Below are 57,671 nucleotides of genomic sequence, written 5' to 3' on the forward strand. Positions count from 1 at the left end.
ATAAGCTTTGCATGCTTCATCATTTGGCAATTCTTTTATAAAGTTTAGTATGCTTTGTCCTTCAAACACTTCCATAACGTATGATTTTAAAGGCATAAAGATACAGAAACTAAATGACTAACTCAATTCTTTTTTATTTCAATTAAAAGTTCTTCTTTTGTTTTAGTAGTGAATCCACTTTTTTCAGTTTTATCAATTTTTGATTGAATCTTTTTGATTGCTCTTTTGTTAATTTTGAATGATCCATAATAACTTATTAAATTTCAACAACTCTTCCTGATGGTAAAATCTTAAAATCAATTCCTTCAATTAAAGCATTAAAATTACTTGCTTTAAACTTAATATATGGAAAATCTTTAAAACTATCAATAACATCTCCTCCTTTTGGAGTAGTCAATCCACTTTCTTTGAATTTTACTTTTTTAATTAAGCCTTTTGAATCGTAAATATTATTTTCTAAATAATGTTTATTAAGTAAATCATTCAGATTTTTAAAAAAAATAGACTTTTTTATATTATCATTTTTAAAATCTGAAAAAATATTATCCCACAAACCTAAATTTTCAATTTCACTTCTTATTTGAAATAATTTTTGTTCATTTATGATATCATTCATATAAGCTATATTTTCTGTTGAGCCTTTAGCAGAAACACAATAAGTTAATTTTATTCCATCTTTATCTAATCCTGAAATCTTGTACAGCCTTTTAATTATGCTATTAGGATTATTAAAGTTGATTTCTTCCTTTTCGTTTTTGTATAAAATTACATTTAAACCCTTTTTTAAAATTATAGGTTTATTATTGGATTTTAACAAATCAAACCCTGTTTCTAAATGCTTTTCAGGAATTAAAGAAATAATATTTTTTCTTCTTTCATTTTTATTTTTTAATTTATAATAATAACCAGCATCCATATAATTAATTAATTCAAAAGCCCTTTCCGTATTTCCTTTTTTATCTAACCCTTCATAAATTGCCATTGCAAAATTTTCCTCATTTAATCCATAAACCATTTGTTTGTGTTCGTGACGTGATTTTGACAATAAACTATGCTCCTTAATTTCTAAAGGATTTTTAACTGAATTAGCGTAAATTCTAACTTTGTTAATGGAAATTTGTTTTTCTTCGTTCATCCAAACCTTTTCATTCTCGGCAATTTTATTTTTCTGTTGCGCATTGGAAGAAAGTAACAAAACTTTATTTGCAATGGCTTTTTTTACTTTCTCTTTTACAGTTTCATCAACAATGTTTTCAATATCGTTGGCTTTTAAACTTTCTAAATCTTTACGGATAACATAACGAATTTCATCAGTTTTTAATGGATTTTTAATTGCTCCATAAATACTATCCTGATGCAAAGAACCTCTTACTGTGTCACCTTGATGCAATCTTGGGATTTTTTCTCCTTTATCATTTACCTTATAGATTATTTTTCCATTAGCATCTTTTTTTGGTATTGCTTTTCCTTTTGCATCACGCTCTATTTCAGCTACATATTGCTTTTTCCCACGAACTCTAACAATCTTTTTAGACTGCTTTTTAACATTATCGGGTGTGAAATGGGAAACCAAAATTTCATCCTCAATTTTCAGCAAATCTTCTTTGAAGGTCTTCCAGGGTTTTGCTTGTTCTATTATAGCTTTTGCCTCTTTTTTGTTTTGCTCGTCTTCCAATTTCCATGCGTGAGCCAAAACATCGTATTTGTCTTTGGTCATACAGGCAATCGTTATGGCATCAATTGTATGGTGTGTATGTTTGCTTCGGTCTTTTTCTTTGTATTGCTTGAATCCGTTTTCATCAATATAACTTTCCTGAATTCCCCATTGTTTTCTAAATTCGGCGACCATTCCACCTTTTACACTTTCCACTCTTTTAAAATACGATTTTAAATAAGCTTGCGCATATTTGGTAATAATTCCTGTATCCGGGATTTGGCTGTTTTTGAATCCAACCTTTGGTTCTTTCCAAATAAATCTATCATATTTTCCTTGAAGATAATCTCGTTTCAAAGTCAGGTAATGCCTTCTTCGTATTTTTTTGTCTTTTATTTCTTTTGTTGATGCTGCTTTTATGGAACGGCTAATTATCTCGATTTCTCTTGATAAATTATCTGCTTCTTCTTTCCAATGCGCAATTCTTGGTAAAATTTCCAAATGATTACTTAACTCAATTGGCATTTTTTGCTTTTTTATTTCTCTGTTAAACCTCTGACTACAAAGCGTTTTATTCATTTGAGAATTATCCTGTGAAATACTTCTTGGAATGGTATGCTCTATATCATAAGCAGGATTACTCCCTATTATATCACATATCCGTATATTTTTGCCTTGTTCGTATATCTCACATTTATCTTGCTCAATCCAAAGCTGATATCTTAGAATATCGTCTTCCGTTGGTTCTACTTCTTTACCACATTCATCCAAATACAATTTCTTGATTTCTTTTATGGCATTGTCTCTGAAATCTTTATTCTCCTTTTGATAATCCTGAATTCCCTTTCTTCGATTGGCATCATTCAATTCACGAGCCATCTCAATGTGAATTTTTGTGTTTTCGTCAACTTCACCTTCAAGAATAAGCGTATTCAAAACTTTTCGCAATTGATGCAAAGCTCGCATTGCCATAGGATTTTTAATGGATGAAGTCAAAGGACTTCCTAAAACTACTTTTTCATTTCCAAACTCATCTTTGATAATTTTCTTTTTGAAAACCTCGATATCTGATGGATGATATAATTTTTTAATCTTTTTTTCATCAGAACAGTAAACCACTGCATCATTATTGTTTCCAAGTAAAAATTGAATTACTTTTTCATCTAATCTTGGAATAGGCAAAAACTTTCTTTCCTTATCATACTTTTTAATTTCCTCAATATAATCCAAATAAACTTCCTCAATAAATAATTCATTTATTTCTAAGTCTTCCCTTTTTTTAATTAAGTTTTCAATTGCTTTATCAAAATCTGATTTAAAAATACTTTTTGACTCTTCTGAATAAATTTCTCCTTCAGATTTACTGTTTTTAATTAAGCCATTAGCAACATTCAATATTTCTCTTTCAAAAACATCATTTTTGATAATATTAAAAATTCCATTTTTTACAATGTATTTTTCTTTTTCATCTTTCCAAATTTCATCATCAATAACGTTTTCGATATTTGCCATAAAAACAGCATGAGAATACAAAAGTCCTTCTTTAATGTAAGGAAGGATTTTAGTAATTGCTGACAAACTCAAACTGGCAAAATCCTTTTTTAATTTGATTTTACTGAATACTTTTGCATTTTTATCATCCAGTTTCAATTTCTCTTTTGCATATTCATACAAATAAATATCCGAAGTTGAGATAGAAAGCAAATGCCACAAATCCCTGTAATTAACCGTTTTAGTTACTTCTTCTTTTTTAGCATTTAGTGTTTGATACGTGAATGTTTTTGTTTTCCAATCGTCCCCGACAGTATTTTTCAACGAAGCTGAAACCTGGCAAGCAGAAACAGTATCAGTTGATTTGTAGTTAAACCAATAAAAATACTCGTTCTTCTTTGAGGATTTATAGAAGCCAAAACTTGCTCCTTTTTCAATAAGCTCTTTGGCTAAAACTTCAAAATTAAAATCGTTTTTTCTGTAGAATTTCGGAACCAATTTCAATTTTTCCTCTTGTGTCAAAAAACGCAATGTTTTTTCGCTTTGGGTTCCAATTTTTATGGTATTCAAATAAGTCCACATTCTATATTCCTCAAAATCCGGATGCGAAATAGCACAGCGGGATTTACTGGTTTCAAAAGAGCACTTTCCAATTAATCCTTTTTGAGATTTTAAAGGTCTTTGAAAAAAAATGGCTTTGTATAAATCTTTGGCTAAACCATCAAATTTCTTCTCAGGCAATTGCTCTTTATCACTAATGAAATCTATTCCCTGAACTTTACAAATCATTATGAATTCTTCAAGATAATGTTCTTCTCTTGAAGTGTATTGATTTCTAATTTTTTCTTTGTTATATAAACTGAAAAAGTATTGACCTAAAGTTTTAAAATTACCATCAAGCATTGCTTGAGAAATATCTTTTATTTTCCCTTTTACTTTTCCTAAATCTTCTTTTTTATTTAGCCTTGCAATAAGTTCTTCTTTACATTTCTCTACATTGTTTTCATTTTTCTTCGTTATGGCAACCAAGGAATTATAAAGTGTTTTTAGTTTTTTTTCACCTTCATCTAAATCTTTTTTAAAAACTCCTTTTTCAGCTTCTTCAATTATCCCTTTATCAACATAATAACTTTTTAACTCATTAAGAATTAGCTTCGAATCATCTAAATCTTCAATCAAACTTTGGATTTGAGGATTATGCTCTTCAAAAACACCTTCAGCAGATTGATCTAAACGATTGCTCAAAAAACCTCTTCGTTGCGCAATATGATAGAATCCGCGACCTAATTCAAACAAAGAAACTTTTTGTTTGCTAGCTTTATCTCTAAAAAAATAAGGATTGATGTTTTCTGCTTCATCAGTACGTAACCATTTTAAAAATTCAGGATTAAGAGGATATTTTTTAAAACCGGATTTTTTCCATTCTTCCACTTCTTCAATTGAAAGTGGACACATTCCATTTAAGGAAAGAACTTTTAGAGTTTCGTATTTTCTTAATTTTCTCCGGTATTTAATTTTTCTTGCGCTTCTGTATCCTGTTCGTTCAGCAGCACGGGAACTTTCTATTCCTTTTTCAGATTTTACTCCTTCTGAAAATATTCTGACTCCTTTGTCTATAAGAGAAAAATCTGTTCCATCTTTATCCACTATCGCCCATCCAATCGAGTTAGTCCCTAAATCTAATCCTAATATTTTTGCCATTTCAATCTATATTTTGTAAGAATTTTTAAATCTAAGAAAAAAAAATTTAACCTCTTTACGGTTTTCCTTATTCAAACCAAACTATTTTTTATTTACATTTGTCCTGATTAAAATTTCTAATCTTTAATCTTATCACAATAAGGCTATATGCCGTAGATGTAAAATCTTTAGTCCTGCTTCGGTGGGACTTTTTTTTTATCTTAACTTTGCAGGCCTGCAATAAGCAGCCAAATAGCAGAACTAAAAAAGTGGAAAACAAACCCGCAAGCTGGGCTATCTGTCAGGAATGTCAGGGACGTGGTAAAAAAAGCCGAAGAATAAGCAAAAAGGTACGGTTTCAATACCAGATCGCATTAGAAGAATTTGAAAAAATGCAGGGCGAAGGTACAGCTCCCCTTCGTCCTAGGGCAAACCTGTACGTATGCCCCAACTGTAACGGATCAGGGTTACTGCCTGCTCCCAACCCTCCCGAGGCAGACAATGAAAATTATCCGCACGTTGCTATTATTGGAGGCGGTATAGGCGGAATGGCTCTTGCGGTCGCCTGTCTGCACCGCGGGATTCCTTTTACACTCTACGAAAGGGATCAGGACTTCAATGCCCGGTCTCAGGGTTACGGACTCACTTTGCAGCAAGCCAGTAAAGCAATTCAGGGATTAGGGATTTTCTCTTTAATAGAAGGGGTAATTTCAACAAGACACCTCGTACATAGTCCGGAAGGGACAGTAATTGGGGAATGGGGAACCCGAAAGTGGATGAAGACGGATATAAAAACGTCGCCCAAACGCTCTAATGTGCATATTGCAAGACAATCTTTGCGTTTAGCGTTGCTGGAACAGCTCGGAGGAAATAATAATGTACGATGGGGACATCAGTTGATCGATTTTAAAGAAGATGAAGGTGAAGTTGCGCTGCACTTTCAGGTAAATGGGAAGATAAAGAAAACCAAGGCTGACCTTGTGGTTGGAGCTGACGGAATTCGCAGTGCGGTACGAAGACTGCTCATTGGTGAAGGGAATAGCCCTTTACAATATCTGGGCTGTATAGTAATATTAGGTATTTGTCCACTCAGTTCCCTGCATGATCTTAATAGTCCTTTACTGGACTCGGCTACTGTGTTTCAAACCGCCAATGGCAACGAGCGAATCTACGTTATGCCTTATGCCTCAGATGCAGTGATGTGGCAGCTTAGCTTTCCAATGCCTGAAAAAGAAGCCAAAGCATTAAGCTCGAAAGGAGCTCAGGCTCTCAAAGATGAGGCTTGCCGCAGAACCCAATGGCACCATCCCATTCCGCAGATTTTAATGGCAACACAGGAAGACCGGATTTCTGGTTATCCTGTTTATGATCGTGCATTACTCACACCTGAATTATTTGAAAGATCTGAAAAAATGACCCTGATAGGAGATGCAGCACACCCAATGAGCCCGTTTAAAGGACAAGGTGCAAATCAGGCACTGCTCGATGCACTTGCTCTTGCCCGGGCGATTTTTAAAGGATGTAAGCCTTTGTCTAACTGGAGAAAAGCAGGAATAAGAAAAAGTGTCCTGACAGGGTTTGAAGCCGAAATGTTAGAACGAAGCGCAACAAAAGTACAAGATTCCGCAGAGGCTGCACAGTTTCTCCATTCTGAAATTGTACTTCATGAAAGTGATGCGCCCAGAAGATGGTTTGTAAAGCAAAAAGATTCTTAATAATCTGTAACGATTTGGGTGTAATTCGTTTTGGACAATAATTTTCGTCAGTTTGGGGTATTCTATTGGAAACTCTCCAGATAACCAGACAGATAATAAATTGGATAAAAAGAGATCCCAATCATCTTAAACTTTTTGTATGATGTATTTGGATATATGTCTTGGAGAACGACTTTCAAAATCATACCATCGAGCCTCCACTAAAAATTAGTTAATCCTGAATAATAAAATTCAGTTGCTGCGGATTATTGGCAATTGCTATTAAAACATTGTAAATATATTGAGCTACCAAAGCACCTCCCTGTGTGTTTATTAAATCACTATCGTCTTCAGGAGTATGATATTCAGGGTGTCCTCCTGTATGAAATCCTACTGCAGCTATAGACGATTTATAAAATGAAACATGATCAGATCCTCCAACTTCTCCGGCATGCACAACAGGATTGAGATCACTGCCTTCTCCTAATTTTTTCATTAATGCTACTCCATTTGGAAAAGTTCCTGCGCCTCCCATATAAAGCTGCTTCTCCTGATTTAGTCTTCCCACCATATCCATGTTTAACATTACTTTTACAGCATCTTTTTCAACCGGTAAGTGTGACACAAAATATTTTGAGCCTAACAGTCCCTCCTCTTCCCCGCTGAAAGAAATAAAAATGATACTTCGTTTGGGTTTCAGAGACATTTTTGATAATTCTTCAAGTATGCAAAGCAGTGCGGATACGCCGGAGGCATTATCATCTGCTCCGTTATGAATTGCCTCTACTTCCTTTTTTTTACTACCTGAGCCTTTTCCTCCCCATCCCCAATGGTCATAATGAGCCCCTATTACAATAAACTCTTTTTTAAGTTTTTCATCTGATCCTTCTATATAACCTACCACATTTTGTGTTGCAACACTATCTGACTTCACTTTATTTATGCCTTCTTTTACCAATAAAGTAAAAGACTGATAGTAGCTTTTGCCGAATTTCTTAAGTCCATATTTTTTAAAATGTCTTTTAATATAAGCTGCTGCGTCATTATTTCCTTTTGTACCCGGAAAACGACCTTCCATCTTATCAGCAGAAAGGTATTTATCATGTTTGTAAAATGTATTGGCATTAATACCGCTCTGGGCATTAATAGCAATAGTATAAAACAATACACTAATGAAAAAGAGTTTACATTTTAAGTTTCTTAAAAACATCATCATTCCTTTTTTTAGGTAAATTTCAATATTACTTAAGTTCAAAAATCTTATCCATTAACCTCCACTTTTCGCCCGGTTTTGAACCCGGTAGTGCTTTTTGAAATTTCCACATCAAGGTTTCCCACTCCTGTACTCTTAAATTTGCGGCATCTAATCTTGCTTTTTTTTCAAAAGAAAAATCGGTATCAGCCTCTATAATCATAAATAAACGATCGCCAATAGTATAAATTTCAAGATTTTTTATGCCCGATTCCTTTATGCTTTCCTGAATTTCTGGCCAGACATTTTTATGAAACTGAATGTATTCAGCGATCAGATCAGGATCATTATTTAAATCTAAAGCGAGGCAGTATCTTTGCATAATTTTTTAGTTATTTGTTTAACTCAAATATAGTATGTTTGATAAATTTTCGGTCGTAGGTGTACAAAATGTGAATTTTTTTGTCTGTAGTCTGGATAATTGCCGGATAACTGAATTCGCCTTTTGGCTGGTTTTCCAGATCAAATATTTTTTTCCAGTTTACACCATCTGTTGAATATTCTACATCAAGTATATTTCTTCCATTAAACCAGTCTTTTCCCATTTTCAAAGGATTGTTTACCAATAAAAAAGAATCGTCAGACAAGGTCACTGCATCTACTCCTGAGTTGGAATTTACAACATTTATGCTATCTGTTTTCTGCCAGCTTTTTCCGCTGTCTTCAGACCAGGATGAAATCAATTTGTTATGTCGGCTTCTGCACAGAATCTGGATTTTTTGATCAGAATGCACTAAAAATGCAGGCTGGATTATATCAAAATTTTTCTTGTCGTTGATATTTGTAATCGTCCAGCTGTCATTAGCTTCTGTATAAGTTTCTATAAAAACCCTCCATTTATTATCATCAGTACTTTCGGTACTGCTACCGCACAAAATAGTCCCTGGAGTTATTTCAACAGGTTTGTTTCTAATGGGTCCCAAAATCCCTTTTGGAAGATATTTGGCTTCACTCCAGCTCTTTCCGTCATCTTTAGAAACCATCATGGCACCAAACCATTCTCTCGGATTTTTGCCAACTTTATAAAACAAGTATAAATTTTGAGCCTTACTTTTAAATAAAACCGGATTCCAGCAAGGCAGGGTATCGCCTTCTTTAATCAGCGGTTCAATGAGCTTTTTAGGACCAGACCATTTATTTTCTTTATAAGATGAAATATAAATACCGACATCTTTGGCTCCTTCATATTTTCCTCCAAACCAGGCAGCCATTAATTGATTTGGGCTAATTTCAACCAATGTTGAGGCGTGGCTTGCATTTGTTACGGGATTTGCAGCAACATATTCCTGAGTGCTATTTATCGCCTCAGGATGCTTTTTTAATGACGAGCAGGAAAAAAAAGCTGCAACTAATAAAAAAGATATTGGATATTTCAATTTTAAGATCATTGTGCATTGTAAATATTAATTATAAAATATTCTGTATTAAAAACTTAGAACCGTATTTTACTTTTATTATTTGAATTGGCTGTTAAAAACGTGGTATAAAACAAAAGGAGAGTTACCTCTCCTTTTGTCATTCAATAAGTAACGAATCTCTTTATCTTACTTGTTACATTTTTATTTAGTATCCCACCAAAGAGGAGTATTCCCTTTATCAGGGCCACCAAGCGCTGTTACTGCACTATTAACTGCATCTAAATTGGTACTATACTCATTAGGTAAATAGGTTATTCGTTTCATTACTCCGTAACCAATTGTTGCATCTAAAGTAGTAAGTAATGGGTATAATATATTTGCATCTGTTCTGCGTAAATCAGACCATGCCTCCCATGATTCCGGAAAAAGACCTAGATATTTTTGAATCGCAATTTGCTTTTTTTGTGCAGTTACAGTTCCTGCCCATGCTACCGGTACATTAACAGGAGGTGTAGGATCTGCATATAAACTTCCAAATACAGGTACGGCACCTGTTGTAGCACCAGCTATATAATCATTAATTGCTGTATTATCAGTAACACCCCATTGTTGCAAAGACAAACGAATACCGTCTTCATAAAGAGCTTGGGCTGTTCCAGACATATTCCAGCCTAATAACACTCCTTCAGAACGGTTAAAATTAGATTCTGAAGCTACCATCACTTCTATATTTTTTGTAACGTTATCTGAAAATGTAGTGGTTTGATTTGTACCACTAAAATCTTTGCCTTGCCATGTAATTGCTGATCCAATACCGTTTGGTAAACCAACATATTGATCTTTATAAGCCGAAGTTGCATCACTAACGGGAGCAAACCAAATTTTCATCCTCGGATCATTATACCCTTTAAGAATACTTTCCATATCAGCAGTCATATAAAACCCCCAATATTTCATAATATCTACAAAATTATTGTAAGTATCTTTAGTTACTTTGTAAACTGCACTATCATCATTTGACTGCATAACACCCGCAGCTACAGCAGCCTCTGCCTGTGTTTTTGCCTTTGAAGCGTCTCTATCTGAAATCCTTAAGGCTAAACGTAATCTCAATGAATTACCAAATTTTCTCCATTTATCAACATTACCACTATATATAGCGTCATAATCTTTAAATATACCAACAGTAGATTGAGATGTACTACTTAAAGTTGTATTGGCAGCTTCTAAAAGCTTGAAAAAATCAGTATACATTGCTTCCTGAGAATCATAAGCTACAGATGCTCCTCCAAGACCAGCCTGAGAGTAAGGAACAGGTCCCCATTCGTCTGTAAATCTATGAAACATATATACTTTCCAAATATCCAAAATAGCCTTTGCCTCTGCATTACCTTCAGAAGCTTTATAACTATTTAATAAAGAAGGAACTGCAAGAGTATAAAATCTCAACCAGCCTCTACTTCTCCATCCATCATTAATCCCGTTGGCATCAGTAGCTGCTGCCCATCCAGGCGACATATAGTGGGCAAATGTCATAGAATGTAATGCAGTTGCGAGTCCATATGTCCCATAATCATCATCTGGAAGACTCCATGAAGCATTACCTGTACCTTTATATAAGGCATTAGCAAAAGCAGGTCCTGCCAATGTTGCATCTAACTGATCAGATGTAAGTGTATTTGGATTTGTATTGGTTTCATCAAAATCCGAAGTACATCCTGTTACTTGAAACAGAAAAACGATTGCAAAAAATTTGATTATATTATTTTTCATGTTTTATTTTTTTAAAAGTTGAGTTTCGCATTAAATCCAAAATCTCTGGTAGTTGGAATATTGTAAGATTCGATCCCTTGAAGGTTTCCAACACTTACACCTTGTTCAGGATCAAAGTATTTCGCTTTATTCACAAAGAAAAACAGGTTTCGCCCAACAATAGACAAATCAACACTGGTAAAAGGAGAATTTGTTAATAATTTACTTGGTAGTGAGTATCCCAAAACTACTTCTCTTAATCTGATATTTGTGGCATCATAAACAAAGTCCTCAGCTGATTGTGGATCTCTGCTTGCTACTTGTGACCAATAATTTTCAGCAGTAATTGATGTTGTATTTGGCGAATAAGTACCATTACCGTTATCAACAACTCCATTAACTACAAAACCATCTCTTCCGTTTAGTGTAATATCACTTACACCAGCACCAGCCATTCTTGCCTGAGAATATGAAATTACATTACCACCAATGCGAAAATCTACAAGAAAACTTAGACTAAAATCTTTGTATTTAAATTTATTTTGTAAACCTGCAGTCCAGTCTGGATTAAAATTACCAGCAAGAACACTAAATCCTGAAGTAAACAACGGCAAACCTGTTGTAGCATTCACAATAACTTGCCCATTATCATTACGTTGGAAACCACGAATATACAAGTCACCATAATCCCCTCCTTTTTTAACAATGGTTTGTGCTAATCTTTCATAGCCTGTAGCAAGATTTAGCTCATTACGACCTTCAAAAATACTTAAAACCTTAGTTCTGTAAGTGGCAAAGTTAGCAGTTGCATCCCATGAAAAGTTACTATCATCAAAAATATTTGCATTCAAAACCATCTCAAAACCTCTGTTTTGAATTTCTCCACCATTAACTACTTGCTTAGAATAACCTGATGATTCAGGAACATTTATAGTAAATATCTGGTCTTTAGTATTTGTTTGAAACCAGGTAAAATCAAAACCAATTTTATTATTGAAAAGACGTGTATTCAAACCAAATTCCTGTGAAGAAGAAATTTCTGGTTTAAGATTAGGATTGTTAAGTAACGTAGAAGATTGTACTACCCCACCGTTAAAACCATAATAAGTAAGCTGATTAGCTAAAAGATATGGGTTTGTATCATTTCCTACCTGTGCATAAGATCCTCTTACTTTTAAGAAGGAAAGCACATCAGATTTAATATCAAAAATATCAGAAAGAATACCTGTTAAACCTACAGAAGGATAAAAGAAAGACCTGTTATTTGCAGGCAAAGCAGATGACCAGTCATTACGCGCAGTAACATCTAAATATAAATAATCTTTATAAGAAAGTTGAGATGAACCATATAATGAATTGATTTTCTTTTCACTATAATCAGGTGTAACAGTAGTAGTCTGAAGGTTTGTTAATGCAAAATAGTTTCTTCTGCTCAAAGTGCCTCCACTGCTTAATCCATCTCGTTTTTGAACTAAAGCATTACCTCCCGCATTAACATTTAGTCTAAAATCTCCAAATTGTTTTTTATAAGACAAAAGGAAGTCAGAGTTTAATTCTATATTTTCCGAAATTGATTCAGAATAGCTACCAAAATCCTGATTAAGTATTGAAACTGCTGCATAACGGGCAACTTTAGCTTTATTTGTAGCCTGATCAATACCAGTTCTTACCATTAAACTTAAATCACTAGTAAGATCATAAGTCAATGACGTAAAAGCAATAATCCTGTTTCTCTCGTCTGCTCTTAAATTTCTTTTAGCAAGCCAGAACGGATTGGATCCAAGTGTACTTAATACATCTCCATTTATATAATTATATTGTATTTGACCTGCATCATCAATATATTCGAAATCTTTATATTGATTGTAAGGTAAATTTCTTGGCATAGTATAAAGTGCTTCGCCAATTGATCCTTCACCTGCACCTACAGCATTTTCAATTTTTTGATTAATATAATTTACTTTGGCATCTAATTTAAACTTATCAGTCAAAGCACTCGTTAAACGTAAATTGAAATTATGTCTATTTAAATCATTTCCTACTATGATTCCTTTTGCATTAGTATTTGTATAAGAAAAATAACCCTGAGTTTTTTCATTCCCCATTGATGCTGTAAGGTTTTTTGATAAACTGTAACCTGTCTTAAAAAAATCTGTAGCATTATTTTGCTGTGGTGTAAATGCATAAGTAGCAGGTCCGGCATAATCAGGATTAGCCACAAGCTGCCATGCCGCAACTTGCTGACCTTCCATTTTAGGCCCCCAGCTGGTTACAGAAGCTGCATTATAAACACCTGCACTTCCTTGACCATATACATTTTGCTGGTTTAATAAATTATAGGCAGAAGAAGCCATAAAGTTTGAAGATACAGAAATACGAGCTTTTCCATTGGTAGATCCTTTTTTAGTAGTAATAACAATAACACCATTGCTTGCACGTGAACCGTATAATGCAGCAGCAGACGGTCCTTTCAATACGGTCATAGATTCAATATCCTCCGGATTAATATTTGAAATACCATCAAAACTGGTTGTCCCCCCAATATCAGTAGAAGGAGAAGAAACCGTATTATCCATAGGAATACCATCAATTACAAATAGCGGCTGGTTATTTCCTGTAAGCGATCTGTTACCTCTAAGTGTAATCCTAGAAGAACTTCCAACACCAGTACCAGTAGTAGAGAAATTAAGACCTGCTACTTTACCTGAAAGTGAATTGGCAACGTTAAGTGATCTGGCCTCTGAAAGTTCTTTTGTAGAAATTGTCTGTGCAGAATACGTTAAAGCCTTCCTTTCTTTCTTTATACCTAAAGCAGTTACAACCACCTCTGCTAATTGCTGGTTATTCGCACTTAAAGTTACATTAATTGTAGTTGATCCTGAAACTGAAATTTCTTTAGTAGCACTACCTACATACGTAAATACCAAAATTGCTGATTGATTAGGAACACTAATACTGTATTTCCCATCAAAATCTGATGATGTACTAGTTCTGGTTCCTTTAACATTCACATTTGCTCCTGGTATTGGCATTCCGCCTGCGTCTGTGATTGTTCCTTTTACTGTCACTGTTTGAGCCTGAAGATTCTGAAAACCAAACAGGAAAAACAAGAACAGTAATTTTAGTACGTTTTGATTCATAGTTTAATTGTTTTTGAGTTAATAACATGTTAAATTTAAGAATCGGTTTTGTTAACTAAATGATTATTTCGACAAATAACATCTTTCAAAAGGTGTTGGGTAAAATTTTACTCAGAACCCTTTATTTTACTATTAAAATCCCTACTTTTTAAGTGATATACATTATAAAGCCCTGCTATTTATTAAATTGATAACAGAATTCGAATCCATACATCTAAAAGACTAAATATTTTTCGATTTTACATTAATAATGACCTAATATAGCACTTTAAATTTTACTTTTTTGTGAATCTGCAGAATTCCTCCAGCTATGAGTTCAAAGTCATATTATAAAAATATTTTTATTCAACATTCAAATTAGTCAATTGCCCTACCAGAACTCCTGAAACATTCCAATGGTTTGTACTGGGACCTTCATTGGGACCTTGTTCTATGACTACCTCGATTACATGATTACCTTTTGGTAATTTATTTAGTGAAATAATATAAGGAATAGTTAAGGTTCCGGGACACCAATTTGACCGGCTTAAATCACTGGAAGATAAACCATCGGCAAAATTACCCGAAGCAGGATTAGATAATCGATATGTACCACAATCTGTTCGCCATGGAATACTTTTAAAAACTTCCTGACCATCAACAAATATTTTATTCATTCTTGGTACAAACTCATCCCCTTTTTCCCATCCGCCATGACCTGTAGTGGTATATAAAAGCTGCAGGTTTTGTACCTCCTCTTTTATTTCAAAATTCACTTTCAAAGTATCATTAGCAAAAAGACCTCCATAATTCTGACCAGACATTTCCATTGTGTTGACTGTCGAAAATAAAGGGTTTATGTACTTTTTTGTATTTGGTTTGTTCTCATTATTCATTAATGGATAGGCATCAAGTTCAAGACTTATTATATGCCCGCCAACATCATAATTACCAATAAAAACACCAATCCAGATTTCGTCTTCGTCAGTAGGAATAAGAGAACTTACATCTTCTTTATAAACAACTTCTTTTGCCCAGTTATAATTGTTTATTTTTCGTTTATCATTAAAATAATGAACTCCAAATGGTGTAAAAAACCTAAGTATTTCGATTGCCGGCGTATAGTCTTTTTCTTTTTTAATTCCCTGATATTTGTTTTTTTTATTATCTGAATAAATTGGTAGTTTATCTAATCCATGTAAATAAGCATCTAATAACGTAGTACTATTTTCCTCTTTTTTTGCAGGAATAATGAATACTGAACCAGTTCTGTCATACGCATCCCCATTTGAGCTGCAGGTAAGTTTTGCAAAAATGGCATTACTGTTTTTTAATTCCGGAGTAATTTTTATTTTTTTGAGTACTACGCTCCCTTTAGAAAAATGATAAACCTTGTCTGCAATAAGGTCTTTTTCATTTGGAATTGCAGTATCAGGATTAAAGTTTAAATTTTCATTCTCAAAAACAGGCAATTTAGTATATCTGGAATTAATGATTATCTCTTCAAATTCTGACTTATCCACTAATACTGCCTTGTCATCATAATTAAGAAGTGGCTCATAATTTTTGAGTTTAGTGATAGAATTAGCTGTCAAAGTCTGGTTTCCATTATAAACCATTTGCAGTACCAGTGCATTTTTACTGGGTAAATAATTACTATTTGGAGTTCCTTTTACTGCGGTCTTTTCGGTATACCAGACATCAATTCTATTTGAAAAATACGAAAAAGAAACGTGCTGACAATTATATCCTAGTATGACACGGGTATCATTTTCTTTTTTAGGAACAGGCAAACTGTCAAATGGAATTATTTTTTTGAAAATAGTATTTCCATTCTTAATGGTGCTAATGTTACACTTGTTTTTTAAATCGATGTATTGCTGTATTTTATCCGTTGGTTTTGATAAAAAAACTATTTGATTATAGACATAGATTGAAATACGCCCGTCTGATTTTTTTTCGTTTTGAAATTTATCATATTCGATTTTATATACTTCTGATTTGGTTTGGGCAAGCAGTTGTAATGAAAAAAACAACAATAGGAGACTATAAACATTTCTCATGTATTTACAAATAATTTATTTCTGTTCTAAAAAAAAATTAAACTGGAAGAATCTTTAAAAAACAGAGGTAAGAAATGCATCTTACCTCTGATTAAACCAATAAAAATATACACTTTAATGGTACTTTTTAATTGTTGATTGTTACTTTGTATCCCAGAATATTTTGGTGCTTAAGTTATCACTTGCTTTAACAGCATTATAATTATTGGCATTATAAACACTCTCTGAATTTGGATATGTCCAACGAGTTGGCGGTGTTTTCCTTACAGTACTTGTTTCATCTTCACGAAATGTTAAAACAGGAAGTTTTAATCTTCTTTGTTCAGCCCAGGATTCATCAGGCTGCATAATATTATAATGAATATACTTTTGAAAAGCAATCAACTCCAATTGCTCAGCAGGTGTCGCAACTCCCGCAAAGTTGATGGCAGCAATGTAATCATCAATTTCAGCCGTTGTAGGTTCTGTGGTTGGTTTCCAGGTAAGAACATCTGCTTTATCACCCAACCTTACATAATATTCAATGGATTGTCTGATAGCTTTCTCAAAATGAGTTTGAGCTGTAGTACCATTTCCATTTCTTGAATAGTACTCCGCAAGAATCAGGTTTACTTCAGCAGCATTAATCAATGTTCCTGGTAACCATTTATTTCTACTGATTACAGAACGATTATAGATTGCAATCTTACCATCATTTATTAATTCAGTTTGGTCTGATGAAGCTAACGCTGGATCAAGTCCTACATAAACACCTGACTCAAAACTAGCTGACTCAAACAACCAAGGCTTTCGGGGGTCAAGATTCGTATTCATGTGATCAATCATCGCTTTTGGGGCAAAGTTATTATTAAATCCTGCTGTCTCTAAAGCATCCATAAAACCTGAACTATTCAGTCCTGTATCAGAATTTTGATTATAGACTCTGAATGCAATATTTTCTGAATTTTCATCAACTATTTTTCCTTCAGCAATAATCGCAGCTATTTCGGTATTTGCCCTTGCTGCAAAAGCAGGAACGGCAGAAACTCTGTTCAATAATTTCAAACGCAAAGAATTACAATAATTTCTCCACATTACCAAATCTCCCTTATTGATTAAGTCTTGCTTTTTGAAATCAAGATCTACAGCAGACGACAATGTAATTGTATTCAATTCTGTAGAAAAAACCTTCAATTGATCCAACATCATGGTATAAAGCTCAGTCTGATTATCATACTTCGCCAATGCAAGAACATAATTACCGCCTGTTAAACTGATTTTACCTGCTTCAGAGAAAGGAATATCGCCAAAGTTATCAATCATTTTTGATGTATGATCGAATAAATAAATAGTTGAAGCAATAGTAAAAATCCTGTTATCAGCCTGCTCTGCTGGTGGTAATGAAGCCATCACCTTCTCCAACTCTCTATATTGAGCCATAAATTTATAATATCGATCCCATCTATTTTCAACAGCTGCCCCCGGTACATAACGACCAATGTCATTATAAATTCCATGTCCTTGAGTATAACTTAAAGAAGTTGTTCTTAAAACGGTAAAATAATTCCAATATGCCGGAATTACATCCTCATAATTGATCTTCATGAAACCGGCAAACTGCTTTGGAACAGTTGTTGTTTTCACAGTAGAAGGATCTCTATAAGCATCGCCAAACTCGTCTTGCGAACAAGAGCCAAAGAAAACAGCTATACTTGCCAGTGATATATATAATAATTTTTTCATTTTACTTTTTGTTTAAAATTATGCTTTATCAAATTAAAAAGATGCTCTCATCATTAATCCAAAACTTCTGGTAGATGGAGTCAATCCTGCATTGTTAACGTTTTGTTCCCATCTAGTTCCCGCAACAGTTCCTTCGGCATCCATATCCTTAATTGTTCTATAGATATAGAATAAATTACGTCCAAAAGCTGAAAAACTTAATTTAGTAGCACCAATTTTACTAGCCCAAGCAATTGGCATATTATAAGCCAATGATATTTCTCTCATTTTAATGTAATCGTTTTTCACGATATACAATTCATAACGTGAACTACTGTATTGAGGTCCTCCCCAGTTATAAGTCATGTTATAATAACCTGCCTGAGAGATAATATTAGTATTTTCTTGACCATCTGCTGTCACACCATTCATCAACATACCATCTCGATATAATGTTTGACCAGTGGGGCCACTTGTAGAACTGTTTGAAACCTGAACCCCTTTACCATTACTATCCATATAATAAGTTAAACCTCCACGCTCATTAGTACTATAATTCAAGCTTTTTTCTGTTAGCCCTCTTGCAGTCATCCAATTAATACCTGTTGGCATTAAATAACCTCCGTAAGAATAATCCATATTAACATCCAAAGTAAAATCTTTATAAGTAAAGGAATTCAATATCCCTCCTACTCCTTTAGGTGTGGCAGTTCCATATTTTTCCCATTTATCCCCATCAATCATATAAAATCCATCACCATCAACCATTTTATTTCCACTGGCATCTGTCTTAACTGGATGTGCGTAAATCCCCCCCATTGGCTGACCTACTACTGATTTCAATTGAGCAGCAGACCCATCATAATCAGCGTGTAAATATTCAGTTGCTCCATTAGCTAATTTTTCAATTTTATTATTATTTTTTGCCCAGTTTAAAGTAATATCCCAAGAAAAATAATCTGTCTGTATTGGAGAACCAGTCAATGAGATTTCAATACCCTGATTAGTTAAATCACCTACATTAGCTAAAATAGAAGTCGCTCCTGTAGTTGATGCCAATGTCATGTCTAAAATTTGATCTTTAACTTTTGCACTATAGTATGAAAAATCCAACCCCAGTCTTCTGCCAAAGAATTTAGTTTCGAAACCTATTTCAACCTCATCTTTCATCTCGGGTTTAATACCCTCATTTCCATAAAGCGCATTTGAAGTAGTAATCAGTACCGGAGCAGTTGTTCCCTGATTTCCTAATGTATTTTGATTAAAAGCTACATTAGACTTATAAATTTCAGGATAGTTACCCACAATTCCCCAGGAAGCACGTAATTTTGCATAACTGATTACTTCTGGCAATTTGACCGCTTCAGACAATACAAAAGAGGAGTTGACTGAAGGATATGTAAATGTGTTGTTATCAGGATGCATTGTAGAAGTACGATCCTTTCTTATAGTCCCTTCAAGGAATAGGTAATTTTTATAGCTTCCGTTGATAGTTCCAAATATAGCATCTTTTAAAAGTGTATATCTTTTATTACTACTTGTAGGGCTATTAACCGAGGCATTCAAGTCATACCAACCTTCAACACTTAAACCTCCATCAGTTGACCTAGATAAAGAAAAACCCGTTTCTTTAGTTGCATTATACCCAGCTTGAGCCCCCACCTCAAAATTATCATTGATTTTTTTGTTGTAAATCAACATCATATCTCCGTAAAGAACATTGTAATCATTTGATATCATTGAAAAAGCACCCGGGCCTGTTCCATAAATTAAAGGTCTTTCTACAGGATTTTTGTTTTCAGTATTAATTGAGGTTAAATCAGTAGAAACACGTCCGCGGACTTTCAAATCTTTATAAAGTGTGAGCGTCTCTGTAACACTTGCCATTAAACGATTTGTGATTTCATCACTTGAATTTTCATTCGTATTCCAAAAATAATCTCCAATATCAGATTTGAAACCATTACGGATGATATTTTCACTTGGAGTCAAACTTTGATTTGAATTAGGATTACCTTGAACATATTTATATCCTAAACTGGTCTTGTATTTAGCTTTGTACCAATCACCATTATCAAACGGGCTCATCATACCTGCAAAGTTATTTACCAAACGATCCATAAGAATTGCACGATTATGAATATTTTGATTCATATAACTCACAATTACATCTGTTTTCGAATACTTACCAGCATTAAATGATGCATTTAAATTAAGCGTATTTTTTTTATTCCTATTCCCCATAGTCAACGCTTGTGATTCATTGTGCGTATAAGAAAAACGAATGCTGCTATTATCCTTGTTATTAGAAACTGCAACATTTGTTACTCCGTCCCAAGAATTTTGGAACATATTTTTGTAGCCGTCTTTTTGAGCTGAATAAGGACGAACGACTCCATCCCAAGACATAATAGGCTGACCATCAAACCACATACCAAAATTAGATTGACTTGCACCCGAAACACCTCGTGTCTCATTAATACCATCACCATCAGTATCATAATGGGCAAAACCATCCGGTAGGACAAATCCTGAAGAAGCATAATTATTATTAGAATAGCCTGGTCCTCTTTCATATTGAAATCTGGGCAGGTATGCTATTTTATTCACTGCATAACTAGTACTAAAATCTATGCCTAAGCCTTTCTTCCCTTTACCTGATTTAGATGTAATTAATACCACCCCGTTTACAGCCTCAGAACCATATAATGCAGCAGCAGAAGCTCCCTTAAGGATAGAGATATTCTCAATATCTTCCGGATTAATATCTGCTAATCCATTACTTCTCATACGGGAATCTGTCCAATAGTCGTTATTTTTAGCCTCTCCGTCACGAATTGGCACACCATCAAGAACTATAAGTGGATTCGTTTTACCTTTAATAGAGTTAAGTCCACGAATGGTGATATTAATTACACCATTACCTCCTGGCGAGGAATTAATACGCACCCCTGGTGCTTTACCATACAAAGCATTAGCAATAGTAGGTGAACCTGTTTTAACGAGTTCATCAGATTTAATGACACTGGTAGCATATCCTAAAGCCTTTTTCTCTTTTGATTGTCCAAGTGCAGTAACAACAACTTCTCCTAATTGTTGACTGTCTGGACTTAAAGCTACATTAATAGTAGTTAGTCCTGCAACAGGAACCTCTTTTGTAGCAGAACCAACATACGAAAACATCAAAATTGCGGATTGATTGGGAACCTCAATACTGTATTTACCATCAAAATCGGATGATGTATTAGTTTTAGTTCCTTTAACATTCACATTCACTCCGGGAATTGGCATTCCCTCAGCATCTGTGATTGTTCCTTTTACAGTCGCTGTCTGAGCCTGAAGATTCTGAAAACCAAACAGGAAAAACAAGAACAGTAATTTTAGTACTTTTTGATTCATAGTTTAATTGTTTTTTGAGTTAATAACATGTTAAATTTAAATATCGTTTTGTTAATTAAATCATTATTTCGACAAATGACAATTTTGAAAAGGCGTAGGGGAATTTTTATTTTAAAATCTCTTCTTTAAAAATAAAAAAACTCACTTTTTCAATAATATCAAGTATTTTTTTAAAACAATTATTGATTTTATTAGAGAATAATCCCTTTTTCAATCAAAAACATATAAATCCTGCAATTCTCCATATCAATATGAAACCCTGAAGCTTGTTTTTAGTACATCAGCAGAATTCCCTCCAACCATAACTTCAAAGTCACCTGGCTCGACTACTCTCTTCATATCTCTGTTCCAGACAGATAGTTCGTCAGGAGTCAAGACAAATTCAACTTTTTTTGTTTCACCTTTTTCGATGAATAACCTTTTAAAAGCTTTGAGTGTTTTTCTTGGTGTAGTTACGCTACTGTAAACATCATTGATGTATAACTGTACCACCTCATCTCCTCCATAATTCCCAATATTTTTAACATCTACACTAATTTTCAATGCTCCATCAGGTTTAATTTCATTCGTATTGACAACAAAATTTGAATATTCAAACTTCGTATAACTCAAGCCATATCCGAACGTGTAAAGCGGATTTTCGCTTTCGCTGACATAACGGTGTATTGCAGATGGTTTTTGGTTGTAATATATAGGTAGCTGCCCAACTGATTTAGGAAAGGTAATAGGTAGTCTTCCGCCCGGGTTATAATTTCCAAACAAGACATCGGCCACAGCCTTTCCTCCTGCTTCACCGGGAAACCAGCCTTCGACAATGGCAGGAATATTATCGTTGATCCAGTTTACAGAAAGCGGACGGCCGTTTAACAATACACAAACTACCGGAGTTCCTGTTTTTTGGATGGCTTCGATCAATTCTTGTTGCATTCCGTGTAAATCTAAAGTCGCAACATCTCTGTTTTCTTCAACCAATTCGTTTGATTCTCCTAAAACCACAATCGCAACATCTGCTTTTTTAGCTGCGTCGATTGCCGGTTGCAAATTCACTCTTTCTAAATTCCAACGCAAGTGTGCTCTGGCACCCCAGCCGCCTTCCCACATTTCGATACGGACTTTGTATTTTTTGCCTGCTTCGATATTTTTTGGAGTTGTTACAATACTGGTTGCTCCTTTTGTCCAGTTGTCGATTACCAATTGATCGTCAATCCACATTCTGATTCCGTCATCAGAACTTAAACCTAACCAGCCGTCAAAAGCTTTATCTGATTTAATGTAACCCGTCCAGCGAATAGAAAAATCATCATCTGAAACTCCTGTTCCTGGAGACCAGGGCCAGTCAAACTCCAATTGATTATCGATGCGAGTTAATACTGGAGTTCCTTCTACATTTCTGTTATTGAAATATTCACCTTTCAATCCGTTTTGAGCTTCATCCGGAGTAAATAAATATTTTGACGGAATAACCTGTCCCATTACAATCAAAGGAACTCCTTCTTCATAAAGTACATTTGTATTTTTTCCAACAACTTGTTTTATACCTTCTAAAACTGTTGTTCCTACTTTATTATGAACCGAATATCCTCCTAATCTTGATGCATTTGCGTTTGGTCCAATAACGGCAACATTTTTTATATCTTTATTTAAAGGCAATGTATTGTTTTCATTCTTTAATAAAACCATAGACTTATGTCCTGCTTCCAGGGCAATCTCCTGATTTTCTTTGGTATGAAAACGATCTTTGATTAAGTTACTTGCTGTGTACGGATTTTCAAATAGTCCTAATAAAAATTTCAGGCGCAAAACTCCTCCCGCAGCACGGTCAATATCTTCCATTGTTAGTTTCTTTTCATTCACCAGTTCAATAACCGTTTTTTGCCAGAACTCATTTGTGAAATCATAAAATTGCATATCAACACCAGACTGGATGGCTGTCCTGATGCTTTCTTTTGGAGAATCGGTAACGTAATGAGTGGTCTGAAGGTATTTGATAGCTCCTAAATCTGAAACTACTATTCCTTTAAACCCCCATTCTTTTCTCAAAACATCTGTCAGGAGCCAGTGGTTGGCGGCACAAGGAATTCCGTCTAATTCTGAATACGCGCACATTGTTCCTAAAGCCCCGCCTTTTCTGAATGCTTTTTCAAATGATGGTAAATGGTCTTCTCGTGCCGAACGTTCTCCTACTAAAATTGGGGAAGAATTTCCACCCGCCTGCGGAATACCATGTACAGCAAAGTGCTTTGGCTCTGCAATTATCGATTTGTCTGAAGTTAAATCGTCTCCCTGCATTCCTTTAATGAAAGCCAAACCAATTTCGCTGTTTAAATATGCATCTTCACCAAAAGTTTCTGCAACTCTTCCCCAACGTGGTTCACGGCCAAGATCTAAATTCGGTCCCAGACCAAAATGAACTCCGTGTGCTCTGGCTTCTTTGGCAATAACCTGCCCTACTTTGCCAATCGTTTCTGTGTCCCAGGTTGCGCCAAGACCAATATTCATTGGGAAAGCCGTGCTTCCGTCATCCAGATAACCGTGAAGCATCTCGCACATAATAAGTGCAGGAATTCCCCATCTGTTTCCTTTAATAACATTAGTTTGCAAATCATTGATCATTTTTGCCGAACGCGGGTAAATATCATGAATCGCTCCAATTCCTAAATTTCCAATTTTCAATGCCGATTTTGTCTTCGAGAAATCTTCTTTTTCTTTGAAATATTCTCCTTTGTACATATCCATCTGGCGTACTTTTTCCTCAAGACTCATTCGGCTTAACAAGTCTTTTACTCTGTCTTCAACCGGTGTTTTCGAATCCTGATATGGGTATTTCTTTTGTGCCCCGGCCTGGTTAAAAAAACCTACAGCCATTACAAAAATAATGGCTGTTTTTTTTATTCTTAATTGTAACATAGTTGTGTGTTTTTTATTTTTGAATCACTTTAAGTATTTTTCCGTTCACCAGATCTTCGTGTGAAATGAAATAACTGTTCAGTGCTTTTCCGTCTATTTGTATCGCATTTATTTTACCTTCTTTGTTGCCTTCTTTTTCAATTACAATGCTTTCTTTTTGATAATATTCCGAATCTAATTTGATCGTCACTTTATCAAACATTGGCGTTGTGATTGTATAAACCGGATCTCCCGGAGATATCGGATAAATTCCCATCATAGAATAGACCAGCCAGGCAGACATGGTTCCGGTATCGTCATTTCCTGGTAAACCTTTTGGTTTGTTCTGAAAATATTCCTGAACCAGTTTTTTTACCAATTCCTGACTTTTGTATTCTTCTCCTTTTATATAATTAAATAAATAAGGATACGCAATATCGGGTTCGTTGGCCATATCAAATTGTTTGCTGTCAAATACCTTTTGCAATTGACTGCTGAAAGCTTTTTCACCTCCCATTAATTTAATCAGACCTTTAATATCGTGTGGCATCATAAAAGCATATTGCCAGGCATTTCCTTCGATAAAACCAACATTTTCTTCGAAATTTGCTCCAGAAACCGGATCAAAAGGCTCATACCATTTTCCGTCTGCTGTTCTTGGGCGAAGTAGTTTCAGATTTTTATCGTATAATTTTCTGTAGGATAAGGAGCGGTTTTTAAAACGTTCTGCATCATCCTTTTTTCCTAATGCTTTCGCTAAAAGAGAAATCGAATAATCGGAAGCGTTGTATTCCTGAGTTGTAGAAACCGGTCCTTTATTATCAGTCGTTAAATATCCTTTTTGGATATACTCTTTAAGTCCCGGACGAAGCGGATTATTTTCGATTTGGTCAGCTCCTTTCAACATGGCTTTGTAGGCTTTCTGAACATCAAAATCACGTATTCCCTTTAGATAAGTATCGGCAATTACAATACTTGCCGGATCTCCAACCATTGTAAAAGTCTCTGTCGAATTCAATTCCCATTTTGGCAACCAGCCATTTTCATCATACATTTCCAGCATGCTTTTTACCATATTGGATTGTTGTTTTGGATAAACCAAAGACATCAGCTGATGCAAATTTCTATAGGTATCCCAAAGTGAAAATACGGTGTAACGCGTTCCCTTGGTTTTACCAACTTTACTTCTTTTGATTTCCGGGTATTCTCCGTTAAAATCATTTAACGTATTGGGATGAATCAGCGTGTGGTACAAAGCGGTATAAAAAATAGTTTTATCGTCTTTGGATCCACCTTCAACTAAAATTTTAGAAAGTGCCGCGTTCCATTCGTCATAGGTTTCTTTGTAAACAGCGTCAAAAGATTTGTTTCCGGTTTCTTGTTCTAAGTTTTCGCGTGCGTTGGCAATGCTTACGTATGAAACTCCGATTTTAACTTCAACCGTTTCTTCTTTATCAAATTTATAAGAGAAATACGTTCCGATACTATCACCTACAACCGTTTTGATGGTATTTTCCATCATTCGGGTTTTTCCATTATACGTCATCCATTGCGCTTCGACACCTTCATATTTTGAGGGCTTTTTCCAAACTCCAAATTTATCTGCCGGTTTAGAAAATTTTGCCACAAAGTAAACCGGATACGCCTCTTCGGGACTGTTATAACAAAATGACCCAACACTTCTCATTCCTTCAATTTCAGTTGGCGACACCACTTTTACCATAGCGCCTTCCTCATTGGTTAAGCCTAAACCAAGATTTAATAATAGGTTTGATTCCCCTTTTGGGAAAGTGAATCTGCTTACTCCAACTCGTTTTGAAGCTGTAAATTCTGCTTTGATCTTGTATTTATCAATATTTACGCTGTAATACGCTGCTTTGGCTACTTCTTTAGAATACGTAGAACCGTATTTTAAATGATTGGTTTCTACAGCACCTGTTGTTGGCATTAGTAATATAACCCCTAATTCGGGGCAACCTACTCCACTTAAATTTACCTGACTAAATCCGGTCAGAAAGGTATTTTCATTTACATAAGGATTAGACAACCACTGACTGTCTTTTTCCATCGGTGTGTTTTTAACTCCAGCAACATTAAACGGACTGATACTTGCCATGCCTCTTGGTGCAATTGGCCCCGGAAATGCAGCTCCGTAATTTGAAGTTCCGATAAGAGGATTGACAAAATCTGCCGGTTGCTGTGCAAAAATGGTTATGCTAAAAAACAGCATGTAAAAAATACATGCTGTGTTAAACTTATTTTTAGTATTTAAAACCATAGGTTTGCTTTATCTGTTAATCGCTTCGATTTTTAAAGTCCAGGCTTCTTTTGCAGGCAGATTGTTTCTTAAACTTTCTGGAATAGTTACTGTAAATCCTTTATCAGATTTTACCCATTTCAATGACGTTTTAGAACCTAACATCGTGATTTTTGTTCCTTTTTTAGGACTGATGGATTTTACAGAAACCTCTGCAGGAATTTTATCTTCTCCTTCTTTAGCCAAATAAAATGCAAATACATTACCCGCTTTATTTTGTGTTAAACAAATATTATCTTCTTTAAAAGGCTCTATTGGTTTTGTATTGTAAATTGCTGTGCTGTTTACTTTCATCCAGTCTCCGTAAGCCTGCAATAAATCGTAAGCACCTTTCTGCCATTCTCCTTCCGGGCTTGGAGCAACGTTTAGCAATAAGTTTCCGCCTTTTGCTACAACATCAATCAACATGTGAATACCTTGTCTACCGGTTAAATAGGTAGCATCCGGAGTGTAAGACCACCCACCACCAGATGTAATACAAGATTCCCAGGGATATGGCAGCGTTTTTTCAGGGACTCTGTTTTCCGGCGTTAAATAGTTTTGATTGATCCCATGAACAGCTCTGTCAACTACGATTAAACCTGGTTGTTTCTGGCGCGCTTTTACTACCAATTCATCCATTTTTGGATCCTGATTTACCACTCTGTGTTTGATGAAACCATTTTTAGCTTCGTTTTCGGCAAACTTTTCATCGTAGTTTTCTTTGATATTTTGTTGGTCTCTTTTACGAACCCACCCTCCGTCTAACCATAAAATATCGACTTTACCATAATTGGTAAGGATTTCTAAGATTTGATTGTGTGTAAAATCAACATATTTTTGCCATTTTTCCGGATAAAGAGCCGGATCATAATTTACGTTTCTGTCGAATGGAGGAAAATACGGATCCCAGTAATTTTCGTTATGCCAGTCTGGTTTAGAGAAATAGGCTCCAGTTGAAATATTTTCAGTTCTAAAAGCATTAAAAACTTCTTTAAGAATATCTGCCTTTTCATTTGTACTAAAAGGACACTCTTTGTCAGTTACTTTATAATCAGAATATTTAGTGTCGTACATATTAAAACCGTCATGATGTTTTGTGGTAAAAACCATGTATTTCATTCCAGCGTACTTTGCTGCTTTTGCCCATTTTACAGGATCAAACTTTACAGGATTAAATGTTTTTTTTAAGCCTTCGTAATCTGATACATATTGATTATAATTAGCAGGATTACTTCCTTTTTTTCGTTCACACCATCCGTAATCTTCCGGACAGATTGACCATGATTCTACAATTCCCCATTGGCTGTAAGTTCCCCAGTGCATTAACAAGCCAAATTTTTTGCCCTGCCATTCCTCTAAATTTTTCAACACTGCCGGATCTGTTTCGGGTACATATCTTTCGTCTTCATAGATGGCCTGTGAGAACAATTGTGCCGAAAATAATAAGGCTATGATTGCTATTCTTTTTTTCATTTTCCCTTTATTAATTTTAAATTACTATTTTTTCGTTACTTTTTTAGAATAGATTTGTTGGTACAAAACTGCCGCTTTTTAATTTTCTGGTTTTCTTAATTCTTCTAATATAGGCTCATTCGTAAAAGTGATGTGCGTTTGTGGTTTTTCATTGAGCTGATCATAAATGACAATACTATTTTGACCTGATTTCAACCAACAACCCGGCACGTAAAGCGTTTGTTGTGGTCCCACTTTCCAATATCTTCCAAGATGATGCCCATTGACAAATACAATTCCCTTTCCCCAATCTGTCATATCAAGAAACGTATCAGCTGGTTTGTCTATGGTCACTACAGCTTCATACAAAACAGGTCGTCCAGGCTTAACCGATTCATTTTTAACAACTGGAGCTTCATTCATTGGCATTTTATACATTTCCCATCCACCACTAATTTCATAATCATTTATGAAAATTGGAGAAATAATTCCTTTGGTGTTATGTACTATTTCGGCTCCGTAATTGATACGCCCCATATTTTCGACTAGGATTTCCAAAATACCGTTAAAAGGAATAGAAACAGCCAATTCATATTTATTAAAAACTCTGTTTAATTCCCCAACATTAACTCCATTAACATAAACTACAGCAAAGTCTCTCAATCCTTCAACTTTTAAAGTACCAACGATGGGTTGAGTGAATCGTTTTCGATACAAAACATACCCATTTCCCTGACCCAATTTTTCAAATGTTAAAGGTTGATCACTAACGATCGCCTTTTGTTTTTTAATCCAATTCAAAACATCCATACTGGCTTTTACAGCTTGATCAGGATATTTAACAGATGGTATTTTTTCAGGAATAGGAGCTAATTTTGTTTTGGAGAACTGTTGCATCACTTCGCGGATGGCCATGAATTTTGGTGTTGCCCAACCTGCTTCACTAATGGGGGCATCATAATCATAACTCGTAAGATCTGGCTGAATATGACTTTCTTCATTATAATTAGCACCAGAAGTAAATCCAAAATTAGTACCTCCGTGCACCATGTAATAATTAAAAGATACCCCGGCATCTATATACTTTTTGGTTTGGCTTGCAATCTCATCGCTTCCTATTTTAACAAATGGTTCTGCCCAATGATCCAGCCAACCCGTATAAAACTCTGCAACCATATACGGTCCTTGAGCCTTGTTATACTTATTAACCTGTTTTTTTAAATTATCAAGATTGGTTTCTCCATTTGCTGTTGGCAAAACCCCTTCAACCGCACCACCTTCAAATAACCAAGTCCCATCCGAAGTAAAAAATGATCCCTGAAAACCAGTTTCTTTAAGCAAATTATAAATAGCCGTTTTATACTGTTTATGATCGCTGGCTTTAATATCTGTTCTTTGCGAAACATAAGAACCAAATTCGTTTTCAACCTGAACCATAATAATTGGCCCACCCTGACTAGCAAAAAGTCCTTTAACCTCTGCATACAAATGCTCAAGATAAGTTTTACAAGCCTCCAAAAAGGCTTTGTTGTTTGTACGAATCACTAAATCCGGATTGTTTTGCAACCACCAAGGGTATCCGCCGAATTCCCACTCACCACATGCATATGGACCTGGTCTAAGAATTACAAACAATCCTTCGCTTTTTGCAATACGAATAAACTCTGCCAAATCTTTATTGCCGGTCTCAAAATCCCATACACCTGGCTCTATTTCGTGATAATTCCAAAACACATAAGTAGCCACAGTATTCATACCCATAGCTTTGAGCATTTGTAACCTATGCCTCCAATACTCCCTGGGAATACGTTCGTAGTGCATTTCTCCAGAATGTATTTTTATAACTTTACCATCCTGACGAAATTCTCCATCAGAAATAGAAAATCCTTTGGTTTGTGCCCTATTAAAAAACGGCATCAAGCAAATCAATAATATCCCGAGCTTACATAGTATTTTATTCATTTTTTTTATTCCAGATTTTATGTTTTATAGTAAGAACTAGTTTAAAAGTTCAAATATCTTATACATTTAATAATTTATATTTTTTAATTTCTTAGAAGACATTTAAACACTAACAAATATTAAAGTCAATTTATTAGAATTTCATCAAAAAACATAAAAGAACTCTCTCCTTTCGGAGTTTTCTTCAGGTTACTGGCAATTACTTTTACGTAACGGGCATTCTGTTTTTGGAAATTGATTTTAAAATCTTTTAATTCCGGAATCGGGTTTACAGCATACGGACGGATTATTTTTCCAACCTGAACATATTTAAACCCGTCATTGGACACAAGCACTTTCACCTCAATAGGAAAATTAACTCCGGCTCCCTGACTTTCCAGTGCGCCAAGACTTACCTGTTCAATACTTTCCTCTTTTTCAAGGTCAATTACAAGCTCCATATCGTTTACCAGCCATGCCTGCCATTGTCCATCGTGAAAGTTTTTAGAACCTCTGATTGTATTTACCATTGTGTTGGCATCACCTTTATAACTCTGATTGTAAGGTGTTAAATATTTTACTTTGTGCGCAACGGCTTTGTGGAAAATAATCGTATCGGTAAAGGTTTTTCCGATTGGTTTATCATTTTGAAATAAAGAAGCTTTTAAAATTGTAGTCTCTTTAAACGTAATCGGGCTTACATATTTTACAGCATGATGATTTAGATCTTTATCACCTAATACATATCGAATATCCGGGTTTGGAAATTCATTCTTTAATTCAACTTTTACCTGTTTATTTCCTAAATCTGCCGTTGAAGAAGCAGTAACCAAATAAGCACTTTTTGCGTAATTGATTCCCAGATAATCATAGCGTCCTAATAATGAAGTTAATCTTACTGTAAAATCATTCCAGTTGCGCAATTCATTCGGGCTCCACAATGTTTCTGACAACGCAGCTAATCTTGGGAATAGCATGTATTCTGAATCTTTTGGTTCTGTAATGTATTCTGCCCATAAATTACCTTGCCCGCCCAGAACGTGAGCCGCTTGTGTAGGTGTCATTCCTGAAGCAGCATCAAACTCATAAACTTTATTTAACGGATTATAAGCATCAAAAGCCAAAGGTTCTTCGTTTTGAGGCCCTTGATAAAAGTTCAGGTAACAAGGCGTTTCAGGCGTCATGATGACATCGTGGCCTTTTTCTGCTGCTTCAATACCAATCTTCTCACCACGCCAGCTCATAATTGTTGCAGATGCATTGGCACCGCCTTCCAGAATTTCATCCCAGCCGATTATTTTTTTTCCTTTTGAGTTAACGTACTTTTCAATTCGCTTAATGAAATAACTTTGTAGTTCACCAACATTTTTTAAGTTTTCGTCTTTGATTCTTTTCTGGCAATGCGGACATTTTGCCCAATTGGTTTTTGTCGCTTCATCACCTCCAATATGAATGTATTTTGAAGGGAAAATAGTCATCACTTCATTTAAAACATTTTGAAGAAACTCAAATGTAGATTCCTTTCCTGCACAATAAATATCGGTAATTGGCCAAACACCGCCAGACGGAACCCCGATACGCTGATCAAAACAAGCCAGTTCTGGATACGATGCAATGGCACTGCTTACGTGAGCCGGCATTTCGATTTCAGGAATTACTTCAATATTTTTTGTGGCTGCGTATTTTACGATTTCTTTTAATTCTTCCTGTGTAAAAAATCCGCCGTACGTTCCTTTTTCATCCGGATTGTTTGTTAATCTGGCATTCCAGCTTGTATTTTCCTGATCTACTCTCCAGGCACCCACTTCGGTTAATTTTGGATATTTTTTAATTTCGATTCTCCAGCCCTGATCGTCAACCAGATGCAAGTGCAAAACATTCATTTTGTGCATTGCTAAACGATCAATTGTTGCCAGAATATAGTTTTTATCAAAGAAATGACGTGATACATCGAGCATTAAACCTCTCCATTTAAAGCGCGGTTCATCAGTTATGGTAACACTTGGGATTTCCCACTTTGCAGAAGTAACCGGATATTTGCTTTCTATTGCATCAGGAAGTAACTGTCTGATGCTTTCTAAACCATATAAAAAACCTGCGTTTCCTTTAGCAGAAATAATTATGCTGTTCGGATTTACATCTAAAATATATGCTTCATTTTTTAAGTTTGGATCAGTTTTAAACTGAATAAAATTCGTCGTTGGATTTTTTGTCACAATCTCCGGACGAAATGCAGCGGCAAGTTCAAATTTGTTTGCCAAAGTCATTACAGCTTCTTTTTGAAAATCGCTGTTGGCAACAAACTTAGTGTCTTTTGTAAATTCAAATATTCCCGACCGAATCAATAATTGATTTGGTTTAGGAATAATCTGAATGTCATTTTCTTTATATATTTTTTGACTGTAACCAGAACTTAAAACAGTTAGGAGAATTACAACAAGGAATGATTTTAATACCCTCATAATAAATTATTTTATATATGGTATAATTTTAAATTGATATTGATAGTTTTTTTGTCTCTTAGCAAATATTTTTCCATTGTCCATGCCTGCCAGCTGTCAGTTTTTCTAACACCCATTTGTTTAGAATCTATTTTTTTATTCTCTGTGGCTTATCTTTGAAACACATAAATCATAATTTCTAAAAACTAAAAAAGGTGGGCATACTCATCCAGACATCTATTGTTATGTAAGCCTAAGTATATGATTAATCCAAATTAGACAAAGTTCAAGTATAGCTATTTATCCCAGGACATTTTAAATTTGGCATCTTCCATCCTATGCCCTTTTTCATCATCAGAAACGGCGTAATTAAATCCGGATCGTAAACTGTAACCGGCATGTTCTCCGTTTTTATTCAGGGCAATAAAACCAACCTGCAGATATTCCATGTCTTTGTGGTTTTTATGTTTGTTGTAAATGCGTTCTGTGATTTCTTTACAGGCCTCATAAGGCGATTTTCCCTGGCGCATTAATTCGACCACCATAGCGCTTCCTGCTGTTCTGATCACGGCTTCTCCTAAACCGGTTGCTGCTGCTGCACCCACTTCGTTATCCAGAAAAAGACCCGCGCCGATGATTGGGGAGTCACCGACGCGACCATGCATCTTCCAGGCAGCACCACTGGTAGTACATCCTCCCGCAAGATTACCGTCTTTATCCAACATTAGCATGCTTATGGTATCGTGATTTTCTATATTTATGACGGGCTTGTATTTGGATTCTTCAAGCCATTTTTTCCAGTCTTTTTCAGACTCAGGAGTCAGTAAATTTTCTTCTTTAAATCCTTCTGATAAAGCAAATTGCAATGCGCCCTGCCCTGACAGCATTACGTGAGGTGTATTTTGCAACACTCTTTTTGCTACTGAAATTGGGTGCATAATACCCTGCAGGAAACTAACTGAACCACAATTACTATTATGATCCATAATACAGGCATCCAGAGTCACTTTGCCTTCACGATCCGGATATCCACCATAACCAACACTTCGGATATTTGGATCTGCCTCAGGGATTTTCAGGCCGGCTTCAATAGCATCTAAGGCCGGTTTTCCGGATTTTAATTCTTTCCATGTTTCCTGATTAGCAGGAAGCCCGTGATTCCATGTCGAAATTACCACTGGCTTTTTTACTTTTTTTGAAGGGAATTTTACTAAACCTTCTTTTTCTTCTTCCTTCTGTGCAAATCCACTAAGACCTACAACTGAAGTGAATGCTGCTGCACCTAAAGCCGTTTTTTTTATAAAATCTCTTCTATTTGACATGTTGCTTTTTTTTAGAAAATATTATTTTAAACTTGCCTTTGTTTCTTTGATGGTCTTTAAATTACTTTCAGACAATGCGTTTCCGTCAAAAAAAGAAACTCCGATTGCTCCATTTTGTTTGGCTAACAAAATTGCTTCCTTTAGTTCTGCATCGTTTTTCAGACCGGGAATATAGATTCCTGTATTGATTTTCGTTTTTTTACCTTCTAAATCAGCGGCACCTTGTTTTGTAGCATACCCGACCCAGTCAATTTCTTCATCATAAAAACTATGGTAAATCATGGGATAAACCTGATCTATATTCCATTTATCCCAACGCTGGCGCACCATGTGATCTGCCATCTCCGGATAAGGAAAAACGGCAGCAGTTAATTGTTTGTTCTGTTTGTGTACGATTTTATACGCATCGTCAACCACTGCTTTTATGGCATTCAGCCTGAAGTTTTTCCACTCCATGTCGATAGAAGTATTGTGGCTTTCTTTTGGGTTTTTATGATGGATTTTTTCAAATGCTTTTACGCATTCGTCACAATAACAGAAATCGAATTGCGGCAATTCTACATCCTGAACCAGATTGTATTTTGGCAATAAACTGATGGGTAAAAAAATGTCCGGAAAACGGATATAATCTAAATGGACGCTTTCGATTCCTTCGACTTTTGCCAGTTCTTCGACTAAATGTAAAACATGTTCTCTTGATTCTTTTCTGGTTGGACATAACCATTGGTAATAATCAACATAAGGGCGATTATCAAAACAGGATTTTCCATCTTTACTAACCTGATACCAGTCCGGATGTTGTAATGCAATTGAATCTCCAGGTCTGTTTATTGCCATAATCCAGGCGTGTACTTTTAGACCTTCTTTTTTAGCCAAAGGGACTAATCTCGACAAAAGTTTCGGATTTGTATTGGTATTGATCAAAACTTCGTCAATTCCCCCATCTTTGTACTTTTTAAACTCCTCAGTATACGATTCATTTGTTCTTTTAGCATCGGCTGAAATCCAAACACTAAAATCAAAAACGGTTTTACTTGTATTATTTTTAATCTCCGGATTACTGAAGGATACAAAAAAATATCCTATCATTAATAATGTGATATATTTCATATTCACTTTTAGTTTTATTTGTTTTTAGTACCGGCACTTTCATACAGTTTGTTTAACAGCACTTTTTTATTGTCTAAGCTGTATTCCCAAAACATCGCACCTCCTAATTTTTTTTGCTTAATAAATGCTGCTTTTAAAACAATTTCTTTTGGTGTATCGTAAGAAATAAAAATATTATCCTGAGCATTCCATAAAAACGAAGCTTTTGCAGCATCATCATAGAATTCCTGAAATTTTCCTGATTTTAATTCTTCTGCAATTTCCCAAGACGGTACAATGGCGCTCCCGGTTTGGGCAGATTGGTATAAACCATTACGTTCTGCGGTTACTTTTTCCCATTTCCTTCCGTAAAAAGGAATTCCAAGAATAAGTTTGTTAGAAGGCACCCCTTGTTTTAAAAATTTATCTATGGACTCACTGATACTGTTTCCTCCGAATTTTTCTTCTTTTGAAGGATATAAATTAGCTTGATGACCTGTTTGATAAAACCAACCGTTATAAAAATCGTAACACATCAGATTTATAAAGTCAAGATATTGATGTGCTTTTTTTAAATCAGTATGATTGAGATATTCCTGATCTGTTGCAGCAGCAATAGAGAGTAAATAATGCTTATTATCTGCTTTAGTTTCAATCTCTAATTGGGCACGTAATTCGCCTAATAACAAAGTAAAATTTTCTTTATCAGAAGGCCTGAAAACATTATCTTCTGCCCGTTGTCCGGGAAATTCCCAGTCGATATCGATGCCGTCAAAACCATACGTTTTCATTAGATGAACAGCGCTTTTGGCAAATTTTTCTCTTGATGAAGCATAAGCTGCTATGTTTGAAAACTGATCTGACCAAACCCAGCCACCAATAGAATACAATACTTTTAAATCAGGATTTTGCTTTTTAAGAGCCATTATGCTTTCTATTTTAGCCTTATCTGTCGCCAGTTCAAATTGAACATTTCCGTCGACAATATTGGCAAACGCATAATTAAGGTGTGTTAACTTTGCGGCATCAATTTCAGCTACGTCAAACTTCTCATATCCGGCAACATATCCAATTATTTTGAAGTCTTCTTTAGATTGGTTGTCTGTTTTTTTTAATGAAGTACAGGCAAAAAACATACTGACCATTAAAATGGAAAAAACTGATTTTATTGCCCTGTTTTGCGGTTTAAAATAAATCATTCGTATGTATTTTCTAATTAGTGTTTTGCTCTAAAAATTTACCATCTTCTTTCACCATCAAGGTTTTACCTGAAAAAGGGCTTTTTATAGCAATAGTATAACCTGATAAATGATTCTCTAATATCGGTATTAAAATCTTACCCTCAACTATTATATTTTTTTTAGTGATATTTTTAAGCGATTTTGACCAGGTTTTGTTTTTTTCAAAATATCTTTTTTGAGCACGGTACAAAGTATAGAGCTCCCATTTTACTTTTTCTTCCTGCGGAATAGTAAAGGTATCTTCGGCTTCTTTTGAAGAAAAATATACATAAGCCCATTTTTCGGGCTCATGCATATTGATGACTCCCATTGGCGACCAAACCCAATTATATTCAGGGAGAAACTTTCCTTCTTTATCTTTTTTGCGCTCATATTTACCATTGACGATATCATGCTGCCAGTTTACCCTGGAGAAATTAACCCTCCAGAATTGATCCTTCGGAACAACATCATCAAAATAAGATTTTTTATAAACTGACCACGGAATAGCAATCTCTAATGTCCAGCCTTTATCTGTATCTGCAGCATTGTTGATCGTTCCGTTTACTTTTACAGCAGATTTCAGACCGTCTATATTCCAGTCATTTAAAACCGTATTATTTTCTCTGTAAGGTTTGTTTATAAATAAATCCCAGGCGGTGTTGAAGGCGTTTATTTCTAATTCATAATAATTTTCAGTATCACCGTCGGGATCTATAAAAACTTCAAAATCATTGTTGTAAAAAATAATGGTATCACGCTGTTTTAGGTTTGCCCATACATGCGGTTCTTCTATTTTTGCGAGCAAATAGTAATATTTATCATCCCAAAGCATTTTTACCTGTGTATTGTACTTTGGTTTTATAACGCCTTCTATATCAATAAACGGCGATGTCCATGCTGCTTGTTCCCAAGCAGAATCGGTTTCATCCCCATCGATTAGTATTTCTTTTGACGTTTTAAAGGCAACGTAACTTTTGGGAGTTACTTCTTTTTCTGACTGCGCAAAAGCAGTGAGAGTAAAACACCCTGTAATTAATGATAAAATACAACTTTTTATTCGCATCATTTTTATAAACTATTATCTTTTGTAAATTGTATTACTTCACTTAGTTTACCAAATGCTATAGCTACAGCTGTATCTGCCGCACCATAATAAACGGTTAATTTATCTTGTTCGGTATCATGCAAAGCTGCACAAGGGAAAACCACATTTGGCACGTCTCCAACCATTTCATAAATCTCTGCCGGTCCTAATAAATAGGGTTGTGTCCTGTATTTTACCTGATCTGGTGCGTCAACATCCAAAAGTGCAGATCCCATTGCGTAACGAAAACCGTTACAGGTATTAATAACGCCGTGATAAATCATTAACCAGCCATCTTCAGTAAGAATCGGGATTGGCCCTGCCCCTACTTTTGTACACTGCCAGGCACTGTCTTCAAAAGGAGTTGGTTTCATTACTAATCTGTGTTCTCCCCAGTATTTCATATCCGGGCTGTAACTAATCCAGATATCTCCAAAAGGGGTATGTCCGTTATCACTTGGACGGCTTAACATGGCGTATTTTCCGTTTATTTTTTGCGGGAATAAAACACCGTTTCTGTTGAAAGGTAAAAAGGCATTTTCACATTGAAAAAATTCTTTAAAATCAAACGTATATCCAATACCTATTGTGGGTCCGTTGTACCCATTACACCAGGTTATCCAGTAACGGTCTTCGATAAAAACTACACGCGGATCGTACTTGTAAGCAGACTCAATCATTTCGGTATTACCGGACTGCATAACGATTGGTTCATGATTGATATCCCAATCGATACCGTTTTTACTAAATCCGGCAAAAATATTCATTTGCACCGCTTTGTTATCACATCTGAAAACACCTGCAAAACCATCTCCAAAAGGTACAACGGCACTATTAAAAATGCTGTTTGATGATGGAATTGCATATCTGTCGATAATTGGATTTTCAGCATATCTCCACATTACATCTTTACTGTTTTCGGGTCTGTCCTGCCATGGAATTGTATTCACTTTATTATTTTTTATTTGTTAAACTTCATTTTTTGCCCATTATGGGTGTAATTAATTTTAACTACACCCGGGCCCCTTTAGATTTGTGGTATTCTCGGCTATTTTTTATTTAATCCTTAATTTTTCGAACCTGATCTAACCATGTATATTTTAAAATGACCAATGTTATTAAAAAGATTAATAAAGTTATAATTGCTTTTGGATAATCTCTGATAATAAAATAAACCGGAAGCAAAATCATACTCGACTGCCAGATAATCCCGATCGCACAATTTAGCATATCTCTCCAGAAATCATTGTTTTTTTCGAAAGTCTGATCTTCTGTTTTTAACAATTTATAAACCGGACTCCAGAATCCCCATGGTCTTACGTTAGAATAGAAAGATTTCAAAACTTCCATATCTGTAGGTTTACTTAGAAGGGTTCCTAAAAGACATCCTAAAATAGAAAACCCAAAAATTAATGGAAATAAGTAAATGGCTTGTACTTGTGCTAAATCATATAAAAACGATCCTTCTGTTAAACTTCCTTTGGCCTGACCTAGGGCAAATTGTAAAGAAGCAATGATTAATCCGGCGAACATTCCCCAGAAATAACCCCAGCCGTTAAAACGCCACCAAATCCATTTTAAGAAATTGGCCGCTACGTAACCTCCGTATAATGCACTGGTAATCCACAAGGTTAGCGAATTAATTGAATCTGCAAAAAATCCCATAAAAACGCCTAAACCAACAACCAGAAAAGAAGAAATCTGACTTACTTTTATATAATGTGCATTTGTAGCTACGGGTTTGAAGTATTTTTTATAAATATCATTTACGATATAAGCTGGTCCTGCATTTACAAATGCTGAAAATCCGGACATAAACGCCGCCAATAAACCAGCCAGTAAAATACCTTTAATTCCAACCGGTATATATAAATTGACCACTTTTGGCATTAATAATTCTAAATCAGCTCCTGTTAATCCTGTATTCGCATTCAGTTCCGGTGCCAAATTTATCAAAGCAATTACCACGATTCCTGTAATTAATAAATATCTTGGAATGAATAAAATTAAGTTCGTGAAACCACTCATATAAGCCGCTTCTTTTACCGATTTGGTAGAAAGTACTCTTTGTAAATCATAACTTGGGGTTGGGCCTGCTATACTGGCAAAGAAGCCTTTAAACAAAGTCATTCCGATGAAAGCGCCAAACATTTTGTAACCTTCTGAATCAATCAAATTATTGAAAGTCTGAAATTTATCACTCCACTGAGTTTCAAACTGCCATCCGAAGAACACATTTTTCCATTCCTCAGTAATAATCGAATTAATCTGAATATCTGTATAGTTAATAAAAGCGTAACCCGCAATTAAAACACTGGCAATAATCATAATTAAATATTGTACAACCTCTGTTGCGACTACAGAGAACATGCCGCCTTTAACCGTATAAATTGTAGTTAAAAAAATGATTAACAAGGCATAAGAACGCTCGGATGTTAATAAAATTAAATCACCATAATGAAGCGTTAAATCCCAAGGAAGAATTATAGTTACAAATTTTCCGATTCCTTCGAAGAAATAAGCGATAAAACCAATAGTCGAAATAATAGCAAAAATAGCCACAATAATGTGCGATGCTTTTCCGGCTCTGTCGCTCCCGAAACGGGTTAAAATCCATTCAGAACCTGTCATTACTTTCGACCTTCTGATCCACACCGCAAGAAACATCATTACAAAAATCTGATTCCATATTGGCCAAAGCCACATAAACATGAAACTTTTTACTCCATATAGAAACAGAACCCCAATCATCCAGGAAGTTCCTGAAACATCAAACATTCCTGATCCGTTGCTTAGCCCCAATAGGTACCATTTTATTGTTTTTCCGCCAAGGAAATAATCATCTAATCCTTTTGATGCTTTTCTTGAAATCCAAATCCCTATACCTACTGTGAGGAAAATATAAGCTACGATGATTGATACGTCAATGATATCCATTAATTTTATTTATTAGTTAGTTATGCGGTTTATTATTATTTTAATCCCCAACTTTTATTTGGCTCTGCACCCATTACAAAATGAAGAACTCCGCCTTGCACTATTTGCTGATGTGTGATTACTGTTTTATTAAATGGAACACCATTAAGTGTTGCTGATTGTATGTAAAAGTTTTTGTCTGAAACATTTTCTGCTTCAATCGTAAACGATTTTCCGTCTTCAAGTTTTATAGTTGTTTTTTCGAAAATCGGACTTCCTATTTCGTATTCACCCGAAGCTGGATTCATTGGATATAGTCCCATTGAACTGAAAACATACCAGGCCGACATTTGCCCGCAGTCTTCATTACCGCTTAAGCCATTTGGCGTCGTATTGTATTGTGTATCTAAGATGTGACGAACCCAGTATTGTGTTCTCCAGGGCTGATTGGCATGATTGAACATATATGCAATATGATGACTTGGCTCATTTCCGTGTGCGTATTGCCCAATTAATCCTGAAATATCTGCCGAAACATTGCTTCCTGTAATTTCTGAACTCTCTGTAAACAGTTGTTCTAAACGTTTTACAAAAACTTCATTACTTCCGTGAAGCGAAATAAAATCTTCTACATCCTGTGGTACAAACCAGCTGTGTTGCCAGGCGTTTCCTTCGGTATAATCTGTATGTTCTCTGTGATTGGAATGTTTTGGATCAAAAGGTTCATTCCAGGTTTTTCCATCTTCCGATTTACCTCTCATAAATCCGGTTTTCGAATCAAAGAGATATTGATAAGCCTGAGAACGTTTTAGAAAAAACTGATAATCATCATTTTTGCCTAAAGCTTTGGCCATTTGGGCCACACACCAATCGTCATAAGCATATTCTAAAGTAATGGTTACTGATTCATCAAGTAAATTATAAGGAATGTAGCCGTATTTTTTGTAGAAGTTCAAGCCGCGTTCATCCTGCATCATTGTGGTTTTCATTGCTTCGTATGCCTTTTCAGCATCAAAACCTTTAATGCCTTTTTGGTATGCATCAACAATTACAGGAATTGAATGATAGCCTGTCATTGTATTGGTTTCGTTAGCATATAAAGTCCAAACTGGTAATATTTTTTTGGTATCATAATAAGCTAACATTGAGTTTATGATATCTGAAACTTTGTCCGGAGCCACTAAGGTAAGTAAAGGATTTTCAGCCCTAAAAGTATCCCATAGTGATAAGGTCGAGTAAGCGGTATAATCTTTTGCTGTAACAATCTGATCGTCCTCTTTTCTAAACTGACCGTTTTTATCACTATAGGTTACAGGTGCTAATTGTGAATGATACATTGCTGTATAAAACATTGTCTTTAATGAATCAATAGGTGTTTCTACTGTAATTTTACTCAAAGCAGTATTCCATATTGCGGATGACTGAGATTTTGCTTTTTCGAAAGTTGATTTTTCTCCGTCCAAATTATCTTTGGCATTAGCCACACTTACAGATGACAAGGCTACTTTTACAAATAATTCATCTGTAGTATTTGTATTGAAAAATAATTGTGCTGCTGTATTCTCTCCATCAGCTTTATTTCCTGTAACAATTTGTTTATTAGCTAATAAAACAGACTCTGAAATTGGTTTTGAAAATTTTACCACAAAAAATACTCTCTGATTTTTTGCCCATCCGGTACTGAAACGATACCCGCTTATGGTATATTCATCTTCAATTGTAATACCTGTTTTCAGGGTTTTGTCCCAGTTAATGGCGAATCCAAGATCCATCACAACGGATTGCATGTCATTTTTGGCAAACGTATATTTATGGAAGGCGGTTCTTTGTGATGCCGTTAATTCTACATTGATTTTAGGATCCTCAAGAAAAAGCTGGTAAGAGCCAGGTGCTGCTTTTTCGTTAACATGACTATAGGATGATTTATAAGGTAACTGATCGCGTGAAGTAGTTTTTGCTGTTAAATCGACTTTTTTATTGACCGGCATGAATAAGATGTCAGCCAGATCACCAATACCTGTTCCGCTTAGATGGAGATGGCTAAAACCTGCGACTATTGAATCTGAATGATGATACCCTGAACACCAGTCCCAGCCTGAAACACCATTGTCAGGACTCACTTGTACCATTCCAAACGGAACTGTTGCCCCAGGATAAGTATGCCCGTGCCCTCCTGTACCGATAAAAGGATTAACATGATCTGAAAAAAGTGTTTCTTGATAGCGATTTTTGTTTATATTTATTTTGCAACTTGCAGCCATAATTACAAACAAAAGTAACAGAGTAAATTTCTTCATATAAAACAATCTTAATTTAACATTAAATTTAAACAAATTCAACTTTCATCAAAGAGTAATTTAGACGGACGACATATAAACGGGGATAAACATCAAAAAAACTCAAAAACATATCATTACTATGCATCTTAATTCTGGCAAATCTTATAAACTACCATTGCATTATCATATCTTATTCTGGCTCACTTATTTTTTGTTTAATACATTTCGCTGGGGAAGTTATTTTAATGATTACGGTTATTCGTTAAAGACAAACTTATTAGGTTTTCCAATTCACATGACCTTGTGTTATCTGAATATTTTAGTCTTTATGCCCTATATGGTGTATCGAAAAAAGTACCTTTTGTATCTGTTTTCGATTTTATCCACCATCTTTATAATGGTTGTTATTAAATTCAATCTCACTTATCAGTTAATAACACATAATGTCTGGCCGGAAGGACCAGAAACTATAGACAAATTAACTCTTAATTACACTATCGATATGATGATGGGAGAACTCTATGTCATCACTTTCGTTACTGCTATTAAGATTACATTCGATTTCCTGAAGGAACAAAAAAGAGTAACCGACCTTGAAAAGTCTCAATTAGAAACCGAATTATTGTTTTTAAAATCTCAGATTTCTCCGCATTTCTTCTTCAATACCCTTAATAATATTTATTCTTTATCTGTAGAAAAATCAAATAAAACTCCAAAAATTGTCCTCAAACTTTCTGAATTAATGCGTTACATGCTTTACGATACAAAAGGCAAAAAACAAACTTTGGAGAACGAGATACTATGTATTCAAAATTACCTGGATCTGGAAAGAATTAGAAATGATGACCGATTAGAAATTAATATGTATATTTCAGGAGATATTCATGATAAAGAAATTAGTCCTATCATACTGCTTACCTTTATTGAAAATGCTTTTAAACATGGTGTCAATAAAAATACAGGGCCTGTTGTAATCAATATTAATTTTAAGGTCAAAGATGATTTTTTACATTTCACGATTACCAACCCAATGCCCGAAATCACTAAGCATAAGGATAATTTTAACAAATCCAGCGGTATCGGTTTAGAAAATGTAAAAAAAAGACTTGAATTAGGTTATAATAAAAATGATTATAAACTTTCATTTAAAAATAAAAAGGATATTTTTGTCGTAAAGCTTGTGATTAAGGTATAAGAAGCATTTTCTCTCTTTTTTACAACTACATTATTTCTCGAAAAAAAACATAAATAGGAATGAAAATAAATTGTTTAATCATAGATGATGAGCCATTGGCAATTAATGTTATTAAAAATTATCTGGAACCTGTTGAAAATTTCGAGGTAACAAACACTTTTAGCAATCCAATTGAAGGCTTAAATTTTTTAAAAAACAATAAAGTTGATGTTATTTTTCTGGACATTAACATGCCGGTTCTTGATGGTATAAATTTTATAAAGAGTCTGGAAAACCCTCCAATACTTATCATTACAAGCGCTTACAGTCAGTTTGCCATAGAGACTTACGAATTAGATGTTCTTGATTATCTCGTAAAGCCTATCGAATTTCCAAGGTTAATGAAAACCCTGAACAAGATTAGCAAACGACTTAACAATAACAACAATGTTCCGCAGGAAAATGCACCTGAAAGTCCTTTTATTTTTGTCAAAATCGACAAGAAGAGAATGAAAAAAATATTCTTCAATGAAATTTTAGTAATCGAAAGTTTAAAAGATTACCTGAAAATAAATACCCTGACCGGGAAATACATCATTCACAGCACCCTGTCCGACTTTACCGATTTATTACCCGAAAGAAATTTTTTGAGGATACACAGATCCTATACTATCGCTATTGATAAGATCGATGCTGTTGAAGGAAACAGTATTGAAATTGAAGGACTTAGATACGTAATTGGAAGATCTTATATCGATCACGTAAAACAAAGGATATTAAATTCTTCTATTTAATTTTAAAATTTATTTATTAAAAAAACTTTGTCAAGATTTGAAATTTACCAAAGTTTTTTTAGTTAAAGTATAATACTATTTATGCATATAAATAGCGTAAACATGCATAAATGGCATAATAATACCCCGTTGGTAAATTAGTTTTCAATGCTTTTTTTGTTGCACTTCTCTACGCAAAAAACACTCGAACTAACGTCTCCAAACAACACTAACTAACTACTTAACAGTAACTTATATTCAAAAGTAAAATCCCGGCTATTCCGTATAACCTCTTTTGTTGACAGCTATTGTAATTTCTCTTTTCATTTGAAATAAACAAAATTGAACAAAAAAACCTTTTACTCTTGGGAGTTAAACAAAAAAATGCAGCCATAAATGACTGCATTTTCAACATAATTGGCAACTAACTAACCAAAATAAACCACATGAATAGTTTATTATTTTAAAAACTTTTTTTCTAAAAGAAATACCGCTTAAATGCTTCAATAGCCGAATAATCTGCTAGCCCTAAAGCGTGATATTTTTCTGCTGTCAGCCTGTTTCTGTCTTCCACTCTTACCCAGAATTCCCTACTGTCATCTCCCTGAAACATTACGCCGTCTTTTTGAGATTGGTGATAGAAAATCGCATGACGTTTTTTAAGAACCTGATCCGGGCTCATTGGAACCGCCATTTCGATTTGGTAAGATTCCCATTCGTGCCATGCTCCTCTGTATAACCATACCCAGCAATCATCCATAAAACTTTTATGCTTTAGTCTTTTTAAAGCCTCAAATAAACTATCCAGACAAACCTTATGGGTTCCGTGCGGGTCTGCCAAATCACCAGCGGCATAAATCTGATGTGGTTTTATTCTCTCGATGATATCACACATTATTTGTATATCAGCTTCTCCCAGATTATTTTTCTTTACTGTACCTGTTTCATAAAAAGGCAAATCAAGGAAGTTAACATTTGAATCCTGCAGACCTAAATATCGGGTAGCTGCCAGGGATTCACTTCTCCTGATGAGTCCTTTTAATTTTCTAACTTCTAGTGAGTCTATATCATTCGCTTTTTTATTTTTTAAAAAACTGATGATATTTTCAGATTCGGAAGAATTTTTATTCAAAGCCATCGAAATTTCAGCAAACTTTAATGCTTCTTCATTAGAAACAGCAATGTTTCCGGATGTCTGGTACGCAACATGCACATCATGTCCTTGTTCTACCAGTCTGTCAAAAGTACCTCCCATCGAAATAACATCATCATCAGGATGCGGGCTAAAAATGATGATTCTCTTTCGTTCCGGAGTGGCTCGTTCCGGTCTGTAAGTATCGTCTGAATTTGGCTTTCCTCCAGGCCATCCGGTAATGGTCTGCTGCATTTTGTTGAACATCTTAATATTTAAATCATAAGCAGTTCCCTCATCGCTCAACAAACTTGACATTCCGTGATCATTATAATCTTTATCTGTAAGTTTAAGGAATGGTTTTTTAGTCAATTCACTTAACCAGGCAACAGCTTTAAGTTTTAATTCTTCTGTCCAGGTTACTGATTTTACTAACCAAGGTGTTTTTACTCGCGTTAATTCTGATGAAGCTTCTGTATCTAAAACAAATGTGGTATTGCTATGCTGTTGTAAGTAGGTAGCCGGAACGCGGGACGAAATTTCGCCTTCTATTGTTTTCTTTATAATTTCAGCTTTACTGATTCCCCATCCAAGAAGTACAATTCTTTTGGCGGTTTTTACAGTCCCAATTCCCATTGTGATCGCTTTTCTAGGTACATTATCAATTCCTAAAAATGAAGATGCCGCATCAATACGTGTCAGGTGATCAAGCGTAATGCTTCTTGTTCCCGAATTAACATGAGAGCCGGGCTCATTAAACCCAATATGCCCTGTTCTTCCAATTCCTAAAAGCTGAAAATCTAAACCACCATATGATTTGATTTTCATTTCATAATCGATACAGTATTGCTGTAAATCCTCATTACTAATGTTTCCGTCAGGAATATTAATATTTTCAGGAAGAATATCTACGTGATTAAAAAGATGCTCATGCATGAAATACCAGTAACTCTGAATGTTGTTTTTATCCATTGGATAATATTCATCCAGATTGAAGGTAACTACATTAGCAAAACTTAATCCTTCTTCTTTATGTAATCTTACCAGTTCTTCGTAAACTTTTACCGGCGAAGACCCTGTTGCTAATCCTAAAACGCAAGGTTCATTTAATTCCTCTTTCCTTTGGATTATGTTTGCTATTTCCTGTGCAACTAATACAGAAGCTTCCTGAGATGATTCGAAAATTACGTTATGAATCTTCTCAAAACGCGTTTCTTCAAATTTTCCGGCTTCTTTAAAATTTATGCCTTCTTTAATCATTTGCCTGTTTCCTTTAATTATATAGTATAAAATTAAGAATTAGTCCCTCTGTAAAATTAAAAATTCGACTAATAACCTCTTAACTTCGGCAAAAGACAGAATCAGAAACTTTTAAAAAAAATCAATGTTTGTTTCGGTTTTGTTTATTTACTTATCGATCACATTGATTTCACCAATCGAAAATGTCTGTGCTTTCTCTTCTGTTGATTTCGCAACAAAACGCAGGTATCTTGCTTTAGTTTCAGAAAATGTTTTTACTTGTTCTATGGGATTATTTTTAATGTTTGAAAATTCTCCCTGAGATTGCAGGATCCACTTTATATTATCCAAACTTGTGTAAAATTCGTATTTAGAGATTAAATTAAGATTGTTACCTACTTGTTGCGGAATATAAGTAAACCCTGTTATTTTTAGAATAGCTCCCATATCAATTACTACTTCCTGTGAAAGTTTATTACTGTCACTTCTAAAACTCCAGTCTGTATCAGGATTTCCGTCTATAATTCTATTTACGGAATTCATATCCCCACCTGAAGCGGTAACCACTTTCCATTTTTCTTTAGAAACCCCATACTTTGCAGTTGTAATGGCACTGCTGATCTTTTCATCTTTATTGATCGCTATCGCTTTTATCTGAACTGCTTTATTATATTTAAAGACACCTTTATATAAGGTGCTTTTTAAAGTGGGCTTAGAACCATCAAGAGTATAATAGATACTATTTCCTTCCTGCGATTTGATAGTAACATTTCCATTTTTATCCCTCAGAATTTCTGGGATCCGAACAAAAGTTGGTGCATTATAAGCCTGAATATTCGAAATCACAAAATTTGCTTTGGAGTCCGTGATATTAATTTTAAGTGCCGAAGCTGTAATTCTGTCTAGCCTTAAAATTCTTTTATAGCCAATAGTAGTTTCGTTGGCAATACTTTTCCATTGTCCGTCAATTTTAGCTTCAGCGGAAAAAGCCCTTACACGTTGTCCTAATTTTATATATTCCTGAAGCAAAATCCGATTGATAGCTGTAGGCTTTTCAAAATCAAATACAATCGAAGCTGTTTTTACATTATCATCTGTAGCCCAATAAGTATCTTTATTACCGTCTGTTACATTTTGAGCTGCGAATTCATTGCTGTTACCTCTGGTATTAGTTGCTGTTACTTTACTTGATGCTAATAATTCGGTTTTAAAGTCTTCTTTTATAACAGTAACAAGTTCTTTTAATCTGGTTTCATCATTTTCATGTACCAGTCCCCTTTTATCTACCGGAAGATTAAGTAATAAATTTGCATTACGACCAATTGATTCATAGTAGATATCGACCATTTCATCGAGCGAGCGTACTTTATCATCTTCAACAGCATGATAAAACCATCCTGGTCTAATAGAAACATCTGCTTCGCCTGGCACCCATTTTTCTCCATCCTCATGTCCAGACATGAATTCACTATAATGTACTTTTCCGGCCAACTCCTCTTTCTGACGCAAAAGGCTCCAGTTTGTTTTGCCTGCACGTCCTTCTTCATTTCCAATCCATCTGGCTTCTGAAGGACCTACACCCCACACCAAAGTTTTTGGTGCTGTTTTGTAAATTAATTTATAGGTTTCATCCCAATTGTAATATTCAAGCGTATTAATTTTTCGGGTTTCATTTGCCCCGCCATAATAACCATCACCGCCATTTGCACCATCAAACCACATTTCGAAAACATCGCCGTAATTAGTAAGCAGTTCTTTTAGTTGATTTCTGAAATAGGTAATGTATTCCGGTTTGCCGTATTCAGCATGATTTCTATCCCATGGAGAAAGATACAATCCTAATTTTAAATTGTACTCTTTGCAAGCAGCAGCCAATTCTTTTACTACGTCGCCTTTTCCATTTTTCCACGGAGAATTTTTCACAGAGCGTTCTGTGTAAGCTGACGGCCATAGGCAAAACCCATCATGGTGTTTTGCTACTAATATAATTCCTTTCATTCCAGCTTCTTTAGCAATTCGGGCCCATTGACGTGCATCAAGATTTGTTGGATTGAACAACTGCGGAGACTCATCACCATAGCCCCACTCTTTATTAGTAAATGTATTTAATGAGAAATGCACAAAAGCATACAATTCCATTTCATGCCAATCCACTTGCTTTTGTGTTGGCAATGGACCAAATGGTTCAGGAGCTTTGACCAATTCCTGAGAACAAACGGGTGTTAGTATTAAAAAAAAAGCAAGCAATAAAATAATGTTTTTCATTAGATCTGAAATTAATGTTTTGCTAGTAAGGTTGATTAAAAATATAAATTTAAGTAAATCAATATTCTATTTCATACTATTTCGACCAACAACGTTTTCAAAAGAGTATTGGAATGATTGTTAAGTACAAAAAAGGATTTTAGGATATAGAACAATCCTGTTTCTTTAGTTTTACTACTCCACAGATTTTGGGATTAATGCTGAATAATTAAATATTTTCGCTTTTTTTGTTAAAAAAAGAGCCACTTGATTAGAGTGGCTACTTGTGACTTTCTGTATTGAAATTAGCGAAATTAATATATTCAACTTCACCGGAAACAATCTTGAATAAAAGCTTAATTAAACCTCAGCTTTTAGATTTACCGTAAACAGTCAAACTTTTCATGTGTACCAGACCAAGAATAAGCCCGATTTACTGTTGCTTTTATTTCATTTTCAGCACTACTTTTCCTTTGGCTCTGCCACTCTCTGCATATTCCAATGCTTGTTGAGCCTGTTCAAATGGAAATACCTTATCTATTACTGGTTACAGACTATACTGATTAAGTTCTTCCTTCAAATCATTCACCAATTCATACATAGGCTGTGCAGAATCAATTGTACGACACATTACCGTGCCTCCTTCAATTGCAGCAACCATCTTAAATGCAAATCTTGCAGGGTTAAGCTTTGATGAAAACTCTCCATTATCTATTCCTTGTTGGAGAATATTGGAAAGTTCTTTCTGCCCTGCCAACAGTGACAAGGCTACTTTTTTTTTGATCTCAGGAAAATTATCATCTGCCTCAACTGCCGTGTTAAATATTGGACAGCCTCCGGCGATAAAAGTATTAATAGGATTTTTATAGAAATCGATAAAGGTAGTAATTTTGTCCTTGGCACTTTTTTCCCTCATCACAAGCGTGGTAAGTTTTTCTGTTAAATTGCGTAAAGAATATTCAATAACCTGTTGTGAAAGATCGTCTTTACCTGCAAAATGTCCGTAAATACAGCCTTTAGTCAATTTAGTTGCTTCCAGGACATCATCAATACTAACACCAGAAATCCCCTTTTCATTATAAAGTGGTGCTGCTGTTTCTAGTATAAATTGCTTTGTTCTTTCTGCTTTTGTTAACATTGATTCGGTATTTTTTTTGACAAATATATTAAAGGTTAAATTATAAATCAGGATAAACATACTAAATCTGCCATCTTGTTTTTTGATTACTTCCTATCGGATTCATTCCATGCGATGATACTTTAGTGCTATTTTTTTCGTGCATTTGAACTGATTATTTATATTATTAAATGATTTTGAAACATTGGATGTCAATTTACCGGTTTTTCTGGCTCTACATTTTCTTGCATGCCATTTTCTGCCCTGCTATTTTTGCGTCCATAATTCTAAAAATATCTATCGAGATATCATTTTCATGCAGCAGGTTTTAAGGAACGGGCCATAAATTATTATAATATGCCCGATTATGGTTACTGCCTCGTATTGGAAATCTTCTGGCAAAATTGGAATGAGTTGCTTAAAACTTCTTTATTTGGCATCTATTCAATTTAATTAAGATTTAATAATGATGAGTTTTTACTATTTCATCAGGTACAAAAAGTTGCGCTAGTTCTGCTTTACACACTTATTAAGTCTTTTTTTCCGGAACAAATATACTAAAAGGTATATTACTCAACCAAACAAAATATACTAAAAGTTTTATTTCAACATAACATTCTCAAATTTAGCGGATTTAGAAGCATCCTGTATGAGATATAAAGCTTACCTAATTTTCATAAAATTTATGTTGCTTTATAAATATAATCAAAAAATATTCTAATTTATAAAAGCCATAGCATCAGGAACCCTTCCTGTTCCAATGGTGCTTACAACCTTAAAAGTTTTCATGTCAATCACTTCAATTTTATTTGCGTTGGAATTGGCGACAAAAGCATATAAGCCATTAGGGTGCATCAGAATATTGACAGGGCGTGGTGTATGATAAAGTATTTTCTCTAATAGCGTTGTTTTGCCGTGAAGTATAATAATTTTTACTCTCTTTTTAGATTCTTGGTTGTATACATAAATATTACCATCAATAGCGTTGACAGCTAAACAATACTTACCGTCTATAGAAAATTTAAGTTTTAACGGATCTTTGCCTGTAATCAAAGTATTCGTAACTTTATAAGTCGAGGTATTTATTACAGTAATATTGTTTTCTTTATTGTTGGTCACCCATAATTCTGATCCATCAGGCGTTATATCGATACCTTTTCTTCCCAATCCACAAGGAATAATTGCAATAACTTTGTTTAATTTCAGATCAATAACACTTACTGAACCTGAATCGATATTGGTTACATAAGCAATTGCCTTAGTTGGGTGAAGTACCAGAAGATGGCTCTTTTTCTGTTTAGTTGGTAGTTGCTTTTCAATATGTTCGGTATCAATATTTATGATTAATATGTTATTACTAACAAAATCAATAACACCTACTTTATTTGGTTCTGGAAAAGCAACAATGCCATTTACTCTTATATTTCCCTTTAAATCTATTTCTTTTACTGTACTGGTTTTAGCATCTATGACTTTAATGACATTGCCATCACTAGCCCCATAATTAGTAAGCACCACTCTTTTTTCATCTGAAGTTGTTACAGCTTCGTGAGATAATATGTCAATAGGAATTTCTTCTATTTCTTTACCAGCAGATAAATCAAATACCTGAACATCCTTACTCACCTTACTCACAATATATAATTTTCCACTGGTTTTTATCGTGTAAGAAGGTAATCTGAAAATCAAAAGTGCCAGCTTTATGACTATGAAGAAAACAACAAACGACAGTAAGATATATTTTAAATACTTCATATTCATAGTATCAAATTAATTTACAAAAGCCAGACCGTCTGGAATTTTCCCAGTGCCAATGGTGCTTACGATCTCGAAAGTTTTCATGTCAATTACTTCAACTTCATTTGCATTTGAGTTCGAAACAAAAGCAAATAAACCATTAGGATGCATTAAAATTCCAACCGGACGCGGTGTATGATAAAGCAATCGTTCTATACTATTATTTTTGCCCCGAATAATTATGGTCTTAATTAGTTTTTTAGATTGCTGACCAAACACAGAAATAGTTCCTCCGCTAGAATTTGCAACCAGACAATACTTTCCGTCTATGGAGAATTTAAGCCGTAAAGGCTCCTTTCCCGTATTTAAAGTGTTTGTAATTTTATAAGTAGAGGTGTTAATTATACTGATAGAATTGTCTTTATTATTAGTTACCCAAAGTTCCGAACCATCGGGTGTAATGTCAATACCTTCTGTTCCTAAACCACAAGGTATAATTTGAATTACCTTATTCAGATCGAGATCAATAACACTAACTGAACCCGATTTTATATTCGTGACAAAAGCTACTGATTTAAAAGGATGAAGTACAATAAGATGACTAACTTCCTGCTGTGTTTGTATTTTTTTTTCTACAAGACCTGTTTTAATATTAACGATTGACAAATCATTCCCTACATCAGTTAGCACTCCAACCTTATTAGAATTTGGAAAAGAAGCAATACCGTGAGGCCTTAAACTCCCTTTTAGATTTATTGTTTTTTCGACTTTATCTGTTTTTGTATTAATAACTGTTATGCAATCTCGAGGCCCTTCAGGATTACCATAATTAGTGACAACAACTCTATTTTGATTTGGTATTGCAACTGCTTCATGCGGTTCAATCTGAATAGGGTATTCTGCTAATTCTTCTCCGTTTTTTAAATCAATAACTTTATAATCACTGCTTAATTTACTAAATATGTACAGTTTCCCACTAGTATGAATCGTATAGGAAGGCTGTTTAACCAGAAATGATATAACAATTATAGAGCCCGCAAATAGCAAAGCAAAAAAGAACACTATGTATTTTGTTTTTTTCATATCTGATTAGATTTAAGTTGATCGATTGCGTATCGGCAAGCTCTTACAGTAAGTGCCATATACGTTAAAGAAGGATTTTGACAAGCAGATGACGTCATACAACTACCATCTGTAATGAATACATTTTTCACATCGTGCATTTGGTTGTATTTGTTCAAAACGGATGTTTTTGGATCATTCCCCATTCTTGCCGTTCCCATTTCGTGTACAGCAGATCCTGGGGGCGGACTCGTTCTATAACTTCCTACATTTTTAAACCCTGCTTTGGTTAAAATTTCCTCACTTGATTTGGTCATATGTTCCATCATTGCCAGTTCGTTATCACCATATTTAAAATGAACCTTAACCAATGGTAATCCCCATTGGTCCAGATTTTGGGTGTCAAGAGAAATTTTATTTTCATAATTTGGCAATACTTCACCTCGACCACCAAGAGAGATCGTCCATTTACCGGGAGTTTGCAATTGTGCTTTTAGAGATGCACCAAAACCTTGCGTAGCTTTTGATTCCCAATTCTCCCGTTCTCCTTTTCCCTGAATTCCATATCCTCTGACAAAATCAGGGTTTTGCGTTTGCTTATTGATATTTTGAAATCTTGGAATATAAATGGTTCCTGGCGACCTTCCTTCGTAATATTTATCCAATAATCCATCAAAAGTTCCATACGTGCCTTCATTGACGATATGATCCATTAAATTGTGTCCGACTTGTTGACTTGAATTCCCTAAACCATTAGGAAAAGACGGTGAAACAGAATTCAATAAGATAGCAGCTGTGGCAATTGCCGAGGCATTTAAGAAAATTAGCTTGGCATAGAACGTCTGCTCTTCTTTTGAAATAGCATCAATAATTTTTATTCCGATAGCTCTTTTAGTTTTGGCATCATACAGCACTTCTTTCACAATAGAGTTGGCTCTCAACGTTAAATTCCCTGTTTCCTGTGCATCTATCAATGTTGCCGAATTACTACTAAAATAGCCAGCAAAAGGACAGCCTCGACTGCATAAATTGCGATACATACAAGGACCTCTTCCTTTCTTAGGCTGGGTTAAATTTGCCACTCTACCGTTTATAATAACCCGATCGGAATAATGCTCTTTTACTTTTTGTTTTAAATGCTGTTCTATGGCATTCAGTGGTATCGGTGGCAAAAAAATACCATCTGGCAAATGAGCTATGGACTCTGAACTTCCACTAATACCTACATAATCTTCAACATAGTCGTACCATTGAGCCAAATCTGCGTAGCGTATAGGCCAGTCGACTCCATAACCATCCTTTTTATTGGCTTCAAAATCTAAATCTGAAAGACGATAGCTTTGTCGACCCCAAGTGAGTGAACGTCCCCCAACTTGATAGCCTCTAATCCACTTAAATGGATCCACCTGAATATAGGGATGCTCTTTGTCATTTACATAAAAATGCTTGTCGGCGGCATTACAATGACTGCTTTGTACGGGTCGTTCCTCGAGTTCTTTATTGGTCAAATGCTTTCTATTCTTAAAATCCCAAGGATTCAGAAAAGCGGTTGTGTAGCCCGTTACGTGTTCAACTTTTCCGCCTCTTTCTAACACCAAGGTTTTTAAGCCGCCTTCTGTGAGTTCTTTCGCAGCCCATCCTCCACTGATTCCGGATCCTACAACAATAGCATCAAAGGTGTTTGTTTCTGTTTGGTTTTTCATACTATAGCTATTTTGTTGCCCAAGCTTTTTGATTGGGTTGTATGGTGGTGATTGCTTTGTATCTAGCAGGGATAGGTTCGTACACTAAATGTTGTGTCGCTCCCAATTCTGACGTGCAATATCCTTCTACAGTTAATGCTTTTAAAATGGTATAAAAAGGACGACCCGATATTTTATTTCTAATTTTAGAAAACAAACCCGAACCTTCATAAGTACTATCCAAATCCTTTACGATGGCTACTTGTTGTTGTAGCGTACATTTTTCAAAATTAGAGCCATAGGTACTGATGCATGTTTCCTGAAGATCAATTAAGCCATCAAAGAAATTATTATATTCTTTTACAGAAGAACAGGATTCCATATAATTAATAACAAAATCCTGAACGTTAGCTTGTTTGGCACCTGGAGTTTCGGTAGCAGGGATAATTACATCGACTAAGGCTGAAACTAAATTTTTATAATCATGGAGCTGACCTTTTCTGGATTTCACATAAAAAAGATTAAATCCAGTATAAGTAGCAATCCCAATTCCTGTGAGGGCTAAAATTCCGCCGATAGCTTTTCTTCTATTCATAATTATACTTTTTTGAAGTGAAATCTAATAGTTTACAAACTTTATTTTAGGCTAACTCGCTCGTTGTGCTCTTTCCCAGTTAACCGATTGTGATTTTTTCATATACCTAAAAAAGCCTAAAACCACGCATACATTCATTATAAAAAAGTAGTAAGGCACAAACAAAATCTTGACTCTGGTTTCTCTGTTTTCTAAAAACCAACCTAATAAAGCTGCAACATAAAAAAGAACCTGTAACCAAAAGAGTGTGGAATACAGTCCAAAAGAGAAAATCCCTTCGTTGATCGCTAAAATTGACAAAACAGGAATAAGAAGTATGAGGCATAATGGGGTTAAACTCCAGCGCAAAACGCGATGCGAAATGTATTGAAAGGAAAGCGTTCCGTATTTAAAAACATTCAGCAAAGAACGAAGTCGCACAATAGATTGAATGCCTCCTGCAGAGATTCTGACTTTGCGTTTAAATTCTTCTTTCACATTAGCCGAAGCTGATTCTATAGCATAGGCATCAGGATCATATTGAATGGTATACCCTTCTTGAGCCACTCGCAGTGATATTATAAAATCATCCAGTAAGGTGTCTTTTTCAACGTGGCGGTACAAGGCTGTTCGAATGGCAAAAAGTTCCCCAGCAGCTCCTACCACTGAGTACAATTCGGCATCCCATTTTTTCAATGCCGATTCATATTTCCAGTAAATGCCTTCTCCTGCACCAGAGGCGACATCGCTTTCTTTGTCAACAATTCGTTTTTCTCCAGAAACGCAACCAACCTTTGGATTGCTAAACAAGTTTACGATGCGTCTTATGGATTCTTTCCCGAGATTGGTATTGGCATCACTAAATATTACGATGGGTGTTTTCACAAAATCCATCCCTCGATTCATTGCTCCAATTTTACCATTGCGCTCATCTAAATGATAAACCGTGGTGTTGGGATATCCTTTTAATACATCGGGTGTGCCATCATCAGATCCATCGGTAACCCAAACGATATTGATTTTTTCTTTAGGATATTCGAGTTCTAAGGTGTTTTTCATTTTAGCAGCTACATAATCCTTTTCATTGTAAGCGGCAATAAACAAGGTCACTTCGGGTTCATAAGAGGGATCTATTGCTAGCTTTTTGCCCATCTTAAAAAACCTTCTGATTTTTATAATTGCATACAACAAAATACCGTAACCTACATAGGTATAAACAATTACAAAAAGTAAGATCCAAAATAGTATTGTTAATGTTATCATTTTTATTTGCTTAAAATTTTATCTTTGGATTTAGGACTTTCCTAAAAGCAAAACTCCGTTCAATTTATATTGGTAGACTACCTTCCTACTTTAAAGACAAAACAACTTCAATGATTTAAAAAATAAGTTTTAAAAATTCTAATCTGGCACTACGTAGTCAGGTTTTATTGACATCAAATTTATACCCGTGTTAGACCTTTTCCCATGCTTGGGTTTCATGATTGTATTTTTTCAACACTCTGGCGGGATTCCCAACCGCAACAGCATAACTTTCAATATCTTTTGTGACTACACTTCCCGCCGCAATAACACAATTTTTACCAATGGTAACTCCAGCCAAAACCACCACGTTAGCACCAATCCAAGTACCATTGCCAATAGTTATAGGTGCTGTAGATACTCCCTGAACATGAATAGGAAGGTTTACATCTTCATAATTATGATTTAAGCCCGAAAGGGTAATGTTTTGAGCAAGTCTAATGTCATTTCCGATAGTGACCGGACCAATGATGGTGTTACTAAGCCCTATTTTGGTTCTATCTCCAATAATGACAGGACCAACACCATTGTTAATTGCTGAAAAATCTTCAATAGTTGAATCCTCTCCAAGTTCAAATTTATTCCATGGTACAACGTCCAATCTTGTTCGGGGTCTAATTCGGGCTCCTTTTCCTTTTTTATGATAAAAAGGATTTACGAACCACTTAATCCATAGTCTTGGTCTTGTTTGTTTAGGAATAAGTATCGACCAGTGAACCATTTTTTTTAATTGTTCATTTGATTTGATTTTTTCTTTTAATCCCATTGCATTCTGTTTTTGGTTGCTTTAATTATTGCATTATAGATAGCACTAACATTGTTTTCCCAAGTATGACTTTTAGCAAAATTGGCTCTTTGTTCTTCTAGTGCTTTTGAGTTTTCTTCCAGAGCTTTTTCGGTTAAGGTAATGTACTCTTCATTTGAAGATGCCAGATACACGTACTCACTAAACATTTCCATTGCTTTGGTTTGCGTTGCAATTACTGGTTTTCCCATTGCAAGGTATTCGTCGATTTTTCTTGGATAATTCCCAATCGTTAAGTTGTTGGTCAACTGCGGATTGATGGCTACATCAAAACCTTTTACATAAGCCGGAAGTTCTGAACTATCTTTACTCCCAAAAAAATGCACATTCGGCAATTGATGTAATTTTGATTTTTTAAAATCGTCGTCCTCCGGCCCTACGAGAACAATACTCCAGTTTTTTCTTTGCTCTGCTATATATTCAAGTAAATTGATGTCTAACCTTAAACTGATAAGCGACCCCACATAGCCAATAATTGGTGATGGTACATTATTGAATGCTGCGGGAACTTGTATAGCACCCTCATTGTCACTAAAGTGTGAGACATCGCAACCTTGTCCAACCATATAACTATGAGTAGTGTATTGTAATCCAAAATCGGCAAAAAAATCAGAATTCGTCAATAAAACATCCGCTTGTTGTATGACTTCAGGTTCCATTTGTTCTCCGTGTTTTTGCCAATATGGTACTTTTACCAAATAATCTCGCATATAATAAGCGTATACTTTGGGCTGT

The 57,671-nt window shown here is 35.0% G+C and carries 35 protein-coding genes (1 of these 35 running past the window's edge); 3 read left to right on the forward strand and 32 right to left on the reverse strand.

The features are described from left to right. Nucleotides 1-256 precede the first annotated feature (256 nt). Complete coding sequence (cas9, locus tag DMB65_RS18980) at nucleotides 257-4,846, reverse strand: type II CRISPR RNA-guided endonuclease Cas9 (RefSeq protein ID WP_110308211.1); 4,590 nt, start codon at nucleotides 4,844-4,846, stop codon at nucleotides 257-259. A gap of 248 nt (nucleotides 4,847-5,094) precedes the next feature. Between cas9 and DMB65_RS18985 the strand changes: the two genes are divergently transcribed. Continuing rightward, nucleotides 5,095-6,540 carry an FAD-dependent oxidoreductase gene (locus DMB65_RS18985; protein WP_110308253.1) on the forward strand — a complete coding sequence of 482 codons (1,446 nt, stop codon included), beginning with the start codon at nucleotides 5,095-5,097 and terminating at the stop codon, nucleotides 6,538-6,540. Nucleotides 6,541-6,751: 211 nt separating this feature from the next. On the opposite strand, the gene DMB65_RS18990 is transcribed toward DMB65_RS18985, so the two are convergent. The 20 genes from DMB65_RS18990 to DMB65_RS19090 all read right to left on the reverse strand — a co-directional run bounded on the left by DMB65_RS18990 (nucleotide 6,752) and on the right by DMB65_RS19090 (nucleotide 42,113). After that, complete coding sequence (locus tag DMB65_RS18990) at nucleotides 6,752-7,774, reverse strand: M20/M25/M40 family metallo-hydrolase (protein WP_230470721.1); 1,023 nt, start codon at nucleotides 7,772-7,774, stop codon at nucleotides 6,752-6,754. Then, a complete protein-coding gene (locus DMB65_RS18995) occupies nucleotides 7,761-8,093 on the reverse strand; it encodes an L-rhamnose mutarotase (protein WP_110308212.1) in 333 nt (110 codons plus the stop codon). The genes DMB65_RS18990 and DMB65_RS18995 overlap by 14 nt, the downstream gene beginning before the upstream one ends. A gap of 10 nt (nucleotides 8,094-8,103) precedes the next feature. Next, on the reverse strand, nucleotides 8,104-9,147 hold the full coding sequence (locus DMB65_RS19000) for a sialidase family protein (RefSeq protein WP_230470722.1): 1,044 nt from the start codon (nucleotides 9,145-9,147) through the stop codon (nucleotides 8,104-8,106). A 183-nt stretch (nucleotides 9,148-9,330) separates the two neighbouring features. Next, entirely contained in the window at nucleotides 9,331-10,902 is a 1,572-nt protein-coding gene (locus DMB65_RS19005; RefSeq protein WP_110308214.1) for a SusD/RagB family nutrient-binding outer membrane lipoprotein, read from the reverse strand. A gap of 11 nt (nucleotides 10,903-10,913) precedes the next feature. Then, complete coding sequence (locus DMB65_RS19010; RefSeq protein WP_110308215.1) at nucleotides 10,914-14,021, reverse strand: SusC/RagA family TonB-linked outer membrane protein; 3,108 nt, start codon at nucleotides 14,019-14,021, stop codon at nucleotides 10,914-10,916. A gap of 341 nt (nucleotides 14,022-14,362) precedes the next feature. Continuing rightward, on the reverse strand, nucleotides 14,363-16,063 hold the full coding sequence (locus DMB65_RS19015) for a PNGase F N-terminal domain-containing protein (protein ID WP_110308216.1): 1,701 nt from the start codon (nucleotides 16,061-16,063) through the stop codon (nucleotides 14,363-14,365). Between the two features lie 141 nt (nucleotides 16,064-16,204). Continuing rightward, the gene (locus DMB65_RS19020) at nucleotides 16,205-17,785 is read right to left on the reverse strand and encodes a SusD/RagB family nutrient-binding outer membrane lipoprotein (RefSeq protein WP_110308217.1); all 1,581 of its coding nucleotides are present in this window, start codon (nucleotides 17,783-17,785) and stop codon (nucleotides 16,205-16,207) included. Between the two features lie 33 nt (nucleotides 17,786-17,818). Continuing rightward, complete coding sequence (locus tag DMB65_RS19025) at nucleotides 17,819-21,163, reverse strand: SusC/RagA family TonB-linked outer membrane protein (RefSeq protein ID WP_110308218.1); 3,345 nt, start codon at nucleotides 21,161-21,163, stop codon at nucleotides 17,819-17,821. A 246-nt stretch (nucleotides 21,164-21,409) separates the two neighbouring features. Continuing rightward, a complete protein-coding gene (locus tag DMB65_RS19030; RefSeq protein ID WP_110308219.1) occupies nucleotides 21,410-24,070 on the reverse strand; it encodes a glycoside hydrolase family 3 N-terminal domain-containing protein in 2,661 nt (886 codons plus the stop codon). A gap of 13 nt (nucleotides 24,071-24,083) precedes the next feature. Further along, on the reverse strand, nucleotides 24,084-26,327 hold the full coding sequence (locus DMB65_RS19035) for a GH92 family glycosyl hydrolase (RefSeq protein ID WP_110308220.1): 2,244 nt from the start codon (nucleotides 26,325-26,327) through the stop codon (nucleotides 24,084-24,086). Between the two features lie 9 nt (nucleotides 26,328-26,336). Beyond that, on the reverse strand, nucleotides 26,337-27,821 hold the full coding sequence (locus DMB65_RS19040; RefSeq protein WP_110308221.1) for an alpha-L-fucosidase: 1,485 nt from the start codon (nucleotides 27,819-27,821) through the stop codon (nucleotides 26,337-26,339). A 78-nt stretch (nucleotides 27,822-27,899) separates the two neighbouring features. Next, nucleotides 27,900-29,762: a glycoside hydrolase family 35 protein gene (locus DMB65_RS19045; RefSeq protein WP_110308222.1), complete on the reverse strand. Its 1,863-nt coding sequence runs from the start codon at nucleotides 29,760-29,762 to the stop codon at nucleotides 27,900-27,902. Nucleotides 29,763-29,887: 125 nt separating this feature from the next. After that, nucleotides 29,888-32,203 carry a beta-N-acetylhexosaminidase gene (locus DMB65_RS19050; RefSeq protein ID WP_110308223.1) on the reverse strand — a complete coding sequence of 772 codons (2,316 nt, stop codon included), beginning with the start codon at nucleotides 32,201-32,203 and terminating at the stop codon, nucleotides 29,888-29,890. A 275-nt stretch (nucleotides 32,204-32,478) separates the two neighbouring features. Continuing rightward, nucleotides 32,479-33,504 carry an isoaspartyl peptidase/L-asparaginase family protein gene (locus tag DMB65_RS19060; RefSeq protein ID WP_110308225.1) on the reverse strand — a complete coding sequence of 342 codons (1,026 nt, stop codon included), beginning with the start codon at nucleotides 33,502-33,504 and terminating at the stop codon, nucleotides 32,479-32,481. 21 nt (nucleotides 33,505-33,525) lie between these two features. Further along, a complete protein-coding gene (locus DMB65_RS19065) occupies nucleotides 33,526-34,614 on the reverse strand; it encodes a putative glycoside hydrolase (RefSeq protein ID WP_230470723.1) in 1,089 nt (362 codons plus the stop codon). A 14-nt stretch (nucleotides 34,615-34,628) separates the two neighbouring features. Then, nucleotides 34,629-35,792 carry a glycoside hydrolase family 18 protein gene (locus DMB65_RS19070; RefSeq protein WP_110308226.1) on the reverse strand — a complete coding sequence of 388 codons (1,164 nt, stop codon included), beginning with the start codon at nucleotides 35,790-35,792 and terminating at the stop codon, nucleotides 34,629-34,631. Between the two features lie 13 nt (nucleotides 35,793-35,805). Further along, the gene (locus DMB65_RS19075; RefSeq protein ID WP_110308255.1) at nucleotides 35,806-36,879 is read right to left on the reverse strand and encodes a carbohydrate-binding family 9-like protein; all 1,074 of its coding nucleotides are present in this window, start codon (nucleotides 36,877-36,879) and stop codon (nucleotides 35,806-35,808) included. A 5-nt stretch (nucleotides 36,880-36,884) separates the two neighbouring features. Beyond that, entirely contained in the window at nucleotides 36,885-37,850 is a 966-nt protein-coding gene (locus DMB65_RS19080) for a glycoside hydrolase family 130 protein (protein ID WP_110308227.1), read from the reverse strand. A 109-nt stretch (nucleotides 37,851-37,959) separates the two neighbouring features. Further along, a complete protein-coding gene (locus DMB65_RS19085; RefSeq protein ID WP_110308228.1) occupies nucleotides 37,960-39,837 on the reverse strand; it encodes a sodium:solute symporter family protein in 1,878 nt (625 codons plus the stop codon). 35 nt (nucleotides 39,838-39,872) lie between these two features. Then, the gene (locus DMB65_RS19090) at nucleotides 39,873-42,113 is read right to left on the reverse strand and encodes a GH92 family glycosyl hydrolase (RefSeq protein WP_110308229.1); all 2,241 of its coding nucleotides are present in this window, start codon (nucleotides 42,111-42,113) and stop codon (nucleotides 39,873-39,875) included. A gap of 121 nt (nucleotides 42,114-42,234) precedes the next feature. On the opposite strand from DMB65_RS19090, the gene DMB65_RS19095 reads away from it, so the two are divergent. After that, nucleotides 42,235-43,290: a sensor histidine kinase gene (locus DMB65_RS19095; protein WP_110308230.1), complete on the forward strand. Its 1,056-nt coding sequence runs from the start codon at nucleotides 42,235-42,237 to the stop codon at nucleotides 43,288-43,290. A 59-nt stretch (nucleotides 43,291-43,349) separates the two neighbouring features. Beyond that, nucleotides 43,350-44,063 carry a LytR/AlgR family response regulator transcription factor gene (locus DMB65_RS19100; RefSeq protein WP_110308231.1) on the forward strand — a complete coding sequence of 238 codons (714 nt, stop codon included), beginning with the start codon at nucleotides 43,350-43,352 and terminating at the stop codon, nucleotides 44,061-44,063. Between the two features lie 457 nt (nucleotides 44,064-44,520). Here DMB65_RS19100 and nagB read toward each other — a convergent pair whose 3' ends face one another. From nagB to DMB65_RS19150, 11 genes are all read right to left on the reverse strand, one after another. Further along, nucleotides 44,521-46,434 carry a glucosamine-6-phosphate deaminase gene (gene nagB / locus DMB65_RS19105; protein ID WP_110308232.1) on the reverse strand — a complete coding sequence of 638 codons (1,914 nt, stop codon included), beginning with the start codon at nucleotides 46,432-46,434 and terminating at the stop codon, nucleotides 44,521-44,523. A gap of 147 nt (nucleotides 46,435-46,581) precedes the next feature. After that, entirely contained in the window at nucleotides 46,582-48,678 is a 2,097-nt protein-coding gene (locus DMB65_RS19110; protein ID WP_110308233.1) for an alpha-L-fucosidase, read from the reverse strand. Nucleotides 48,679-49,102: 424 nt separating this feature from the next. Next, a complete protein-coding gene (locus DMB65_RS22605) occupies nucleotides 49,103-49,198 on the reverse strand; it encodes a zinc-binding dehydrogenase (RefSeq protein ID WP_262511966.1) in 96 nt (31 codons plus the stop codon). 6 nt (nucleotides 49,199-49,204) lie between these two features. Then, the gene (locus DMB65_RS19115) at nucleotides 49,205-49,795 is read right to left on the reverse strand and encodes a TetR/AcrR family transcriptional regulator (RefSeq protein ID WP_230470724.1); all 591 of its coding nucleotides are present in this window, start codon (nucleotides 49,793-49,795) and stop codon (nucleotides 49,205-49,207) included. A 696-nt stretch (nucleotides 49,796-50,491) separates the two neighbouring features. Next, the gene (locus tag DMB65_RS19120) at nucleotides 50,492-51,409 is read right to left on the reverse strand and encodes a beta-propeller fold lactonase family protein (protein WP_230470725.1); all 918 of its coding nucleotides are present in this window, start codon (nucleotides 51,407-51,409) and stop codon (nucleotides 50,492-50,494) included. Between the two features lie 135 nt (nucleotides 51,410-51,544). Continuing rightward, nucleotides 51,545-52,594, reverse strand: coding sequence for a beta-propeller fold lactonase family protein (locus tag DMB65_RS19125; RefSeq protein WP_110308235.1), 1,050 nt, complete (start codon nucleotides 52,592-52,594; stop codon nucleotides 51,545-51,547). Continuing rightward, complete coding sequence (locus DMB65_RS19130) at nucleotides 52,591-54,276, reverse strand: GMC oxidoreductase (RefSeq protein ID WP_110308236.1); 1,686 nt, start codon at nucleotides 54,274-54,276, stop codon at nucleotides 52,591-52,593. Before DMB65_RS19130 ends, DMB65_RS19125 begins: the two co-directional genes overlap by 4 nt. A 7-nt stretch (nucleotides 54,277-54,283) precedes the next feature. Next, nucleotides 54,284-54,850 (reverse strand): gluconate 2-dehydrogenase subunit 3 family protein, encoded by a 567-nt coding sequence (locus DMB65_RS19135; RefSeq protein ID WP_110308237.1) that lies wholly within the window; start codon nucleotides 54,848-54,850, stop codon nucleotides 54,284-54,286. Nucleotides 54,851-54,901: 51 nt separating this feature from the next. Continuing rightward, nucleotides 54,902-56,092 carry a glycosyltransferase family 2 protein gene (locus tag DMB65_RS19140; RefSeq protein WP_110308238.1) on the reverse strand — a complete coding sequence of 397 codons (1,191 nt, stop codon included), beginning with the start codon at nucleotides 56,090-56,092 and terminating at the stop codon, nucleotides 54,902-54,904. Between the two features lie 190 nt (nucleotides 56,093-56,282). Then, nucleotides 56,283-56,897: an acyltransferase gene (locus tag DMB65_RS19145; protein WP_110308239.1), complete on the reverse strand. Its 615-nt coding sequence runs from the start codon at nucleotides 56,895-56,897 to the stop codon at nucleotides 56,283-56,285. After that, nucleotides 56,888-57,671 carry the 3' portion of a glycosyltransferase gene (locus tag DMB65_RS19150; RefSeq protein ID WP_110308240.1) on the reverse strand. 431 nt of this gene lie beyond the right edge of the window, so only the last 784 of its 1,215 coding nucleotides appear in the window; the start codon falls outside the window, past its right edge; it ends in the stop codon at nucleotides 56,888-56,890. The genes DMB65_RS19145 and DMB65_RS19150 overlap by 10 nt, the downstream gene beginning before the upstream one ends.

This window comes from Flavobacterium cheongpyeongense, from assembly GCF_003202435.1.
GTDB lineage: Bacteria > Bacteroidota > Bacteroidia > Flavobacteriales > Flavobacteriaceae > Flavobacterium > Flavobacterium cheongpyeongense.

Coding starts and splice junctions, on each gene's coding strand:
- cas9 (WP_110308211.1), bottom strand. CDS start 4,846: ATGGCAAAAATATTAGGATTAGATTTAGGGACTAACTCGATTGGATGG.
- DMB65_RS18995 (WP_110308212.1), bottom strand. CDS start 8,093: ATGCAAAGATACTGCCTCGCTTTAGATTTAAATAATGATCCTGATCTG.
- DMB65_RS19005 (WP_110308214.1), bottom strand. CDS start 10,902: ATGAAAAATAATATAATCAAATTTTTTGCAATCGTTTTTCTGTTTCAA.
- DMB65_RS19010 (WP_110308215.1), bottom strand. CDS start 14,021: ATGAATCAAAACGTACTAAAATTACTGTTCTTGTTTTTCCTGTTTGGT.
- DMB65_RS19015 (WP_110308216.1), bottom strand. CDS start 16,063: ATGAGAAATGTTTATAGTCTCCTATTGTTGTTTTTTTCATTACAACTG.
- DMB65_RS19020 (WP_110308217.1), bottom strand. CDS start 17,785: ATGAAAAAATTATTATATATATCACTGGCAAGTATAGCTGTTTTCTTT.
- DMB65_RS19025 (WP_110308218.1), bottom strand. CDS start 21,163: ATGAATCAAAAAGTACTAAAATTACTGTTCTTGTTTTTCCTGTTTGGT.
- DMB65_RS19030 (WP_110308219.1), bottom strand. CDS start 24,070: ATGTTACAATTAAGAATAAAAAAAACAGCCATTATTTTTGTAATGGCT.
- DMB65_RS19035 (WP_110308220.1), bottom strand. CDS start 26,327: ATGGTTTTAAATACTAAAAATAAGTTTAACACAGCATGTATTTTTTAC.
- DMB65_RS19040 (WP_110308221.1), bottom strand. CDS start 27,821: ATGAAAAAAAGAATAGCAATCATAGCCTTATTATTTTCGGCACAATTG.
- DMB65_RS19045 (WP_110308222.1), bottom strand. CDS start 29,762: ATGAATAAAATACTATGTAAGCTCGGGATATTATTGATTTGCTTGATG.
- DMB65_RS19050 (WP_110308223.1), bottom strand. CDS start 32,203: ATGAGGGTATTAAAATCATTCCTTGTTGTAATTCTCCTAACTGTTTTA.
- DMB65_RS19060 (WP_110308225.1), bottom strand. CDS start 33,504: ATGTCAAATAGAAGAGATTTTATAAAAAAAACGGCTTTAGGTGCAGCA.
- DMB65_RS19065 (WP_230470723.1), bottom strand. CDS start 34,614: ATGAAATATATCACATTATTAATGATAGGATATTTTTTTGTATCCTTC.
- DMB65_RS19070 (WP_110308226.1), bottom strand. CDS start 35,792: ATGATTTATTTTAAACCGCAAAACAGGGCAATAAAATCAGTTTTTTCC.
- DMB65_RS19075 (WP_110308255.1), bottom strand. CDS start 36,879: ATGCGAATAAAAAGTTGTATTTTATCATTAATTACAGGGTGTTTTACT.
- DMB65_RS19085 (WP_110308228.1), bottom strand. CDS start 39,837: ATGGATATCATTGACGTATCAATCATCGTAGCTTATATTTTCCTCACA.
- DMB65_RS19090 (WP_110308229.1), bottom strand. CDS start 42,113: ATGAAGAAATTTACTCTGTTACTTTTGTTTGTAATTATGGCTGCAAGT.
- DMB65_RS19095 (WP_110308230.1), top strand. CDS start 42,235: ATGCATCTTAATTCTGGCAAATCTTATAAACTACCATTGCATTATCAT.
- DMB65_RS19100 (WP_110308231.1), top strand. CDS start 43,350: ATGAAAATAAATTGTTTAATCATAGATGATGAGCCATTGGCAATTAAT.
- nagB (WP_110308232.1), bottom strand. CDS start 46,434: ATGATTAAAGAAGGCATAAATTTTAAAGAAGCCGGAAAATTTGAAGAA.
- DMB65_RS19110 (WP_110308233.1), bottom strand. CDS start 48,678: ATGAAAAACATTATTTTATTGCTTGCTTTTTTTTTAATACTAACACCC.
- DMB65_RS19115 (WP_230470724.1), bottom strand. CDS start 49,795: ATGTTAACAAAAGCAGAAAGAACAAAGCAATTTATACTAGAAACAGCA.
- DMB65_RS19125 (WP_110308235.1), bottom strand. CDS start 52,594: ATGAAAAAAACAAAATACATAGTGTTCTTTTTTGCTTTGCTATTTGCG.
- DMB65_RS19130 (WP_110308236.1), bottom strand. CDS start 54,276: ATGAAAAACCAAACAGAAACAAACACCTTTGATGCTATTGTTGTAGGA.
- DMB65_RS19135 (WP_110308237.1), bottom strand. CDS start 54,850: ATGAATAGAAGAAAAGCTATCGGCGGAATTTTAGCCCTCACAGGAATT.
- DMB65_RS19140 (WP_110308238.1), bottom strand. CDS start 56,092: ATGATAACATTAACAATACTATTTTGGATCTTACTTTTTGTAATTGTT.
- DMB65_RS19145 (WP_110308239.1), bottom strand. CDS start 56,897: ATGGGATTAAAAGAAAAAATCAAATCAAATGAACAATTAAAAAAAATG.